Source organism: Amycolatopsis orientalis DSM 43388 (assembly GCF_000411975.1).
Lineage (GTDB): Bacteria > Actinomycetota > Actinomycetes > Mycobacteriales > Pseudonocardiaceae > Amycolatopsis > Amycolatopsis orientalis_D.
On record NZ_ASXG01000169.1, the window covers coordinates 57,672 to 114,078 of the forward strand.

Below are 56,407 nucleotides of genomic sequence, written 5' to 3' on the forward strand. Positions count from 1 at the left end.
CGCGCCGGCCAGCCCGGTGGTGGTGTCGCCCTGCACGACGACCGCCGCCGGCTGATACCGGCGCAGCGCGGCGTCGAGCGCGGGCAGCAGGCCGGACACCAGCTCCGCCTGGGTGCCGGCCACCCGCGGCGGCACATCGAGCCACGCGTCGATCTCGACCTCGAACGGGGCTAGCGCCTGTTCGACCATGCCCTGGTGCTGACCGCTGTGCACGACCAGCGGCCGCAACCCGGGCCGGGCCTCCAGCGCCAGCGCGAGCGGCGCGAGCTTCACCGCCTCCGGCCGGGTCCCGGCCAGGAGCATCACGTCCAACGTCTTCACCCTTTCGAGTGTCCCGGAAAACCGGGCTGCCGGCGGGTTCGCGCCGGCAGCCCGGATTCTTCAGCCGTCCAGGCGGGCGAGCCGCCGGTTCCGGCGGCGGACGGCGATCAGCGCGGCGATGCCGAGGAGCACCAGCGCGACCCCGACCGCGAGCCACCAGCCGACGTCGGCACCGGTGGCGGCGAGGGTGCCCACCCCGCCACCGGCGACGCCGACCCCGGCGCCAGGCATCTTGTACATCGATCCCTCACCTCACCGGGTCAGGCGGCCGAACGACGCCGGGTGAAGCGCAGGCCGACCGGCACCGCGATCGCGGCGACCACGCCGAAACCGATCCACATGCCGGCCCCCGAGGCGAGCGGCATCGGCGGAGCGGCCGGGCCGCAGGTCGCCGACGACAGGATCACGTCGCCCGAGCCGAGCGAGCCCAGCGCGGCGCCGCCGAGCAGCTTCAGGTGCAGGGCGTTCACGGTGAGGCTGCCGTCGTTGTTCTTGATCTGCTCGTTCAGGATCAGCGTCGCCACGTGCAGCGGGCCGACCTGAACCTTCAGCTGGGTGTTCGGGGCCGGGGTGGCGTTGACCTTGCCGAGGCTGCCGAGGTTCGCGCCGGCCAGCGTGCTGCTGCCCTTGACGCCTTCCTGGGTCGCGGTGCAGACGGCTTCGATCGCCTTCGCGCCGACATTGCCCACAGCGGGCTTGAGCAGCGGCAGCCCGACGTCGGCGACGGACGCCTTCGACGTGACCGCGCCGGAGTTGTCGTCGCGCACCGCGGACGTGTTGATCACGCCGGTGGTCAGCACGCCGGGCACGTTCGCGGAGACCGCGGTGTTTTGCGTCGGGCCATTGGTGTTCGCGGCCGCGAGCGGGCCGACATGCACCGCGGGCTGGCCGAGCAGCGTCACGTTGACGTTGACGCCGTAGGCCGACCCGTCGCCGGGAGCGGCGCTGGCCGGAGCGGCTCCGGCCAGGGCGATGCTCGCCACGACAACGGCGAGCATTCCGCCTCGTCGCACGAGGTGTCTCTTCACTGGTCCTCCGATTTTTCTCAGGGCGAGCCGCTGCACGGACGAATCCCGCTGAGCAAGAGTCGGCACGCGGATCGGTTATCGGCGGAGGTTTCCGGAATTGCACAGTTTTTTCGCTGGATCACCACATCGGGTGATCTAAATTCAGCATTTCCCCAGGTTGCGTGAAGCATCACTCGAACGGACTAGCAAGCTTGAGCAAGAATGTGCCGAAAGCTGCTCGGGTGTCCCCGAAACGGGGGCTGCCCGGCGAAGGGCGGAAGCCTCCCCGGACACGACCGTGGCCGGGTTCCGCTGGGTTCTTCTCGAGAGGGTCGTCGTGACAGCAGTCAACGCGCCGGTGTCAGGCGCATCCCGGTTTCCGCTGCGTATGGCGGTGTTCGGGGTGCTCGCCGCGGGGGTGGTGCTGGTGCTCGTGGAACGCGGGTACCGGGAACTGGAGGTGCAGCTGGCCGGAGTCATCCTTCGGGTGATCACCTCATCGGGGGTCTATGTGGCCGGAAATCGCGAATCGGTCTACTTCGGGTTGTCCGGCGATACTCCATTCGGGTTGCGGATGACTCCGGAATGCTCGTCGGTATTCCTTCTTCTGCCGTTGCTATTAGTGACCGCTGCACTTCTGTGGTTCCGGCCACAGAATGCCCGCCGGCTCTTTTTTTCGCTGGGAATTTCCGCGATCGCGGTGATTATGGTTAATCAGTTACGAATTCTCACCATCGTCGGGCTGGTCAACGGCCTCGGCACCGACGAGGGCTACTACTGGGGCCACACTCTGCTCGGCTCGCTGGTCAGCGTCATCGGCGGCGCGATCTCGCTGGTGCTGTTCGTCTGGCTGGCGACGCGGAAGACGAAGGCCGAGAAGCAGGCCGCGGCGTGAGCGACTCCGGCCTGAAGATCCTGCTGTCGATCACGCAGGCGTTCGCGCTCACCATGAGCGTCGCGTTCCTCGTTTACGTCGTGGTGATCGTCGTGCCGTACCTCCGCCGCAAACCCGCTCCGGTCGGCGATCCGGCCGACTTCTCCTGGCACTTCTTCGTCCCCTGCCGCGACGAGGAGGTGGTGATCCGCGAGACGGTGAAGTACCTGCGCGGCACCTTCCGCCGTGCGCACGTGTGGGTCGTGGACGACGATTCCGACGACCGCACCGCCCGCGTCGTGCGCTCGGTGTGGCGGCGCAACGGCGGCTACGACGAAAACCTGCATCTCGTCGCCCGGCAGCGGCCGGAGGCGCGCACGGGCAAGGGAGACGCGCTCAACGCCGCCTACCGCGAACTGGACGAGTGGCTCGGTCCCGACGCGGATCGGGACCGGGTGGTGGTCGTGGTGGTCGACGCGGACGGGCGTCCCGCGCCCAACTGTCTCGAAGTGTGCGCGGCGGACCACCTGTTCGGCGACGAAACCGTTGGCGCGGTCCAGCTCGACGTCCGGATGAGCAACGCCCGCAGCCGCCCGCCCGGCCGCACCTGGTTCTCCCGCGCCTTCGGGCTCAAGCTCGCCCAGTTGCAGGACTTGGAGTTCCGCACCGCGATCGCGGCGATCCAGACGTCCCGCGGCTTCACCGGCACGATCTCCATGGGCGGCAACGGGCAGTTCACCCGGCTGTCCGCATTGGACTCTATCGCTGGCGAAGAGCTGGCCCCGTGGCGCGGGTCGCTGCTGGAGGACTTCGAACTCGGCGTGCACTTGCTCACCGCGGGCTGGCGCACCGGATTCACCCCGGATTCGTATGTGGCGCAAGAAGGTCTGTACAGCCTCCGCCGATTCCTGGTGCAACGCACGCGCTGGGGCCAGGGGACCATGCAGTGCATGCGGTACCTGCGCCGGATCTGGGACTCGCCGCACGTGTCCACTTTGGGCGCCGCGGAGATGATGTACTACCTGGCGCAGCCATGGATGCAGCTGCTCGGCTCACTGCTGTACCCGGTGCCGTTCATCATGCTTCTCGTGACCACCGCGGGCGATCCCGGCGAGGTGTGGACGTGGTTCACCGGCGGCGCGTGGATCCTGTTCGCGATCTACGGTTCGTTCGGGCTGCTGCCGTTCGTCGTGTGGGGCCCGATCTACCAGATGAAATGCTTGCGCAGCAAGAACATCTTCCGCGGCCTCGGCATGGGCCTGCTGTACGCGGCCTACATCTACACCTTCTACATCACGTCCTGGCGCGCGCTGTTCCGGCTGGTGCGCGGGCGCAACGGCTGGGCCAAGACGCGCCGCAACACCGAGGCCAGCGCGGGCGTGAAGGTGGCGCTGGACGCGTAACTGCCCGGGCTGCGTGCGCGCGGCCCCGGCAGTCAGCGAGGTTCGCTCAGGACGCCGGTTCGAGGTCGACGTCGTCGCGGCTGACGTACGCCACGCGGTGGCCGAGCTGGATCTCCACGTACTTCGCCTTGCCCTTCACGACCTTGTTGGTCGCGACGTCGAAGGACGCCGAGTAGTACTCCGAGCCGGTCAGCCCGCCGACCGAGTACTTCTGGCCCGCGCCGAGCTGATACGGCAGCGGCTTGAGTTCCTGCACCGGGATGTCCTTCGGGTACGCCCCGGCCTCCGGGTATGCGCTGCCGTAGACCGGCACGGTCGCCTTGCCTTCCTTGGGCGTCGCGACGAAACCGTCGGCCGGGTACGCGGTGGGCGCGTCGCCCGGGTTGCGGAACCAGCCCTTCTGCCCGAGGTACCAGATCGCGGTCCAGCCGTCCTTGGTGTCCGCGACGGCGTACTTCTGGCCGGTGGCGGCGCGGCTGCCGATGTCGGATACGTCCATAGTGGACGGATTGGGTCCGTGCATGCCCGCATCGGACAGCAGCGGCGCGGACTCGCTCGGCTCGGTGTGCAGCACGACCGACGCCGAAGCCCGTTCCGGGCAAGGGTTTCCGGAGCCGATCTTGTCGCAGCCGGTGAACACCAGCCGGTTGGCGGAGAACTCCGGCGCGATCACGACCAGGCCGGAATCCGGCGCGCCGTCGTGCTCGAGCGGGGCGCCGAGCAGGTCGAAGTAGTGGGCCCAGTCCCAGTACGGGCCCGGGTCCCAGTGCATGCTCTTGATCTTGTCCGCGTTCGGGCCGGGCACGTTGTCGTGGCCGAGGACGTGCGCCCGGTCCAGCGGAACGCCGAAGCGGTGCGCGAGGTAGCGCACGAGCTTCGCGGACTGCCGGTACATCGCCTCGGTGAACCAGGTGCCCTGCGCGGCGAAGCCCTCGTGCTCGACGCCGAGGGACTTCGCGTTCAGGTACCAGTTCCCGGCGTGCCAGCCGACGTCCTTGGTCGGCACGTGCTGGGCGATCTGGCCGTCCGACGAGCGGACCGTGTAGTGCCACGCGGTCTGGCCCGGGGTCTGGGCCTGCTTCAGCACCGAGTCCCAGGTGCCCTCGGTGTCGTGGATGACGATGTAGTCGATCTTCTGGTCGCGCGGGCGGTCGGCCTGGTCGTAGTTGCCGTAGCTGTCGCCGATCTTCTGGAACGGCGCGGGCACCGATTCGCAGGACAGCGACCGCGGGCACTCGGTGGCCGGCGGCTGCCCGGCACGGAGGCCGAGACGGTCCGCTTGGGTCCGGTCCGGGGTGACGCCGGAGGTCGCGGCGAGTTTGACGGCTTGGCCGTCGTCGGTCGTACGCGCGACGCCGCTGTTGATGGTGGCGAAGACTTCGTCGGCGAACGTACGCGCGCCGGTGACGTCCTCGGAGCCGCTGTATCGCGCGACGGCGCCGTACCAGTCCTTCGCGTTGTCGCTCTGGACGCCCAGCTCTCGCTGGTACTCCGCCAGTAGTGCCGCGCCGCCGCGGATGTTCGCTTCGGCGTCCGTACGCAGCTTCGCGGCGTCGGTGTGCAGCAGCTCGGCGGCCTTGTCGATGGTTTGGCTGCCGGGCGGGGGAGGCGTGGGCTCGAGCGCCCGTAGCCGCAGGGTCGGCCGCGAGTCGTCGCCGCGCGGGTCTTCGTCGGGGTTGTCGAATTCGCTGGTGCGCAGGCCGGCGGTGCGGACGTCGGTGAGGTGCATCGGGCCGTACCCGGCGGCGGTGCTGGGCGCGCCGGAATGAGTGTCCCAGCGGGATTCCAGGTACGAGACGGCGAGCAGCACGTCGACGGGGACGCCGAATTCGGAGGCTGCGTCGGCGAAGGCGCGCTGGCGGGCTTCGTTGGCCGGCTGCGCGGAGGCGGGCACGCTGACCGCGATCGCGGCCAATGCCAGCAGCCCGGTGGTGGCAGCGGCCAGGCGCCACGGGAGTGAGCGGGGCATAGGAGGACTCCAGGAGTGAGATGCCTGTCTGTGCGAATCCAACCAGGAACCGAGGGGAGTCGGCGGTGTTTTTCCGCCGGATGGGGTCCGATCGGGCACGCGGTGCTGCCCCGGCTGCCTGCGGCCTGGTGGAGGCGCTCGCTCCCGGCCTGGAACAAAGTGGCCGGTCAGCGGCTTCCGTCCCAGGTTTCACCAGGTCCGGCGGACCCTCCTTGCGAAGCTGGCACTCACATGGCTAGAGTGCTAATCGAACGGCCCGGACACGCCCCGGCACCCGCGACGGCGGGGGTGGTATGAGCCGTAACCAGTCATCATGCCGACGCTTTCGACGACCGTGGAGGTCAACCCGGTGAGCGTGAACATCAAGCCGCTCGAGGACAAGATCGTTGTCCAGACGAGCGAGGCCGAGGAGACGACCGCTTCCGGCCTCGTCATCCCCGACACCGCCAAGGAGAAGCCCCAGGAGGGCAAGGTTCTGGCCGTGGGCCCGGGCCGCATCGACGACAAGGGCAACCGCGTTCCGCTGGACGTGGCTGTCGGCGACGTCGTCATCTACTCCAAGTACGGCGGCACCGAGGTCAAGTACAACGGCGAGGACTACCTGATCCTCTCCGCCCGCGACGTGCTGGCCGTCATCAACTGACGCGTCACTCGCAGCGCAAGGACGCCCCGGGCCCCGCTCATGCCGGGGTGCGGGGCGTTTTGCGTCGCACGACAACCGAAAGGTAAGCGGAAAGCGTTATGCCCAAGCAGATCAGTTTCGACGAGGACGCTCGTCGCGCGCTCGAGCGCGGGGTGAACAAGCTCGCCGACGCGGTCAAGGTCACCCTCGGCCCGCGCGGTCGCCACGTCGTCCTCGACAAGAAGTTCGGCGGCCCGACGATCACCCTCGACGGCGTCACCGTCGCCCGCGAGGTCGAACTCGACGACCCGTTCGAGAACCTCGGCGCGCAGCTCGCCAAGAGCGTCGCCACCAAGACCAACGACGTCGCCGGCGACGGCACCACCACCGCCACGGTGCTGGCCCAGTCGCTGGTTAAGCACGGCCTGAAGAACGTCGCCGCGGGCGCCAACCCGACCGCGGTCGGCAAGGGCATCGAGGCGGCCGCGGAGAAGGTCGTCGAGGTCCTCAAGGCCAAGGCCACCCCGGTCAAGGGCCGCGACAACATCGCCCAGGTCGGCACCGTCACCTCGCGCGACGCGACGATCGGCGCGCTGCTCGGCGAGGCCGTCGAGCGCGTGGGCGAGGACGGCGTGATCACCATCGAGGAGTCGTCCACGCTGGCGACCGACCTCGTGATCACCGAGGGCGTCCAGTTCGACAAGGGCTTCCTCTCGGCGCACTTCGCGACCAACCCGGAGGACCAGAAGGCGATCCTCGAGGACGCCTACGTCCTGCTGCACCGCGAGAAGATCTCGGCGCTGGCCGACCTGCTCCCGGTGCTGGAGAAGGTCGTCGAGGCGAAGAAGCCGCTGCTCATCATCGCCGAGGACGTCGACGGCGAGGCGCTGTCCACCCTCGTGGTGAACTCGCTGCGCAAGACGATCACCGCGGTCGCGGTCAAGGCCCCGTTCTTCGGCGACCGCCGCAAGGCGTTCCTGGACGACCTGGCCGTCGTCACCGGCGGCGAGGTGATCTCCGCGGAGATCGGCCGCAAGCTGTCCGAGGTCGACCTCAGCTCGCTGGGCAAGGCCCGCCGGATCGTCGTCACCAAGGACGACACGACGATCGTCGACGGCGCGGGCACCAAGGACGCCATCGCCGCGCGGACCGCGCAGATCCGCAAGGAGATCGAGACCACCGACTCCGACTGGGACCGCGAAAAGCTGCAGGAGCGGCTCGCGAAGCTCGGCGGCGGCGTGGCCGTGATCAAGGTCGGCGCGGCCACCGAGACCGAGCTGAACGAGCGCAAGCACCGCATCGAGGACGCCGTGGCTTCGACCAAGGCGGCCGTCGAAGAGGGCATCCTGCCCGGCGGCGGTTCGGCGCTGGTGCACGCGGTCAAGGAACTCGAGGGCAACCTCGGCCTGACCGGCGACGAGGCGACCGGTGTCGCCATCGTCCGCGACGCGCTCACCGCCCCGCTGCACTGGATCGCGACGAACGCGGGCCACGAGGGCGCGGTCATCGTGAACAAGGTCCAGGAACAGGGCTGGGGCCAGGGCTTCAACGCGGCCACCGGCGAACTGACCGACCTGATCGCGGCCGGCATCGTCGACCCGGTCAAGGTGACCCGCTCGGCCGTCGCGAACGCGGCGTCCATCGCCCGGCTGGTGCTCACCACGGAAAGCTCCGTGGTCGAGAAGCCGGCCGAGGAAGAGCCGGAAGCCGCTGGCCACGGGCACGCGCACTGACGCGGGCTCGTCCCGCACTCGCGGTTCGCGGGGCGGCATTCCCTTCGGGGAGTGCCGCCCCGCTTCACGTTGTGCTGTCGCCCTTTCGCGAGGCCGCCGCGATCTCGCGCTCGCCCGGAACACCTAGGCGCCCGCGGATGGTTGTCCCCACTGGAGGGTGGGGGCTGGCCGGTCAGGCGGTGAACCCTCCGTCCACCGTGATCGACGTTCCCGTCAGGTATCGCCCATCCGGACCCGCCACATATGCCACCGCGGCCGCGATGTCCGACGGATTTCCGTAGTGCCCCAAGGCGATATGCGCCAGCTGGTCCCCGGAATGCGGGCCGTCCGCCGGGTTCATCTCGGTGTCCGTCGAGCCCGGGTGGACCACCATCGCCGTGATCCCGCGCGGGCCCAGGTCGCGGGCCAAGCCCTTCGTCATCCCGACCAGCGCTGATTTGCTCGCCGAGTACAGGCTCAATCCGACGAACGGCGAGCGCTCCGCCAGGTCGCTGCCGATCGACACGATCCGGCCGCCCGGCTTCATGTGCCGCACCGCGGCTCGGGCCGCCACCAGCGGGGCCTTCACGTGGATCGCCAGGGTGCGGTCGATCGTCTCCGTGGTCAGCTCGTCGACCGGCGCCGCCGGGAACACCCCGGCGTTGTTCACCAGCACGTCCAGTCCGCCCAGTTCGGCCGCGGTCTGGTCGACCGCGCTGGTCACGGCGTCCGCGTCCGCGGCGTCCGCCTGCAGGGCCAGGCCGCGCCTGCCGAGTTTTTCGAGGGACGCGACCACGTCCGCCGCCCGGTCCGCGGCGCGTTCGTAGGTGATCGCGACGTCCGCGCCGTCCTCCGCCAGCCGGAGTGCGATCGCCGCGCCGATCCCGCGGCTTCCGCCGGTGACCAGCGCGACCTTGCCGTCCAGGGTGCCCATGCCCCACCTCTTTCTGTAGTGATGACTAAATAAATAGCCGCGTACGATGGGCTGGGTCAAGACTTCTGTAGCGCTCACTAAAGAAGGTGGTCCATGTCACCCCGCGGCCGCCCGCGCGCGTTCGACCGCGAGCGTGCGCTCACCCAGGCCATGCTGGTGTTCTGGGAGCGCGGCTACGACGGTGCGTCGCTGGCGGAGCTGACTGAGGCGATGGGGATCAAACCGCCGAGTCTGTACGCGGCCTTCGGAGACAAGGAAGCACTGTTCCGCGAAGCGATCGAGCACTACCAATCCGTGTACGGGCAGCACACGATGCGCGCGTTGACTGAAGAGCCGACAGCGCGCGCGGCGGTCGAAGCGATGCTTCGCGATAACGCTTGCGCGTACGTGGAGCCAGGCCATCCCAAGGGCTGCATGGTCGTCCTGGCGGCCACCAACTGCACGCCGGCCAACGCGTCCGTGTGGAAGTTCCTAGCCGCTTCGCGCGACGAAGTGCGCCACCGGCTTCGCGCGCGCCTTCGTCGCGGAGTCGAAGAAGGCGACCTCGCGGCCACTGTGGACATTGATGCGCTCAGTGCGCTGTACGCGACTGTCTTTTACGGACTCACCATGCAGGCGCGCGACGGCGTCAGCCTCGACTCGCTGATGACCGTCATCGACCTCGCGCTCTCGCTGTGGCCCGAAAACGGCGGAGGGGCGGCGTCCACAGTGGACACCGCCCCTTCCGCGCCGTGAGCAAAGTCAGAGGTGCGCCATGGTCAGCGCGCGTTTGTCCTGTTTGATGATGTGGTCTCGTTCCGATTCGGACAGCCCGCCCCAGATGCCGTAGGGCTCGTGCACGGCGAGCGCGTGCTTGCGGCACATCTCCAGCACCGGGCACGACAGGCAGATCGCCTTGGCCCTGGCCTCGCGCCGCGCCCTCGCCGGTCCCCGCTCGCCGTCCGGGTGGAAGAAGGAGCCGCTGTCCATCCCCCGGCACGACCCCTCCAGCTGCCAGTCCCACATGTCTGCGTTGGGGCCGGGGAGCCTGCGCGTGTCTGCCATCTTGACCGCCTCCGTCATCCGGTCGATGCCATTAGCTGCTCTGCTGTGGTGCCGATACTCCATTCGGTGCAACGGCGGTAACGTTAGAAGCGCGCCAATAGTTGTTCAATAGATCGGCGGCGATTCAGCCGTTAGGCATCCCCCAGATGTGTGAGCAGGGCTTTTGGCTCGGGTTGCCGGGAGTCCTGGCGGGCTGGATATTGACCGGGTGGGATCCGGATCAGGCGATGGAGAACCCACCCTGCCGGTGGCCTCGGTCGCCCGCCGGCTCGGTGTCGCGCCGTCCACCCTGCGTACTTGGGACCGCCGCTACGGTCTCGGTCCCAGTCGCCACACTGACGGCAGACATCGCCGCTACGGCAGCTCGGACATCGGCCGTCTCGAACTTATGCAGCGCGCGCTCCTTCGCGGCGCTTCGACGGCGGAGGCCGCGCAGTACGCGTTGGAGCAGATGCCGCGCGCGGACTTCGTGCCCGCGCCTGCCGAGCCCGCTGAAGCGACGCAGACGAAGGCGGCACCTGACGACGTCGAAGTCCCTTCGCGGCTCGCGCGTCGCTTGAGTACTGCTGCGTTGGCCATGGACGTCGGCGCGGTGCAGCGAATGCTCGTTGACGCGATCAGCGAGCTGGGTGTGCTTCAGGCGTGGGCAGGCGTGATCGACCCCGTTCTCACTGCGCTCGGTGCGCGATGGCGAGGCGTGCACGCGGGTGCGGAAGTGGAGTACCTGCTCGCCGAGTGCGTGTACGCGGCACTAGTGCGCGCGACGCCCGTCCTCGATGAGCCTCGCAACCAACGGCCAGTCCTTCTCGCGTGCGTGCCCGACGAACGGGACAACATGCCGGTGTACGCGCTCGCGGCCGCTCTCGCCGGACGGCGTATCGGTACGCAGCTTTTCGGCATCGCGCTGCCTCAAGAAGTGCTGGCGGTAGCGGTACGGCGAAGCGCACCCGCTGCGGTGGTGCTGTGGGCGAATCGGGCAGAGGCGGACCCTCGGCTCTTCGCGCGAGTCTGTCGCGGACGGCAGCGGACGCGCCTGTTCGCTTGCGGCCCAGGCTGGGATGCGGGGGCATTGCCGCCGAAGGTCGAACTGCTGGCGGATCTTTCCGCGGCGGCCGACCGCGTGGAGCACGTTCTTGTCGGTGCTCCACGCTAGAAAGGTCAGGTGGACGAAGAAGCGCTGACGGCCCTCGCGTTCGGTCCGGACGCGGAGTCGGCGGATCCGATACCTCGCGACGGCTCGCCAAGGCAACGCCTCCTGGCGGCGATCGTGCTGGGCGCGCGCGGCCGGTACGCGGCAGCTGCGGACTTGCTCGACCCGCTTCGCCGCGGCCCGGACCCGCTGACGGCTTCCCTGGCGGCGAGCACGCTCGCCTCGCATCGGCGGCAGCTGGGGGCCCACGTCGCGGCACGGAAGCTGGACGGGGAGGCGCTGCTGGCGGTCGGACTGAGCTGGCCGCGAGTGGACGGATCGGGGCCGGGTTCGTCCGCAGCCCGTTCGCGATCAGTGGCCTCGTCTCTCGACGCGTCGGGCCTGGTCGCGTCCGCGGACGCTTCGGGTGGGCGAGATTGTCCGGCCGCAGCCCGTTCGCGGCTGGTGGCCTCGTCTCTCGACGCGTCGGGCCCGGTTGCATCCGCGGCCACCCCGCGCGGGCGAGATCGTCGGTCCGCAGCCCATTCGCGGCTGGTGGCTTCGTCTCTCGACGAGTCGAGCCGGGTCGCATCCGCGGACGCTTCGGGCGGGCGAGATCGTCCGTCCGCAGCCCGTTCGCAACCGGTGGCCTCGTCTCTCGACGCGTCGGGCCCGGTTGCATCCGCGGCCACCCCGCGCGGGCGGGATCGTCCGTCCGAGGCGCTTCCTGGGCCGGGCAGCCTCGGCGCGTCCGCCGAAGACCCGCACGGGCTGGACCTTCCCGGCGCCCGAGCCGACGCCCTGCTCGGCCTGGCCGCGGACAACCTCGCCCTCGGCCGCATCTCCGCCGCCCGTCGCCTGGCCGTCCGGGCCGCTCAAGCCGACCGTCGCTGGCGGGCGACCGTTCGCGGCGGCTGGGTGGGCGCCGAGATCGAACTCGCCGACGGGAACCCCGAAGCGGCCGTCGCCCCCGCCCGGCTGGCCTACGAAACCGCGGTGGCCCGGCACGCTCGGCGACATATCGTGAAGTCCAGCATCGTTCTCGGCGTCGCCCTGCTCGCGGCCGGGCAAGAGGGCGCGCGGGAACTCGTTCTCGCGGCCGCCGCCGACGCCGAAAAATACGAACTCGATTCACTTAATTGGGTGGCTGCTCGCGTCGCCGCTGATGTGGACCCCGACCGGGCGGAGGAGTATCGATTCAGGAGCCAGCAGGTGTTGCACGCAGTGTTACGGCACACGGATCCTTGTGTGATGCGCATCGCACAGGAATCGCCATGGGTGCCTGTCGGACCCGGGTAGGCCTGCGGGAACGGGCGTTCCGGCATCCGGGCTAAGAAACTTCAAAAAAAGCCACCGGATCGTGTCAAGGTTCGGGCTAAAGCGTCCGATAGGGGAAGTGGAATGTCACCCGGCTGCAGGAAGGAAACCCCGTGACGACGGTCTTGATCTGCGACGACCGACGCAGTGTCCGCGAAGGGCTCACCCGTGTGATGTCCGCGGTGCCTGGGGTCAGTCGCATCGACTGCGTAGCGCACGGTGACGAGCTGCTGGCCCGGTACACCCGTCAGCCGGTCGACGTCGTGCTGGTCGGAACGCAACGCGCGGTCCCGACGGGCGTCGAGGCCACCCGCCGGCTCGTCTCCGCGAACCCCCAGGCGAACGTCATCGTCTTCGGCGCCCCGGACGACGCGGGCAGCATCGCGGCCGCCATCGCCGGCGGAGCGCGCGGCTACCTGCGCTGGGACGCCTCGCGGCCCGAACTGGTCGCCGCGCTGGCGCACACCCTGGCCAGCACCTCGGTGCCCGCGCCGCGGCAGCCGTCCGACCCGGGCGTGCAGCTCACCGAGCGCGAGCTGCAGGTGCTGCGCGGCATGAGCCAGGGCAAGAGCAACGGCCAGATCGGCCGCGAGCTGTACCTCTCCGAGGACACGGTCAAGACGCACGCGCGGCGGCTGTTCCGCAAGCTCGGCGTCCGCGACCGCGCGCAGGCCGTGGCGCACGGCTTCCGCCGCGGTCTCGTGTCCTGACCGAGGCCGGGCAAGCCAACACGGGACTTCCGATCCGATTCCCGCGGTGACGAACGGGCCAGGGCTGCCAGCCCTGGCCCGTACCTGTTGTCCTGGCTCCCGCTCTCGTGCCTCGCCCGCGTCCCCACCGCGTGACGGCACTGCCCCACCCCGTCTGCCTGCGACAATCGCCGCCCGGCCGCGCCCGGCGCGCCGGTCACCACCTCTGGCGGTTGTCTGGTAGGACTCCGACGGTACGGTAGCTGTGACCGGCGCTGGACGGGGACGACCACGCGCCGGATTCTTTGCACGCCTACACGTAACGCTGGGACTGTTGTCTGCGATGGCCACTGTGGGGGATGGACTGGACGAGCCGGTCGCCGCCGCTGTCGAGGGAGACCCTCAGGCAGTGGAACGGTTGCTGGCCGCCATTCGTCCCCTTGTGGTGCGGTATTGCCGCGCCCGGGTTGGCAGGCAGGAGCGTTCGTTCGCTTCGGCAGACGACGTTGCGCAGGAGGTGTGTCTCGCGGTGCTTACGGCCTTGCCTTCGTACCGTGACCAGGGCCGCCCCTTTCTGGCGTTCGTCTACGGCATCGCCCAGCACAAGGTGGCCGACGCGCATCGCGCCGCGGCCCGCAACCGGGCGGAGCCGGTCGCCGAGATCCCGGACGAGATCGAGGGCGGCGTCGGCCCGGAGCAACGTGCTCTGCAGGGTGAGCTGAACGAGCGGATGGCGCAGTTGCTGCAGGTGCTGCCGGACAAACAGCGGGAAATCGTCGTTCTGCGGGTCGTGGTCGGACTGTCGGCGGAGGAGACGGCGGAAGCCGTCGGTTCCACGCCGGGTGCGGTCCGCGTCGCCCAGCACCGGGCGCTCGCCCGGCTGCGCAAGGTGCTTGCCGCCGAGGAGGTGATCTGAGTGACCGATCGCGAAGACCGGGACAGAGACCTGTCACCTTCCGCGCAGGCCAGCGGCCTGACCGGGTACGAAGCGGAAGCCGATGGCGACCTCACGGCCATCCAGGCCGACGACGCGCTGCTCGACGCGCTCGGCGGGACCGATCCGGCTGTCGCCGACGGGCTCGGAGACCAGGAACTGAACGCGCTGCTGCTCGCGTGGCGCCGCGACATCGACAGCGAGCCGCTCGCCGAGCTGGTGGACGTGGACACCGCGGTCACCACGGTGAAGACCGCCACGCTGGCGCGCAAGCACCAAAGCCGCGGCCGGCGCCGCCGCTATCTCGTGCCGGTGGCCGCCGCGTGCGCCGCCGCCGCGATCGCCTTCACCGGCACCGGGCTCGCCGCCCGGGACGCCCAGCCCGGCGACACGCTGTGGGGCCTCACGAAGGTGCTCTACGCCGACCACGCCCGCTCCGTCGAGGCCGCCGCCGCGGCGAAGCTCGACCTGGAGAAGGCGAACCTGGCGCTGGCCGACAACCGGCTCGCGGACGCCCGGCGCGCGCTCGCCGACGCGCAGGCCGCGCTCAACCAGGTCACCGACGCGGACAACCGCAACCAGCTCCTGCAGCAGCATCGCGAACTGGCCGCTCAGCTCGGCCAGCCGACGGCCCCGCCCGCGGACCAGAAGCCGTCGTCGCCGCCCGCCGTCCCGCCGGCGCACGACCCGGTCAGCAGCGCGGCGCAGCCGCCCGGCCAGTCGACCTCGCTGCCGGGCACCGGGCACACCAACAACCCGCCGCCGGCCACCTCGGTCACGCCGCTGCCGCCGGTCACGTCCACCCCCAGCTCGCCGCCGCCGTCGCCGAGCGCCACCCCGAACGATCCGGGCACGGGCAGCAGCCCGCGCAACGAGTCGTCGCAGGGGGTTCAGGCCCCGAACGGCACCAGCGGCTCCTAGGTTTTCCGAAGGTCCCGGCACGGACAGTGCCGGGACCTTTTTCGTTTCGACGGGGAGGCGCGATGCTGGTTTTCGGGGAGCCCTACGAGACTTCTCAGGGGACGGTGCTGATCACGGTCACCCGGCAAGCCCGCCGAGGCGGGCCGGGACGTGCGGTGGGGCTGTACACGGTCAACGCGGACGGCGTGACCTGGACTCCCGCCGTGGACCAGGGGCGGATCTCCCTGGTCGCCGCGTGCACCGGGCTCGTGGCCGCGGCGTTTTCGACGCTGGCCATGGTGCTCCGCCCGCCGTGGCCGAATCTGACCGAGCGGGCGATGATCGCGCAGGCCGAGAGCGCGAAACACCGCCGCTGACCGGGGTTGTCCACAAGTCGACATGCCTGTGGACAACACTTGTGGACAACTTGTGCACACGCGAAGAAGGTCCTGGTGGGCAAGCTCACCAGGACCTTCTTGATTCGCGGTGCGTAAAGCTCAGTACGCGCTTTCGTTCGCGGTGACGCCGTCCGCGAAACCGCGGCAGTAGTCCCAGCTCACGTAGTCGGCCGGGTTCGGGTCGAAGGCCGGCTCGTGCGGGCGCATCCGGCCGTCGGACAGCAGCTGTTCGAGGCTCGCCCGCAGCAGCGTCCAGTCGTGGTAGTGGGGTTCGTCGCACTCTCCGCAGTCGACCACGATGCCGCGAACCCCGCGCGGCTCCAGCAGAGCCTGGTACACGGCGAGGTCGGACAGGTCGGCCAGCAGCTCGGTGCGCTCGTCCGCGCTGATCGGCTCTTCCAGGTGGTCGTCGGGGTCGGGGATGGCCCGGGCCGGATCGTCCGGGTCGTCCGCGAACGGATCGGGGGGCAACACATCGTGCGGCACGGCCTGCACGCTACCCGCCGGGCCACCCGCCCGGGCCGGGGCCCCGGCCCGGATATCATGAGGGGAAGGCCCGACCACCCTCGGCCCACGCCCGGCACCGCTGCCCGCGACTCCAGCCCACTCCCGCCAGGAAGGCCCTTCGCCCCTCATGACCAGCGAAAGCATCACCCCCGCAGTGCCCAGCAAGTTCGCGATGCTCGGCTTGACCTTCGACGACGTGCTGCTGCTGCCCGCGGAATCGGACGTGGTGCCCAGCGCGGTGGACACGAGCACGCAGCTCACCCGCAACATCAAGCTCAACATTCCACTGGTCTCCGCCGCGATGGACACGGTCACCGAGGCGCGGATGGCGATCGCCATGGCGCGCCAGGGCGGGATCGGCGTGCTGCAGCGCAACCTGCCGATCGAGGAGCAGGCGGCGGCGGTCGAGGTCGTGAAGCGGTCCGAGGCGGGCATGGTCACCGACCCGGTCACCTGCTCCCCGGACGACACGCTCGCCGAGGTCGACGCGCTGTGCGCGCGGTTCCGGATCTCCGGGGTCCCGGTCACCGACGCCTCCGGCGCGCTCGTGGGCATCATCACCAACCGCGACATGCGGTTCGAGGTCGACCACACCCGCCTGGTGAGCGAGGTCATGACGAAGCCGCCGCTGGTGACGGCTCAGGTGGGCGTCACCGCGGAGGCCGCGCTGGGGCTGCTGCGGCGGCACAAGATCGAGAAGCTGCCGATCGTCGACGGCGCGGGCAAGCTGCGCGGCCTGATCACGGTCAAGGACTTCGTGAAGACCGAGCAGTACCCGCGGGCTTCGAAGGACCCGGACGGCCGCCTCATCGTCGGCGCCGCGGTCGGCGTCGGCCCGGACGGGCACAAGCGCGCGATGGCGCTGGCCGAGGCGGGCGTGGACGTGCTGATGGTCGACACCGCGCACGGCCACTCTCGCGCGGTCGTGGACACCGTGCGGCTGCTGAAGAAGGAACTGGGCGACACCGTCGACATCGTCGGCGGCAACGTGGCCACGCGGGCCGGGGCGCAGGCGCTGGTGGACGCGGGCGTGGACGGCGTGAAGGTCGGCGTCGGGCCGGGCTCGATCTGCACCACGCGGATCGTGGCGGGCGTGGGCGTGCCGCAGATCTCCGCGATCTACGAGGCGGACCAGGCCTGCCGTCCGGCGGGCATCCCGGTGATCGGCGACGGCGGCATCCAGTACTCCGGCGACATCGCGAAGGCCATCGCGGCCGGTGCGTCCACCGTCATGCTGGGCAGCCTGCTCGCGGGCACCGCCGAGTCGCCCGGCGACCTGATTCTGGTCAACGGCAAGCAGTTCAAGGTCTACCGCGGCATGGGCTCGCTGGGGGCGATGCAGTCGCGCGGCGAGGCGAAGTCGTACTCCAAGGACCGCTACGCCCAGGACGACGTGCTCAACGAGGACAAGCTGGTGCCGGAGGGCATCGAGGGCCGGATCCCGTTCCGCGGTCCGCTCTCGAACGTCGTCCACCAGCTCGTCGGCGGCCTGCGCGCGGGCATGGGCTACGCGGGCGCCGAGACGATCGCGGCGATGCAGGAGGCGCAGCTGGTCCGGATCACCGCGGCCGGGCTGAAGGAAAGCCACCCGCACGACATCACCATGACGGTCGAGGCGCCGAACTACACGACCCGCTGATCGGCCCTGTTCGCCCGCTCCGCCTCCCCGCCACACTGGATCTCCAGGTGCCGGCGAGAGGAGCGGGCGAATGCGGTTTTCCCGGAGGTTCGTGCTGACCGCGGCCGCGGCGATGGTGCTTGGTGCCGGGGGAGGAGCTGCGGTCGCTTCCGCGGCCACCCCGGACTCGCCGGACAGCTCGCTGTGGAAACGCACCGAGCTGTACTTCGGCACCGCGAAGCCCGGCGGCGGGGAAGTCAGCGAGAAGGAGTTCGCGGACTTCTCGGCGAAGGACATCACTCCGCGTTTTCCGGACGGTTTCACGCAGCTCGAGAGCACTGGGCAGTGGCGGTCCGGCGACGGCAAGGTCGTCCGGGAGCATTCGATCGTGCTCGTCGTGCTGTATCCGCCGACGAATCAGCACGCGAACGACGACCTCGAACAGATCCGCACTGACTACCGGCACCTGTTCGATCAGGAATCCGTGTTGCGCACCGATTCCACCGCGCGAGTCTCGTTCTGAGCGCGGTTCCAGCCGAGCAGCAGCAACGGCGTCGCCAGCATCAGCGCGCCCGCCAGTCCGAGTGCGCCGCGCGTGCCGAGCCACGTCGCGACCAAACCCCACAGCAGCGTCAGGCCGGCAGTGCTGGCGCTGCTGCTGATCCGCCACGCGGAGAGCATCCGGCTCACGTAGCCGTCTTCGGTTTCTTCGAGGCGGTACGTCGCGAGCACTGTGTTGTACGCCGCCGCGCAGACGATCAGGCCGAACTCCACCGCCATCACCCAGAACAGCCCGCCGATCCCCGGCGGCACGAACGCCAGCAGCACGACCCAGCACGTCCGGACCGTGCCGATGATCGGCAGCAGTCGCACGCGGCCGTAGCGCGGCACCAGCTGCCGGGCGAGCCGGGAGCCGACCAGACCGCCGAGGCACGGGACGCCGAACGCGAGCCCGTACTGCCAGGTCGGCAGGCCGAGTTCGCCCAGCAGGAGCACCGCCAGCACTGGCGAGGTGGCCATGATCAGGCCGTTGACCAGGCAGGAGTTGAGGAATAGCTTCCGCAGCCGGGCGTGCCGGAACACGTAGCGCCAGCCTTCGACGAGGTCGGCGGCGCGGAAGGCAGCAGGCCGGGCTGGTCGGGGCTCGCGGGTGCGGATCGTCGAGATCGAGAGCGCGGACAGCAGGTAGCTGAACGTGTCCAGGAGGACGGTGGCCAGCGGGCCGAAGAACCCGATCGCCGCACCGCCCGCCGGCGGGCCGAGCGCGGTCGCGGTCCACAGCGTGGTCTCGAACCGGCCGTTGGCGGTCAGCAGGTCTGGACCAGTCTCGAGTGACTTCAGATACGCGCCGCTCGCCGAGGTGAACGCGATGTTCGCCGCGGCCACGAGCACGGATACCGCCACGAGCTGGGCGAACGTCAGCAGGCCGAGCAGGTGCGCGGGCAGCAGTGTGAGCAAGGCGGCGAACCGGACGAGGTCCATCGCGATCAGCACCGGGCGTTTCCGGCGGAATTCCACCCACGGGCCGAGCGGCAGCGCGGCCAGCGAGCCCGCCGCCAGCCCGGCTCCGGCCAGCAGCGACACCTGCGCGGCACTGCTGTGCAGCACCCGCACGGCGATGATCGAGAAGGCGTCGAGGGCGAAGTAAGTGCCCGCGATGCTGACCGCGTAGGCCAGCCAGAGTCGGTGAAAGTCCTTGCCCAGCGCCAAATCCGTCCCCCTCGTCCAGCCGGGGAGCCAACCATCCGCCCGAGCCGGTGGCAAACAACCGCACGCACAACCGGTGGTTGTCGCCACCGCTACGGTCCCCCGCGCGCAGGTCACCCGCGCCGACTCGCGACAATGGACGGCGAAGGCGGCAGGCGCGAGAAGGGACATCACGTGCGGGATCTGGTCGAGATCGGCATGGGCCGCACCGCGCGGCGGGCGTATGACCTCGATGACGTGGAGATCGTGCCGTCGCGGCGGACGCGGTCCTCGTCGGTGGTGTCCACTGCCTGGCAGATCGATGCGTACCGGTTCGACTTGCCGCTGGTCACCCACCCGACCGACGCGATCGTGTCGCCGGGGACCGCGGTGGCGATCGGCGAACTGGGCGGCCTCGGCGTGCTCAACGCCGAAGGGCTCTGGGCCCGGCACGCGAACGTCGAGGAAGCGATCTTCCGCCTCGTCCGCGCGGCCGAGGACAGCGACGACCCGGCGGCGGTCGTGCGCGAGCTGCAGGAGCTGCACTCCGCGCCGATCCGGCTCGACCTGCTGACCGAGGCGATCAAGACGGTCCGCGAATCGGGCGTGACGGTCGCCGCGCGGGTCAGCCCGCAGCACGCCGCCGAGCTGACGCCGGACCTGATCGCGGCGGGCGTCGAGATCCTGGTCGTGCAGGGCACGATCATCTCCGCCGAGCACGTGCAGCGCGACGCGGAACCGCTCAACCTCAAGGAGTTCATCGGCCGGCTCGACGTGCCGGTGATCGCGGGCGGCGTGAGCGACTACCGCACGGCCATGCACCTGATGCGCACCGGCGCGGCGGGCGTCATCGTCGGCCACGGCTACACCGAGGGCGTCACCAGCACCGACCGCGTGCTTGGCATCGGCACGCCGATGGCGACCGCGATCGTGGACGCGGCCGCCGCCCGCCGCGACTACCTGGACGAGACCGGCGGCCGGTACGTGCACGTCCTCGCCGACGGCGGCATCACCACCTCCGGCGACATCGCGAAGGCGATCGCCTGCGGCGCGGACGCGGTCATGCTCGGCGCCCCGCTGGCGACCGCGTCGGACGCGCCGGGCCAGGGCCTGTACTGGACCGCCGCGGCGGCGCACCCGTCGCTGCCGCGCTCGCGCGTGGTGGCCGGCCCGGACTCGGACTACGCGGTGGACCTGAAGACGCTGCTGTTCGGCCCCTCCTCGGATGCGGAGGGCGTGGTGAACCTCTTCGGCGCGCTGCGTCGCGCGATGGCGAAGACGGGGTACTCGGACCTGAAGGAGTTCCAGCGCGTCGGACTGACCGTGCGCGGCTGACGTTTTTCTCGACGGGCCCGTCGGGGGAATCTCCCGTGGCGGGCCCGTTGCTGTGCCCGGGTGATGTAACCCGTCAGTAACTTACCTCTGGTCAGCCGGACCTCCGGGGGTTACCCTCCTACGTGTGACTGCCAGTAACACCACCACCGCGCGGCAAGAACCCGACTACGACGTCCTCGTGGTCGGTTCCGGGTTCGGCGGCAGCGTCGCGGCGTTGCGGCTGACCGAGAAGGGCTACCGCGTCGCGGTGGTCGAGGCGGGCCGGAGGTTCGCCGACGACGAGTTCGCCAAGACGTCCTGGGATCTCAAGCGCTACCTGTGGGCCCCGCAGCTCGGCTGTTACGGCATCCAGCGCATCCACATGCTCAACGACGTGATGGTGCTGGCCGGCGCGGGCGTCGGCGGCGGTTCGCTGGTGTACGCGAACACGCTGTACCGGCCGCTCAAGCCGTTCTACAAAGACCGGCAGTGGGCGCACATCACCGACTGGGAAAGCGAACTCGCGCCGCATTACGACCAGGCCAGCCGCATGCTCGGCGTCGTCACGAACCCGACGATCACGCCGTCCGACGTGGTGATGCGGGACGTCGCGAAGAAGATGGGCGTCGAGGATTCGTTCCATGCCACGCCGGTCGGCGTGTATTTCGGCAAGCCGGGCGAGACGGTGAAGGACCCGTATTTCGGCGGTGCCGGGCCGGATCGGGTCGGGTGCACCGAATGCGGTTCGTGCATGACCGGTTGTCGCGTCGGCGCGAAGAACACACTGGTGAAGAACTATCTGTACCTCGCGGAAAAAGACGGCGCACAAGTCATTCCGCTGACCACGGTGACGTCGGTAAGCCCGCGCAGCAACGGTTACGCGATCACACTGCAAAAGACCGGGACGCGTTCGCGGCGGTTCCGGACGACGGTCACGGCGTCGCAGGTGGTGTTCGCCGCGGGTACCTGGGGCACGCAGAACCTGTTGCACCGCATGAAGGACACGGGTGCGCTGCCGAACTTGTCGCAGCGGCTCGGGGAACTGACCCGGACGAACTCCGAAGCCATTATCGGCGCGGCACGGACCACTGTGGACCCGGAACAAGACTTCAGCCGCGGCGTCGCGATCACCTCGTCGATTCATCCGGACGAAAACACGCACATCGAACCGGTGCGTTACGGCAAGGGCAGCAACGCGATGAGCCTGCTGCAAACCGTTGCCACTGACGGGTCTTCGCGCGTTCCGCGCTGGCGGCAAGCGCTTGCGTTCCTGGTCAAGCACCCGGTGCAGTCGGCGAAACTGCTGAACGCGTACCGGTGGAGCGAGCGCACGGTGATTCTGCTGGTGATGCAGAGCCTCGACAATTCCATCACCACCTACACCCGGCGCGGCCTGTTCGGGCGGCGGAAGTACACGTCGAAACAGGGCCACGGCGAGCCGAACCCGAGCTTCATCCCGGCCGGGCACGAGGCGAACATCCTTACCGCGGAACGGATCGGCGGCATGCCGGGCGGTACCTGGGGCGAGGTGTTCGACATCCCGCTCACCGCGCACTTCATCGGCGGCGTGCCGATCGGCGACAGTGCCGACACCGGCGTGATCGACCCGTACCACCGGGTTTACGGCTACCCCGGACTGTCCGTTGTGGACGGTTCGGCGATCACCGCGAACCTCGGCGTGAACCCGTCGCTCACCATCGCCGCGCAAGCCGAACGGGCCTTCTCGTTCTGGCCCAACAAGGGAGAGGCCGACCAGCGGCCGGAGCAGAGCAGCGGGTACGCCCGGATGGAGCCGGTCGCGCCGAAGAACCCGGCGGTTCCGGCGAACGCGCCCGCGGCACTGCGCCGCTGACCTAAGATCGTCCGGTGACCACTGCGGCGCTGGACCGGATCCGGAAACTGCACGACGAATGGGCACGAGTCGCCGAGGCCATGTCGGCCTCGGCGTTCGGCGAGCCGAGCGCGCTGCCCGGCTGGACACGTGCGCATCTGCTCACCCACCTCGCGCGCAACGCCGACGCCCTCGGCAACCTGCTGACCTGGGCCGAAACCGGGGTCGAGCGGCCGATGTACGGCCCCGGCAACGCCCGGGACGCCGAAATCGAGGCCGGGGCCGGTCGCGCCCCGGCGGAGATCGTGGCCGACCTGGTGGCGTCCGGGAACCGGCTGACCGACCACGCCGCACGGCTGTCGGAAAAGGCGTGGTCCGCGCCCGTGCGACACCGGCACGGCGGTGCGCTGACCGGCGCGGACGTGCTCACGCTGCGGCTGTCCGAGACCACGATCCATCTCGCCGACCTCGACGCGGGCCACGATTTCGACAGCGTCACCGCGCTGCTCGGGGACCATCTCGAGGCGGTGATCAGCACGTTGATCCGGATGTGTCCGCGTGCCTTGCCGTCGTTCCGGATCACCGATGGGGTGCGTACCTGGACGTTGGGCGAGGGTGGCGATCTTGTCACCGGCACGCCGGGTTCGGTGCTGGCTTGGTTGACTGGTCGGGGGGACAGTTCCGCGTTGTCCGGGCCGGTGCCGGAGATGGCCCCGCTGATCTGATGCGGGGTCGTGCCGGAGCCGGGAGAGTCCGGTCAGCAGTGGCTGGGCCGGGTGGCGCGGGCGTACCGGGAGCAGCTGCTCGTGCATCCGCTCGCCGCGATCCGCGCCGTGGTCAGTCCGGAGTCTCGAAACCGCATCGCGGCTCCTTGAGTTGCCGCCGGCGCGTGGACTCGACAAGGTGAACGCCGTGATGACTTTCCTCCTCGGCCATACGCTCGCCGAGGCTAACCGTACGCCCGGCGATCAGTCCGATGTAGACAGTTCAGGGCGCCTCGACGCGGGCCGATTTCCGCTGCTCGCGCAAGCGCTGCGGGACGGAGCCCGGCATTCCGAACGGTTCGAATTCGCCCTTCGGGCATTACTGGCCGGACTTTTCGCAACCCACTCGCGGTCTGAGGCGTCTGAATGAACATGACACTGGGGAGAAGGACGTTCTTGCGCGCCGCCGGGCTGACGGCGGTCGGCGCGGTGGCCGCGGCGTGCACCGCGAAACCGGGACCGCCGGTGCCGCAGACCAGCCCGACGTCGAGAGCGTCCGTGCCGCCGAGCACCAGCTCGAAGCCCTCCGGACCGCCGGACTGGAACGCCTTGCGCGGCAAGCTCTCCGGCGACCTCGTGCTGCCCGACGACAGTGGATTCGCCACCGCGAAGCGCGCGTTCAATCCGCTTTTCGATGGGCATAAGCCAGCCGCGGTAGCGAAATGCGCGAAGCCGGAGGACGTGCAGGCCTGTGTCGAAGCGGCTGGCGGACGGCTTCCGCTCGCCGCGCGCAGCGGCGGGCACAGCTACGGCGGGTATTCCGCGCCGGACGGCGGCCTGGTCATCGATGTCGGCGGCATGGCTGGCGTAGCCGTCCAGGGCGACCAGGTCGTGATCGGAGCGGGTGCGAAACTCGGGGACGTCTACTCGGAGCTGGCGAAAGCGGGACGTTGCCTGCCCGCGGGTTCGTGCCCGACTGTCGGAATTGCCGGGCTCGCGCTCGGCGGCGGAATTGGCGTCTTGACCCGTAAATACGGGCTGACCTGCGACCGGCTGCAGTCCGCGCAGATCGTCACGCCGGACGGCAAACTGCGCACGGTGAGCGCGCAAGCGGACGACGACCTGTTCTGGGCGCTGCGCGGCGGCGGAGGCGGAAACTTCGGCGTGGTCACGTCGTTCACTTTCACCACGGTGGAAGCGCCGACCATCACGGTGTTCTCGCTGAAGTTCCCGTCCGGTTCGGCGAGCGACGTGGTCGATGCCTGGCAGCGCTGGCTGCCGAGCGCTCCGCCCGAATTGTGGTCGAACTGCGTGGTTTCCGGCGGTCCGAGCGGAGCGTGCCGGGTCGGCGGGGCGTTCGTGGGCAGTTCGGCGGGCCTGACGTCGGCGCTCAGCGGATTCTCGGTGACGCCGTCCAGCCGCACGATGAAAACCCTTGGCTACGGCGCGGCGATGAACTACTTCTCCGGCAGCTCGGAACGGCAGACGTTCGTGGCGTCGTCGCGGATCATCACCGATCCGGTCGACGGCGGGAGGATCGCCGACCTCGCTTCCGGGCACAAGGGAATGGACCTGCTGATCGACGGTCTCGGCGGTGCGGTGAGCGAAATCGCGCCGACAGCGACGGCGTTCCCGCACCGGAAAGCACTGGCGAGCATTCAGGTCTACGCCCCGGCTACCGCGAGCAGCCAGGACAGTGCCCGCAAGGCGGTGTCCACTGTGGTCGCCGGGTTGGCCGACGCGGGAGCACGCGGCGGCTACGTGAATTACATCGACCCGGATTTGCCGGACTGGAAGTCGGCCTATTACGGCGACAACGCGGCCCGGCTGGACCAGGTGGCGAAGAAGTACGATCCCAACGGGGTGTTCAAGTTCGCTCAGTCGGCATGAGGGTCTCGTGAGTACGCAGGCCGGTTAGAACCGGCCTGCGCACTCACGACGTTTTTGGTGGGGCACCAGACGTAGCGCACGTCTGGCTCTCCCTCTTCGTTCCGCTGCCCGTCGGTGTATTCGACCGCGACGAAACCGTGGCGGCGGTAAAAGCGTTGCGCTGATTCGTTGACCTGGAACGTCCACAGGGTCAGTCCGTCAGGCCGGAGCTGTTTGGCCAAGTTCACCAGCTGATCGCCGATCCCGCGGCCGCGCCACGGCGGGTCGAGATAAAGCTGCGCCAGCTGCGCGCCGTCAAGCACGAGCAGTCCGACCACAGTGGACACGTCCGTAGCGACCCACGTTTCCTGCTGTGGCACCACGACATTCGCGAACCACCAGCGCACAGCGTCATCGTCGTGGGTGCGGCGGACTGTCGGCAGAGCGGCGGAGAACGACCGCAGCCACACGTCGGCGATGTCGCGTGCGTCCGCGGCCGCTGCCCGTCGCAGGTCCACTGTGGTCAGAGGTCGACGCCGGTGAAGACCGTGACCCGCTCCTCGGTCAAGTCATGCATCGCCGCCAGCACGCCTTCGCGGCCGACGCCCGAACCCTTCACGCCGCCGTACGGCATCTGGTCCGCGCGGTACGACGGCACGTCGCCGATGATCACGCCGCCGACTTCCAGTTCCGCCGACGCGTGGAAGGCCAGCTGCACGTCACTGGTGAACACCCCAGCCTGAAGCCCGTACGCGGACGCGTTCACCGAAGCGAAAGCCTCGTCCACGCCGTCCACAATGGACACCGCGAGCACCGGTCCGAAGATTTCCTCCGACCAAGCCTTGGCGTCCGCGGGCACGTCAGTCAGCAGAGTCGGCGCGACCGTTGCGCCCGAACGGGTTCCACCGGTCAGCACCCGTGCGCCACCGGCCACGGCTTCGTCGACCCACGCGATGATCCGTTCCGCGGCTGCCTCGTCGACGACCGGGCCGACGTCAGTGTTGCGGTCATACGGGTCGCCGGTCTGCTGTGCCTCGACGGCCTCAGTCAGCGCGGGCACGAACTCGTCGGCGATCGCCGCGTCCACGATCACCCGCTGCACCGCGATGCACGACTGGCCCGCCTGATAGTTCCCGAAGGTCGCGATCCGCTGCGCGGCCCCTTCGAGGTCCGGCCAGTCCCGCAGCACGACGGCCGCGGCGTTGCCGCCCAGTTCGAGGACGACGTGCTTGCGCGCCGCCGCGTCCGCGATCGACCAGCCGACCGGACCCGAGCCCGTGAACGAGACGACCGGCAGCCGCGGGTCGGCGACGAGCGCCTGAGTTTCCTCGTTTCCCAGCGGCAGCACGGAAAAAGCGCCTTCCGGCAGGTCGGTCTCGGCGAGCAGTTCGCCAAGCACCAGCGACGACAACGGCGTACGCGGCGCGGGCTTGACGATGATCGGCGCGCCGACCGCGAGCGCGGGAGCGACCTTGTGCGCCACCAAGTTCAGCGGAAAGTTGAACGGCGCGATCCCGAGCACCGGCCCGCGCGGCACCCGGCGGGTCAGCGCGAGCCGGGCGTCACCGGACGGATCGGCGTCGAGCCGCTGCAGGTCGCCGCTAAACCGGCGCGCCTCCTCGGCCGCGATCCGGAATACCGAAACCGCGCGCTTCACCTCGGCCTCGGCCCACTTCAACGGTTTGCCGTTCTCGGCCGTGATCACCTCGGCGAGTTCCTCTGCCCGCAGCGCGAGCCCGCGCGAAACGTGCTCCAGCGAGGCGGCCCGCTGATGCGCCGGAGTGCGCCGGAATTCCTTCGCGACCGCGGCCGCCGCGGCCACCGCCCGTTCCACCTGGTCAGCGCCGGGCACCGCGACCGTCGCCACTTCGCTGCCGTCGAACGGGTGGTGCACCACGAGGGTGCTCGCGCCCTGCTCAGCCTGACCGGCGATCCACGCGGCCCGCGGCTGTGGGGTGATCGTGTCCATGCGCTCAAGGTATTAGGGAGCACCAGGCCCGGCACGCCGGACTCGGTCCTTCTTTTGTGGCACCTGTCCTGGCCTCGAAATGACATTTGTCGGGGGTCCGCGCGGCGCGCCCGGCATACCGTCAGCCCATGACCAACTCGGTAGCCTCTCGCTGGTCCGAAAGCCCTGCGCGGGCCTTTTTCGCTCGGGTCGGAACACCGCGCCGTCCGGTGCTGACCGGCGCGGTGTTCGTGGTGACCGCAATCGTGCTCCTCGCCCAGCTCGCGGATCCGTCCCTCTTCGACCGCTTCAAGCGCGACGCCGCCGCGATCGACGCCGGCGAGTGGTGGCGGCTGCTGACCGGCATGTTCTTCCAGGACGGCAAGCTCCTCGGCGGGATTTTCAACCTGGTCGCCCTCGCGGTCGTGGGCACGTTCACGGAATGGTGTCTCGGCCGGGTGTCCTGGTTCGTCCTGTACTTCGGCTGCGGGCTGTTCGGCCAGTTCCTCAGCTACCTCTGGCTGAACCCAGTGGGGGCGGGCAACTCGATGTGTGTCGCCGGGCTGCTCGGCGCGCTCGCGGTCGTGGTGTGGCAGGCGCGCGACGCCGAGCCGCCGCAAGCCCTCTACCGCGGCGCGCTGCTGATCGCGCCGCTGGCCGTGCTCGACACGGTGCTGCACGACAACCACGGCATGCCCGCGTTGCTCGGCATCGCGCTGGGGCTGTTGGTCACCGGTTTCGGTAAAGGTCGCGTAGCAGCAGGATCTCCGCGCAGTGGTGAATCATCTCGCGGTTGATGTGCAGGACGAGCGCGGCCATCGACAGTTCCGCGTACGGCCCTTCAGCCGGACCGCACGGGCGGGCCAACGCTTCGGCGTCGAGGCTGCGTACGCCGGCGATCCAGGTCGCGTACGCGTCGTCGAGTTGCTTCAGTGCTTCGTCGGCAGTGCCCGCGTACGGGAAGTCCTGATAGGACACCGGCGGCCCGCCGAAGTGCGACGCGGAGCGCATGCCCAGCACGCCCGGGATGATGTGGGCCAGCCGCCACGCGATCGTGGTCACCGGTGGCGGCGTCGGCTCCGGGAACGAGAAATCGACGGTGAAGTCGCCGGTGCCCGGCTCGTTCTCGCTCGTGCGGGGACGCACCGTCCAGCAGTCCGCGACCGGCTGCCAGAAGTACTCGTCGTCGGTCAGCCCCTCCAGCTTCGGGCGCACGTGGTGCTGCCAGTGCCAGTCCAGCTGCTCGGTCAGTTCGTTGGTCCAGTCGTTGGTCATGCGGGCACGGTAAGCCGGTTCGCGGACACTGGCTGTCCTCATTCCGGGGGCATTGCCGACGTGACGGGGCCCACCTGGGACGATGGTGGCAAAAGCGCTCATTCGCCTGGAGGTCGTAGGTGGCCACTCCCACCGGTCCGGTACTCGTCATGGACTTCGGGGCGCAGTACGCGCAGCTGATCGCCCGTCGCGTGCGCGAGGCGCAGATCTTCTCCGAGGTCGTGCCGTCCAGCTCGACCGCCGAGGAACTGCTCGCCAAGAACCCGTCCGCGATCATCCTGTCCGGCGGCCCGTCGAGCGTGTACGCCGAGGGCGCCCCGGCGATGGACCCGAAGCTGGTCGAGGCCGGCGTGCCGATCCTCGGCATCTGCTACGGCCACCAGCTGCTCGCCCGCGCGCTCGGCGGCGTCGTCGAGCCGACCGGCGTGCGCGAGTTCGGCCGCACCGACGTGCGGATGGTCGGCGAGGGCGGCGTCCTGCACGCGGGGCTGCCCGGCCACCAGACGGCGTGGATGAGCCACAACGACAGCGTCACCAAGGCCCCGGAGGGCTCAGTCGTCACGGCCAGCTCCGACGGCGCCGAGGTCGCCGGTTTCGAGGATGTCGAGCGCCGCTTCGCGGGCGTGCAGTACCACCCGGAGGTGGCGCACTCGCCGCACGGCCAGGAGGTGCTGCGCCGGTTCCTGTACGAGATCGCCGGCGTCAAGCCCGGCTGGACGACCTCGTCCATTGTGGACGAGCAGGTGGCCAGGATCGCCGAGCAGATCGGCGACGGCCGGGCGATCTGCGCACTGTCTGGCGGCGTCGACTCCGCGGTCGCGGCCGCGCTCGTGCAGCGCGCCATCGGCGACCGGCTGACCTGCGTGTTCGTCGACCACGGCCTGCTGCGCGCGGGGGAGCGCACCCAGGTCGAGCGCGATTTCGTGGCCGCGACCGGCGTCAACCTGGTCACCGTGGACGCGCGCGAACGGTTCCTGAACGCGCTGGCCGGCGTCACCGACCCGGAGCAGAAGCGCAAGATCATCGGCCGCGAGTTCATCCGCGTGTTCGAGCAGGCCGAGCGCGATCTCAAGGCGCAGGGCGACTACCGGTTCCTGGTGCAGGGCACGCTGTACCCGGACGTCGTCGAATCCGGCGGCGGCGAGGGCACCGCGAACATCAAGAGCCACCACAACGTCGGCGGCCTGCCCGAAGACCTGCAGTTCGAGCTGGTCGAACCGCTGCGGCTGCTGTTCAAGGACGAGGTCCGCCGCGTCGGGCTCGAACTGGGGCTGCCGGAGACGATCGTGCAGCGCCAGCCGTTCCCCGGGCCGGGGCTGGGCATCCGGATCATCGGCGAGGTGACCGCGGACCGGCTGGAGACCTTGCGCGAGGCGGACGCGATCGCCCGTGAGGAACTCACCGCGGCCGGGCTGGACCAGGAGATCTGGCAGTGCCCGGTGGTGCTGCTCGCGGACGTCCGCAGCGTCGGAGTCCAGGGCGACGGCCGCACCTACGGGCACCCGATCGTGCTGCGCCCGGTGTCGTCGGAGGACGCGATGACCGCCGACTGGACGCGGCTGCCGTACGAGGTGCTGGAGCGGATCTCGACCCGGATCACGAACGAGGTGTCCGAGGTCAACCGCGTGGTGCTGGACGTGACGAGCAAGCCGCCGGGCACCATCGAGTGGGAATGACGTAAAAAACGGGGCCCGGACTTAGCCGGGCCCCGTTTTTGGTTTTACGGCCGTCGTTTGCGGAACGAGGCGCCGAGCATCAGGATCCCGCAGAACACCGCGCCGCCCGCGATGATCCAGCGGAAGTCGAAGGTCGGCAGCCAGCTGGAGCCGTCGGTGAGGACGTAGCCGGAGACCAGCAGCGTCGCGACCCCGACGATCAGCGTGATCCAGTCGACCCCGCGGCGGCGAGCCGGGGCTTCGGGCTCGTCGTAGGAGTAGGGGTTCTCAGCCACGGCGCACCTCCACCTGGCCCACGCCGTTGGTGACGTGGAGCGTGATCTTCTGTCCGCCGACGTTGTCGTCGCCGTTGTCGGTCCCGGTGATGGCCGGCTGGCCGACCCCGTTGGACGTGCGGTTCAGGCAGTCGACCTCGCCGGCGCTGTTCTCGCAGGTGAAGGTGACGTCCGCGGTGCGCGGCACGATGACCTCGGTGTTCCCGGCGCCGTTGGAGACGGTCGTGGTGACCGGTTCGCTCGCGGCCAGCTGGGTCAGGTCGATCTTCATGTTGCCCGCGGTGTGCCGGTAGACCGGCTGCAGCTCGGCCGCCGTACGCGGGGTGGCGGTCAGGTCGCCGACGCCGCCGCGCACGTCGATGTTGTCGAACGTGCTGGTCGTGAGCACCAGACCGGCGATCGACAGCGGGATCGCGAGCCCGATCAGGCCTCGCGCGCCACGAGCGAACGCCCCGGCCACGAGCCCGATGCCCAGCACGGCGAGCGTCATGCCGATGATGTGCCGCAGCGAGAACCAGTCGAACCCGTTCAGCGCGAGCGCGACGCCGACGCCGGCCACGATCACCGCGACCCCGAGCGTGGCGGCCCCGATCTTGGACCGCCGCCGCGGCGGCCGGTGCGCAGAGTTGTTGTAGTCGCCGGCCGGAGGAGGCGGCGGGACCGGTGCCGCCGGGTCGGGCAGATCCCAGCCCGCCGGGTCAGCGGCCAGCGGATCCCAGCCCGGCGCCGCCGCCGCGGGAGTCGGGGTGTCGCTGTTCATCGTGAAAGCTCCGGTTCCGGAAGCGGCCCCGTCCGCCGCGAACGCGACGACCGGCACCGGTCGGTTGTCCTGCCCGCGGGTGCGATGCAGGAGATAAAGGCACGTGGCGAGCAACGCGAACCCGATCAGGCCGCCCCCGTCGAACCAGCCGCCGCCGAACGTCCACCCGACGACCGGAATCAGCGCGACAGTCAGCACGGCCGCGAAGGCTTTGGTCATCGACGACCGCCCGCGCCCGATCATCGCCTCGAAGCCGGAAACCTCGTCGCCCTCTGCCGGGAAGAACAACCATCCGAGCAGGTAAAGCACCAGCCCGAATCCCCCGAAAACGGTCGCCGCCGCCAACGCGACCCGGATCACCACCGGATCGATCCCGTAGCGATCCCCCAGTCCAGCCGCGACCCCCGCGACCTTCCGCCCCGAGTGCGGCCGTCGAGGCCTGCTGGCCCAGAAGTCCTTGACGGTCTCCTCGAACCCGTTCAACGGGTTCGTACGGGGAGGCCGCACGTCGTTCGCACCACTCATGCCTCACAGCATGGTCGACGTCGCGGGGGTGGCACATCGGGGAAGGTCCCTGAGGTTGTCCCCGAGATAGGCCCTGGCGTGGCGCGGTTGTGGGGCTTTGCGCTGACCGGCCAGCGGAAGGAGCCAGCGACCTCGCGGGGAGCGGGAAGTTCAACTCCGGGGAAGCCGCTTGTCCAAGGCAGTCGCGACGTCCTCGGCCTTCTTGCAAGCGGCCGCAGTGTCGTCGCCGATCAATACGATCACCAAGGCGCGTGCGTTGGGTCCGACCTCCATGCCTATCTGGCATCCGCCTGGGGAGCCCATGAGATCCCGTTGCTCGATGAGTTTTCGGCCGTCAACGTTTCCTTCGTGCGCCGAGTTGGGGTTCTGGATGTTGTCTGTGTACTTTTGACCATTTTGCAGCGCGATGCCGACTTCGGCCGCTGGGTCCTTGGCGGCGTTGTCGGATGTTTTCTTCGACCGGCAGCTTCGCTTGGAGTCGGCGACGGAGGGCGTTGCCGGCGGGAATCCTTGGCCGGCCAGGATTTGGTCGACCAGTTGACATTGGTTCAGTGAGCCGAATGGATTGTCGGAACTGGAGGCCGGACTGCTGGCTGGTGCGAGCGTTGATGCAGTTGGCGTTGCCGCGCCGTTGACGGGGTTGCCGCACGCTGCTGTGCCGACTATGGCAGCGTGACGCTGAGTGCTCCGGTTGCCCGGCGATTCCTGGCCACGAATCTCCAGTTTTGTGCGGTCAGCGAGCCTCGGGTTCCCCTGCCCGCGGTGCGAGGGAGGGTCAGCCCTTGGGCAGGAGCGGGTCCAGTTTGGTCGCCAGGTCCTCCGCGGTCTTGCAGGAAGCGGCAGTGTCATTTCCGCCGGTCACGGTGATGATCGCGCGAGAACTGGTCTGGACCGACATGGATATCGTGCACTGGCCGGCTGCCCCCAGCTCGGCGGGGTCTTCGACGAACTTCCGGTCGCCGAGGCTTCCGCTGCGGGCTTGTGCGGTGTTCTTGACGTCGCTGTCGTAGCGCTGTTCCTCTTGCAGGAGCAGTCCTACGTTGGTGGCGTTCAAGCCGCCGCTGGATTTTTGGGTGACGCAGGCTTTGCGTTCTTGGGCGATAGAGGGTTTCGCTGGGGGGTAGCCTGCCCCGCTCAGTATTTGATCAAGCAGGGCGCACTGGTTCCGGGCTGCGAAGGGGTTGCCCGCGGAAGCGGGCGGAGCCGAACCGGTTGAGGGGGGTGTTCCGCTGGCCTGCGCTGCGCCGTTTACCGGACTGTCGCATGCGGTGAGCGCCAGTGCGGCCGCACTGGCCAGCAGGAAGGCGGTAGAGGCACGGGATGTTTTCACTGATTGTCGAGTTTCTTGTTGAGCTCGGCGAAGGACAATGAATGCGCGCTTTCGGTTTCTTGGTAGTTTTTCCGCGCGATGGCGAGCGCCTGCTGTGCGGCGTCAACTGCTTGCTGCATCAGTATGAGGTTGGGCAGCATTCCCTCTTGCGGGTGGCTCGCTACTGAGACATTGAAGTCGGCGACGGATCGAGCGTAGTTGAAATTTCCCATTTTTGCGGCTCGGCCAAGAAAGGAAGCTTGACCCATAAAATCGTTCAAGACCTTGAGGAAGAAGTCGCACGCCTTCATGTACGCGGTGAACCCCTCCTCGTTCACCGCGAAGGACCCGTTCTGCGCCAAGGTCTTCAGCGTGTTCCCTGCCGTCTTCATCTTCTGCGCGGCCTCATGACTTCCCGGCCCTTCGGTTAGCCCGGCCAGGAAGTCGTTGCCCGCAGTGCCCGCAGCGGGTGAGCTTTCGGTCGAAGACTTCTTGTCCCAGACGATTTCTGCCATCGGTTGCTCCTAGATCTGCGCGAGGGAAGGAATCAGCCGCCGAGAACCGGGGGAGTAATCTTCTCCCCGTCCGGCCCACGCTCCGGCTTGACCTCGAAGACCTCGTCCGGATCGACCTGTGTCGGGATCTTGTTCTTGTGTTCCTTGTCCTCTTCCTTCTTCTTCCCGGCGCCCGCTGCACCAGCGCCCGCCGCACCAGGCTTCCCGGCTTTTCCAGCGTTCGCGGCAGCGGTAGCGCCGCGCTCAAGGCGTTCAGCGGCACCCTTGCCTCCGGATTCGCCGGGCTTCCCGGAACCGCCCGAGCCAGCACCGCCGGTCACTCGGCCACCGGCACCGCCCCGGCCGGCACCGCCGCCCGATCGGCTGCGCGGCGTGTCCTCGCCGGAGTTCCCGGCACCGCCTCCGCCTCCGCCCAAAGCGAGCCCCTCCGGAGAAAGCCGCCCGCCGATGCCCATAGTGGTCCGGAGGTTGTTCCCGCCCCCTGACACCGCAGGGTTGCTGAGCGGCCCAGTACCGGTGTTGATCCCCGGCCCAGGGCTGTAAGGAACGCCCGGAGGATTGCCGCCTCCCCCAGGCGGAAAGGAGTTCATAGCAGGACCGCCGAGCGGCGGATTCGTACCAGGGAAGCCATTCGGCGGACCACCAGTCACCGGACCGGGCCCACCAGGACCGACATAAGGTCCGCTAGAAGCCCCACCCGGAACGGCCACCGGGGCGGCGCTGCTCGCCTGCGTGCTGTCGTTGTTCAGCTGCGGCGGCGGCGAATAAACCGGCTGCGTCGTGGATGTCTCGTGATACGTGGTGTCCAACCCGTGCATCACCTGGACCGCCTGCTGGTGCGCCGCGTCAGCCTGCTGCTGCTTGGCCGCCACGTCGCCCATCGCGATCACGCCCTGCAACGGGTTGCCGTTCTGGAACTGCTCCGTCGCCTTGGCCATCTCGGCCTTCTGGTCGAACCCGGTCGGCTCCGGCATGTGCTTGTGCGCGTAGTCGGCCGCCGCGGACTGTTGGGAGTAGCGGTTCGACACCAGTTGCATCGCGCTGCCGGTTTTTTCCGTATGGTCCGCCGTGCTCTGGAAGAACGAATGCGCCTGCGCAGCGGCCGCGCCCTGCCACTCGGCCCCAGCGGTGTCGGCGGCGTCGCGGAACCGGTTGGACGCCTCTGCGAGCAAGTTGCCGTAGATGTTCGTCACGCGGCTGCGTTCGTTGATGTCTTCGAAGTCCAAGCCCTCGTTGACCATTTTGTGCAGGTCTTCGTGGCTGTAGGACGCATAATTCGCGTCCGGCGCGGGCGCGTCGCCCCGCGTCTGCTGACCCTGGAGCAGCTGCTGACCCTGCTGGACCGAGTACTGCGAGGCGTCCCGTTCGGTGGCCGCGCGCGTTTCCGGCGAGTCCACGCCGACCGCGAAGATCTGGTGCACGTTCTGCGTCCGGGCGTAGTAATCGCCTGCGGACTCGACGTGCTCCGCGCGATGCTGCTCGGTCATCCGGCCTCCCCGCCCGTGTACGCACTGTGATCGCTCGCCCCCTGCATGGTACCGAGTCCGAGACGGCGGCAGGGAGGTTCGCGGAATTTCCGTACCGGCGGCCATCTGGGGGAATGGATCAGGGCCTTCCCCGATGTCCGGCCCGCTCCCGCGTGTGACGATGGGACTCGTGCAGGACTTTCTCGACATCGGTGCCCCCGGGCGGGTTTCCTCGACCGCTGAGGAGCCCTCGGCACTCGTGTCCGCCCAGGCGATGGAGGTCGCCGAACCCGAACCTCGGCCCAAGATGTACCGGCGGCGTTCCGGGCGGGCCGTCGCGGGTGTCGCGAGCGGGCTTGCCGATCACCTCGGGGTTCCGGTCGTCTGGGTCCGCGTCGTCTTCGCGTTGCTGGCCGCGCTCAACGGGGCCGGCCTGCTCGCCTACGGCCTGCTCTGGGTGTTCGTGCCGCAGAGTTCCGAGGAAACCGAAACCGCGCCCAAGGCCCGGGACCGGCAGCAGGCGTACGGGCTGATCGCGCTCGGCATCGGGCTCGCGATCGCCAGCAGCACGCTCACCGGGGCCATTCGCGGCTGGGTCGCGGTGCCGCTCGCGCTCGCCGCGCTCGGTGCGGCGGTCGTCTGGCGGGAGGCGGACGAGTCGCAGCGGCGGCGCTGGCGCGTCGGGGCCCGCGACGGGCTGGTCGGCGAGGGCGGCCGGCTCGCGGCGTTCGTCCGGATCCTCGCCGGGGTCGCGCTGGTGGCCACCGGCATCGGCTTCGTCGTCTTCGCCAGCGGCGACTTCGACCAGGTCAAATTCGCCCTGATCGCGGTGGTCGCGACGCTGGTCGGCGTCGCGGTGCTCACCGTCCCGTTCTGGCTGCGGCTGGTCCGCGACCTCAGCGAGGAACGCCAGGCCCGCATCCGCACCGACGAACGCGCCGAGATCGCCGCGCACCTGCACGACTCCGTCCTGCAGACCCTCGCGCTGATCCAGCGCCAGGCCGACCAGCCCGCCGAGGTCGCCCGGCTCGCCCGCGGCCAGGAACGCGAACTGCGCGGCTGGCTGTACGGCCCCGGCGGCTACGGCAAGCCCAGCGACAAGCGGACCAAGGAAGAGGAAGAAGGCGCCCGCCAGCAGCTGTCCGAGGCGCTCGCCGCGGCGTGCGGCGAGGTCGAGGACCAGTTCGCGATCTCGGTCGGCCAGGTCGTCGTCGGCGACGCCGAGCTGAACCCGCCGCTCACCGCGCTGGTGCAGGCCGCCCGCGAGGCGATCGTCAACGCGGCCAAGCACGCCGGCGTCGACGAGGTCAGCGTGTTCGCCGAGGTGGAGCCCACCGAGGTGACGGTGTTCGTGCGCGACCGCGGCAAGGGCTTCGACCCGGATGTCGTGCCCGCCGACCGGCACGGCCTCGCCGACTCGATCCGCGGCCGGATGGAACGCCACGGCGGCACCTGCAAGCTGCGCACCGCGCCCGGCGAAGGCACCGAAGTCCAGCTCGCCATGCCGGTCAAGGCGGCCAAAGGGGTGGCGTGACCTCGCTATGCTCGGGGACAGGCGAAGCGAGGGAGTGGGCAGTCGTGACGGATAGCCAGCGGGAACCGGTCAAGGTCTTCCTCGTGGACGACCACGCGTTGTTCCGCGCGGGAGTGCGCACGGAACTCGATTCGATCACCGACGAGGTGCAGGTGGTCGGCGAAGCCGGGTCGGTCGCCGAAGCGGTCGCCGGCATCGCGCGCACCCGTCCGCAGGTCGTGCTCCTCGACGTCCACATGCCCGACGGCGGCGGTGCCGAGGTGCTTCGCCGCGTGCGCCCGGAGCTGCCGGACGTCGTCTTCCTCGCGCTGTCGGTTTCCGACGCCGCCGAGGACGTCATCGCGGTGATCCGCGCCGGCGCCCGCGGGTACGTCACCAAGACGATCTCGTCGAAGGAACTCGTCCGCGCGGTGGTCCGAGTGGCCGACGGTGACGCGGTGTTTTCCCCGCGCCTGGCCGGTTTCGTCCTCGACGCCTTCGCCGACCGTCCCGGCTCCGCGCCGATCAACGACCCCGAGCTGGACCTGCTCACCCCGCGCGAGCGCGACGTCCTGCGCCTGCTCGCCCGCGGTTACGCCTACAAGGAAATCGCGTCCGAGCTGTTCATTTCGGTGAAGACGGTCGAGACGCACGTGTCGAGCGTCCTGCGCAAGACCCAGCTGTCGAACCGCTACGAGCTGTCCCGCTGGGCCTCCGACCGCCGCCTCGTCTAAGCCGGAGTCAGTTCTTCTTCCGGAGTTACCGCCGGTTTGCGCTGCAACCGCGTCAACGCGACGCCGAGCAGCACTACGACCATGCCCGCGATCACGCGCAGATTCAGCTGCTCGTGCAAGAACACCGCGCCCAGCAGCACGGAGACCACCGGCAGCAGATAGCCGACCACCGACGCGGCCACCGCGCCTTCGCTCGCCAGCAGCTGGTAGTTGAGCGCGAACGCGATCCCGGTCGAACCGAGGCCGAGAACCACCACCGCGATCAACGCGACCGGGTTCAAGTGCACCGGCGTCAACCCGCCGAACGGCATGGCCAGCACCAGAAAACCGGTCGCCAGCAGCATTTGCCCGGCCGCGATCGCGTACGGCGAGGAGCCGGTGTTCGACAGGTAGCGGCCTTCGTAGACGAACGCGAACCCGTAGCTCGCCGCGGCCGCGAGGCAGGCCAGTGCGCCCCAGCTGAGCAGTCCGGACGCCTGCCACGGCGCGAAAATCAGCAGGATCCCGCCGAGCCCGATCACCAGTCCGGCGATCCGCGTCGCGTTCATCCGGTTCGCCACCCCGAGGAACGGGGCAGCCACGAGCACCCAGAGCGGAGTAGTCGAGTTCAACACCCCGGTGATGCCGGAGTCCACAGTGGTCTCGCCGACCGCGAAAAGCAGGAAAGGCAAGGCATTGTGGAAGAAAGCCGCGACGAGCAGGTGCCCCCAGGTGCTCCGTCGCGCGGGCAGGCTCCGCCGCCCGATCAGGCACAGCGCCAGCAACACGGCGGCACCCAGCACGAGCCGCGCGAGCACCAGCTGCACCGGAGAAAGCGCTTCCAGCCCCAGCTTGATCCAGAAAAAACTCGATCCCCACATCAACGCGAGCGCCGCGATCCTCAGCAGCGTCTTCGTCTCGCCCACCCCAGGTTCCTCCTTCGCCTCGCTAGCCAGCTTTACCGCGCCGAGGTGTAAGGACAAGCGAAAATAACTGCAGGGACGGTTAAGCAAAGCTGTAGTATCCAAGCCATGCTCGATGTACGGCGCATGCAGGTGCTGCGCGCGGTGATCACGAGCGGTTCGATCACTGCCGCGGCGAGGAATCTCGGCTACACGCCGTCGGCGATCAGCCAGCAGCTGGCGGTGCTCGAACGCGAAGCGGGCACGCCGTTGCTGGAACGCGTCGGCCGCGGCGTCCAGCCGACCCCGGCCGGGACGCTGCTGTCCGAACACGCCGAGAAGCTCAGTGCGGAGCTGGCCCGGGCCGAGGCCGCGCTCACCGAGCTGAAGGAAGGCCGCACCGGCAAGCTCGCCATCCGCTACTTCGCCACCGCGGGCGCGACGATGGTCCCGTACGCGGTGGCCGCGCTGCGTCGCGAACACCCGGGCGTGTGGCTCGACCTCAAGCTCATCGACCCGGGCGACCCGCTCACCGAGGTCGAGGAAGGCCGCGCTGACCTGGCGATCATCGTGTACCCGCGGCCGTCCGGGCCCGGCCGGGACATCGAGCTGGTGCCGCTGCTGGACGACCCGTACCGCGCGGTGCTGCCGCGTGCGCACCGGCTGGCCCGCAAACGCGTCCTCGACCTGGCCGACCTCGCCGACGAACCGTGGGTCGGCGTCGACCCGATCCCCGGCGCTTGCCGCGCGATCCTGGAAGGCGCCTGCGCGTCAGCCGGGTTCCATCCGAACGTCGTGGTCGAGTCCGAGGACTATCCGTCGGCGCAGGGATTCATCGCCGCCGGGCTCGGCGTCGGGCTGGTGCCGGAACTAGGGCTCGGCACGCCGCATCCGGGAGTGGTGGTGCGCAGGGTCCGGAATCCGCAGCCGAGCAGGCACATTCACGCCGCGGTGGCCGCACGGGTCGCGGGCAGTCCAGCCGTACGGACGTTCCTCGAGGCTATGCAAGAGGCGACCGAGAACGTCGCCTGACGCCGGCTCAGACGAACAGCAGCTGCGAAACGCCGATCCCGATCAGGATCGCGCACAGGATCGCCGCGACAGTGAGGATGATCCGCCGTCGCGCCGCTGCCTTCTCCCGAAGCGCCTGCGCGGACGCGGCCTGCTGCGCCGGAGTGGGCGTGTACCGGGCGGTCGGCGGCTGCATCTGCTGCATGGGCTGCGCCGGCGCGGGAGCCTGCGGCACCTGCTGGACCGGAAGCTGCATCAGCGGAGCCGACTGCGGAGGCTGCTGCTGCGGCCGGATCTGCTGCGTAGGTTCCGGCACGTTGGGCTGCTGCTGCGCCGGCATCGGCCGCGACGCCGGAAGGGTCGGCAGCGCGGGCGCGGTCGGCGGGATGAACGCGGTCTGCTCGCGCCCGACGGTGATCGCCTTCAGCGCGTGCACGGTGTCGTCCATGGTCGGCCGGGCCGCCGGGTCGGCACGCAGCATCTTCTGCAACGCACCGGCGAGCGGGCCGGCGTTCTCGGGCGGCCGTTCCGGAGACTTGCCGTCGTCGCCGAATGGCGGCACGCCCTCGACGGCCGTGTACAGCGTCGCGCCCAGGGAGAACACGTCCGCGGCCGCGGACGGAGGCGCGCCGCGAGCGACCTCGGGCGCCACGTAAGCAGCGTGCGGGCCGCCGCCGGTGATGCCGATGTCCGTGAGCTTGACGCTGCCGTCGTCCGCGAGCAGCACGGTGTTCGGCTCGAGCGTGCGGTGGACGATGCCCGCCGAGTGAATCGACGCCATCGCGTCGCCGAGCTGGATGCCCAGGAACGCGGCCTGTTCCGGGGTGAGGGTGCCGTACTCGGCGAGGAACACCGCCATCCCGCGCGACGGGATGTACTCCATCACCAGCCACACGTCCGGGCCGTCGGGCAGTACGTCGTACACCGTGATCGCGCACGGATGGTCGATCCGGGCCGCGGCCTTGCCCTCTTCCATCGCCATCGCGCGCGCCTGCTCGGCACGGTCCGGCGGCAGGCCGACGGGCAGGTACATGCGTTTGATCGCGACGGTCCGGAACAGCCGCGTGTCGAACGCGAGCCACACGATGCCCGCGCGGCCCCGCCCGATCGGCTGGTCGAGCCGGTACCGCTCGCCGACGATGCTGCCTTCTGAACTCAATGCTGTCCCTGAATCATCCGGTAGGCGACGGCGGCCCGCTGGTTTCGCTCGGAGTCTTTGTCGGTTCCTTCGTAGCCGTCGGCTTCGTCGGCTGGGTGTTCTGCGGCTGGGACGATTCCTGCGAAGGAGTGTCCTCCGTCGTAGTGGACCGCCGCGAGTGCCGCGTCGACTGGGTTTCGCGGGTCGCGCTTTCCCGGAACGACGTAGGCGGGGACGTAGTGGTTGCTTCCGAAGGCGGCGGTGTGACGGAGGTCGGCGCGACCGCGGACGACGTAGCAGGCGGTGCCGGCTGTGAAGCGTCCGGCGGGTTGCCCGGGGTCAGCAGCCAGACGCCGAGCGCGACCAGGGCGATGACCACGACAGCGCCGATGATCGCGGGCTTCTTCCACGCGCCGGGCTTCTCGTCCTCTTCGTCCTCGGGCGCGGTCTGCACCCGAGTCCGCGGGGAGGGGTCCTCGTCGTACGGGTCGTCCTCGAAGTTTTCCGGCACCGGGACCGCGCGCGTGGCGGCGAGGCCGTTGCGGCTCGGGTCGCCGTAGAGCGGCGGCTCCTGGTGGTAGGCGTCCTGCTGGTAGCCGTGGTCGTCGTAGTCGTTCTCCGGGTAAGCGGAGGCCGGCGGGTACGGGGCTTCGTCGTAGTACTGCTGCGCGCTCGGGTCGTACTGCTGGGTCGCGCCCGGCTCGTCGAGCAGCGTGCCGGAGTGGCCGGCCTGCTCGTCGTCGGGATGCAGCAGACCGGCGGCAGCCGCGCCGCCCGCCGCGCCGAGCGCGGCCGCGCCGAGGGTGCCCGAGGACGAGGCCATCACCGTCTCGTCGGCAGGACCGCCAAGCGGGGTCTCGCCGCGCGCGACCGCGGCCAGCAGTTCCTCGCATTCGTCGGCGGTGGGCCGGTGCTGGGTCTCCGGGTGCAGCAGCACCGCGAGCACGCTCGCCAGCGGACCGGACTGCCGCGGCGGGTTGATCTGCCCCGCGGCGACCGCGTGCAGCAGGCTCAGCGTGTTCTCGGACAGGCCGAACGGCGGCTGTCCCTCGCAGGCGGCGTACAGCGTGGAGCCGAGCGAGAAGACGTCCGACTCGGGGCCGGGGTCGCCGCCGATCGCGACCTCGGGGGCCAGGTAGGCAGGGGTGCCGGCGATCATCCCGGTTTTGGTGACCGTGACGTCGTCCTTGGCCCGGGAGATGCCGAAGTCGGTGATCTTCACCGTGCCGTTGCCGGCGAGCAGGATGTTGCCCGGCTTGATGTCGCGGTGCACGATGCCGACCGCGTGCGCCTCGCGCAGGGCGGCGGCGATCTGCGCGCCGATCCGCGCCACCTCCAGCGGCGGCAGGGTGCCTTTTTCCTGCAGCACCTGCGCCAGACTGGTGGAAGCCAGGTATTCCATGATCAGGCAGGGCTGGCCGTTGTCGTCGGTGACGACATCGAACACGGTGATCGCGTTCGGATGGTGCAGCCGGGCGGCGATCCGGCCCTCGCGCATGGTGCGCTGCCGGGCGTCCTCCGCCTCGTGGTGCTCCAGCCCCGGCTGGAGCAGCAGCTGCTTGATGGCGACCGTACGGCCCAGCACCTCGTCGTGGGCGCGCCAGACAGCCCCCATCGCGCCGGAACCGATTTTCCCGACGATCCGGTACCGGCCGGCGACCAGACGACCCTCGTCGCTCACGCGACCTCCCTTTGGGGCTCCGACTTCCCGGGGCGGGACATTTCTACCCCGAAGGGGTGAGTTCGAACCCGCCGCAGCACCGGAGCGTAGGCACCTGCTGTGGACCGTGTGCCGGTTTTGCCGAGACCGACCCGTGACAAGGCTAGGCGCTCACTCTGCGCACACGCACGCGGCACACGTGCCACGCCCCGTCCGCACCACGTTCGCGCAGGTCAGGAGTAGACCGCGGACAGGATTCGGGCCTGGGAGATCACATCCTGCTCGACGACGTCGAACAATTGGGTCACGCGTACCAGAGTTCCGTCGGCCTGGTGGACCAGTGCGACGGCGAAGACCGAACCGTCGTCCTGGACGTGGAGTTCCTGGACGTCGATCGAGTCGGCCCCGCTCCACGCTCGGACCAGATCGCCCGTTTCGCCGCGCGCGACGTTCGGGGCGAGCAGCGAAAGCGCGTTCTCCGGGTGGTGGTCGATCGAGGCGTAGAACTTGCGCACCGCTTCGAGCTTCACCGGATCCGGCGCGGCCGCCGACGAGGCGGCGGATTTCTTGTGCGATTCCGCCGAGGACGGGGCGCTCGACGCGGCGGCCGACGACGTGCCGTAGGTGGTTTCCGGAGTCGTGGTGCCCGAGTTCGACGGCGTGGCGGCCGCGGAGTCGGTGTGCTTGGACTGCGTCGTGCTTTCGCTCTGCCCGGACGTGGTGCCGCCGGACGAGTGGCTCTTGCGCTGCTCGGGCACGGCCTGGCCGCCAAGCGCGGCCGCGCCGCTGAATCCGGCGGGCATCGCGGCCTCGCCGGCGACCGGCACGGTGGGCCGCGGGCCGCCGCTGAGCAGCGAGGCGGTGACGACAGCGCCGGCGACCAGCGCGCCCGCTCCGACGAGCCCGGCCAGCTTCGCGCGGCGGGCGAGCTTGCTTTCGGGCTCTTCGACGGGTTCCTCGGCCTGGACGGCCGGGCGGCGGGTGCGCGGCGGCAGGTATTTCTGCGGTTCGCGGAACACCTGCTCGAGGTAGGCGCGGTCGGCTTCGGCCACGTCCTCGAGCAGTTCCGGCGGGATCACGTCCTCGACGCGCACGGCGTCGGGTTCTCGCCGGGTTCGCTGCCGTTCAAGCACGAAAGTCCTCGCTCTGGGGGTTCGGGGCGGGACGCGGTGTCCCGGGGCGGTCCCGGGCGATTCGTGGTCGGATCCGGGCCTCGTAGTCGCCAGGTAACCCTGTGCCGACTGGTGGCCGCCAGACTCCGTCGCCGGAATGCCGCCGTCGTACGACGAACGGCAGCTTATGTCACCCGACCGGACGAGGGAACAACCGCTCACCGCACCGCACGTGCATCGGCATTTGCAGACAGTCGCCTGGTCAGCGCCCGTCGTCGGTGATCTTGCCGTTGTCGTCGAAGGTGAGCGTGCGCTGCTCGGTGCTCTTGCTGCCGTCCTTGTGCGTGACCTCGAGCGTGTTCACCGTGGTGCCGTGCTCCGGGTCGATGGTGACCTTCTTGACCTCGAAGTACGCGACGTCGGCGTAGCGCTTGCGCAGCCCCTGCGGACCCTGCTGCTTGAGGTCGCCGGACGTGACCGACGAGGCCTCCGACGGGTCGGTCGTGACCGTGTTGAAGAACTTCTCCGAGTTGTTCCCCATCGTGTTCGCGTTGCTGGCGGTGAAGTAGTTCGGGTCTTTCGTTTCCCGCTGGGCGGGGGTGACCGGCGGCTTCTCCGGCGGCTCGCTGGACGACGGGGAATCGGTCGTCGTCGGCGTGGACGTCCCGCTGCCGGTGCCCGGACCGGCCGACGTGGTCACCTCGGCCGAACTGCTGTCCGCCGAACTGCTCGGACTGCTGCCCTGCTGCGGGTGCGTGCCGTTGTCCGAGGTGACACCGTCGGGGCTGGTGCTGGAATCGCTGCGCGGGACGTTGCCGCCGACGCCGCCTTGCTGCCCGCTGTTCGGGATCAGCGCGCTGAGGTTCGGGTTGCCGCCGTTCTGCCTGCCCGGCCAGCCGCCTCCGACCGCGTCGGTCGTCGTGGTGGCGGGCCCGCCGACCAGGAACGTCCCGGCGAACAGCAGCCCGACGACGACCGCACCGGACGCGCCGGTGGCGAACCACGCGGCCTTGCGCCAGGTCTTCGGCGGGGTGACCGACGCGGGCACCGAGCCGAGGTCGAACGTGCCGAGACCGTCCAGCGCCGGGGCCGAATACACCCGCACCTCGTCGTCCGGCTGCTCTTCTTTCTCTCGCGAGACGGCCGGTTCGCCGAGGGTGACGCGCTGGCGGCGCGGAGGTTCTTCCGCGACCGGGTTCAGCTCGACGCGTTCGCGGGGGGTTTGCGGCCGGTTGGCCAGCGCGGCGGAGGTGGTGGCCACGCGTTCCTGCCGGCTGCGCCGGGTCGGCTGGGGGAGCGTGCTTTCCGGCGGGGCGAAGGCGCGGTGCTCCTCGGGGATGCGGTCCTGCGGGGGAGCGAAGGCGGTGCCGGATTCGGCGCGGTGGCTCGGCGATTCGGGCCGGGCGGCTGGGCGGCCCGGAGCTTCGGCTGGGCGGCTCTGGGGTTCGGCTGCCGGGCCGGGAGAAGCGGGGGTCTGACGGAGTTCGGCCGGCCGGTCCGGTGCGGCGGCCGGGCGGCGCGGAGGTTCGACGGGGGCTCGGCGGGCGATCGGGGCTCGCCGGCGTTGCGGCTGCGGCAACGGGGGTTCGCCGATCGGCAACGTGCCGCTCGAAGCGGGGAAAACCGGCGGATTGGGAGCCGGGCGATTCCCGTCGTCGGGCACGCGGTTCGCGCGCGGAGCCGGTGCGCCGCGCTGCTGCGGATTCTCGCTGCCCCGCTGGACCGGAGCGTTGACGGCCGGGGTGGCGCCGGTGCGGTGCCGGTGATGTCCGGCGGCGCGGGGCGGCACCACGGGGGTCCAGGTGCCGTCGGCGCGGACGCGGTGCCGTCCGGGAACGGTGACCTCGGCGTCCGGCATCGCGCCGGGACGGCCAGCGTGCCGCGGACCGCCCATCGTGTTTCCCGTCATGCCGGTCCGACCCCTCCGCGCGAGGGGCGTGACGGCACCGGGGCGGTCGTCAACCCGAACGGAGCAGGCGAGCGGAGAACGACGCTTGCGTCCACACTTGCGAACTCCCGAGCAAATGCACGCGCACGCGGAGAACGGCGCGCGGAGCCGCAGCTCCCGCGCGCCCTCCGGGCATAGCCCGGCGCGGCCGCCAGGGTCCTCACGAGCTTCACAGTAGGAAACCGGCAGGCGAATGTCTTCACCCATCCTGCAACTTGCACCGGTTTCACTCGACCGGGCGCGCCCGAACGGGCGGCACGTCACGCAGCGCAGCGTACCGCCCGGTGTTTGCCCAGTTCGGAGCCTCGTCAGCCGCCGCTGCGGTACTTCGCCTGCGTCGACTGGAGAGCCTTCACCGACGTCGCGCCGCTACCGACCGCGATGACGATGGAGAGAATGTCCAGCACGACGTTGCCGGACGTGAGCAGCCAGGCGAAGAGCGAGGCCGCGGTGGCGCCGCCGGCCAGGGCCCAGCGGCTGCGCACGTACTGCGCCACCGGAGCCCCGCCCGCCCGCTTGCCCGCCGCGTTGTTCAGCAGCGCCAGGTAGCCGACGTGGCCGAGGGCCGCCAGCACGCTCGCGATCGCGATGATGACGGCGATGAGGTTAATCATGTGTCCAGTCTGCCCGGATTCGCGGCCGCGCGAATCGGGGATGCCCCGGATACCGCGTCAGCGGCCGAGCCTGCCGCGGCCGAGGTTCAGCAGCAGCATCGCCAGCTGACGGCCCTCCGGGCCCAGTTCGCGGTAGCGCGCCAGCACGTCCATCTCGCGGTTGTAGACGATTTTCGTGCCGCCCGCGGCCATCCGGGCCGCGCCGATCGTCTTCGACACCTCGACCCGGCGCTTCACGAGCCGGAGGATCTCGGAGTCGAGCCAGTCGATCTCCTTGCGAAGCGACGAGATGTCCTCGCCGGCCGGGGTGTGCTCGGCGGGCTGTCCGTCGGCGTTCTGCGTCTGCGCGTTCATCGGGACCTCTCTGAAGTCCGGACTCCCGGTTGCCCAGGGACGGCGAAAGCCCCGGGGCCAGTGGACTCCGGGGCTGCGGGTGATGGCGGGTGGGGCACTACGCGATCACGGGAGCCCGAGTCCGGGTCCCGTAAAAAAATCGCTCGCTGCTGTGCCGCACGCCTTCAGTATGGCACAGGCGCGCCCGGCCGCTGCCGGAACGCCCGCACCCGCGCGTGCAGCACCAGGCTGACGAACAGCCAGAACAACGGCATCGCCGGCCAGAAGAACAGCGCGCCGCCGATCGCCCAGCGGACGATCAGCAAGGTCGCCAGCACGGCGACGATGCCGAGGTGAACGCGCAGCGCCGGATGTTCGCGCAGCGCGGCCCGGGTCAGCGGCCAGCCGCCGCGCGGCCGGGCCGGAGCCGGGCGGGGGAGATCGGCGGTGAGCTCGCCGAGTTCGTCGGTGTAGCGGGTGGCGTAGACCGTGCTCAGCCGCTCCTCCACCTCTTCGAGAGTGAGCCGTCCGTCGGAACCGGCGGCCTGGATGATCTCGGCGACGCGTTCGCGATCGCCGTCGGAAGCCCTCAGCCGGGCGGGAATCTTGTCGTCCATGCCATTCGATGCTCCGCCTCGCGGGGGCGTCGCGCGTCGGACGCGAGGCGACACTGCGGCGTACGTCCGGAAGCGCAGGCCGACCCCGTGGCTGTTCCGGGACTGTCGTACCCCCGGGGTAGCGTGGACAGACGATGGACACCCTCTTCGATCTCCCCGCAGACCCGCCCGCCCGCGCTGCCCGGCCGGGAACCGCAGACCTGCTCGAGGACCTCAACCCCGCCCAGCGCGAGGCGGTGACGCACGCCGGAGGTCCGCTGCTGGTCGTCGCGGGAGCCGGATCGGGCAAGACCCGCGTGCTCACGCGCCGGATCGCCTACCTGCTCGCCGAACGCGGCGTGCATCCGGGCGAGATCATGGCGATCACGTTCACCAACAAGGCCGCCGCCGAGATGCGCGAACGCGTCGCGGCGCTCGTCGGCAAACGCGCGAACGCGATGTGGGTGTCCACGTTCCACTCGATGTGCGTGCGGATCCTCCGCCGCGAGGCGAAAACGCTCGACATGTCGTCGAGTTTCTCCATCTACGACTCGGACGACACGAAGCGGCTCATCACGCTCGTGGCGCGCGACCTCGACATCGACCCGAAGAAGTACGCCGCGCGCACGCTCGCGGTGCACATCTCGAACCTGAAGAACGAGCTGGTCGACCCGGAAGAAGCGGCCTCGAAGGCGGCCAACGACCTGGAACGCCGGGTCGCCGAGGTCTACGCCGAGTACCAGCGCAGGCTCTCGGGCGCGAACGCGTTCGACTTCGACGACCTGATCATGCAGACAGTGTCGTTGCTGCAAGCGTTCCCGGACGTCGCGGAGTACTACCGGCGGCGTTTCCGGCACGTCCTGGTCGACGAGTACCAGGACACGAACCACGCGCAGTACACGTTGGTGCGCGCGCTCGCCGGGACTGAGGCCACGGACAGCGGAATCGAGCCCGCCGAACTGTGCGTGGTCGGCGACGCGGACCAGTCCATCTACGCCTTCCGCGGCGCGACCATCCGCAATATCGAGGAATTCGAACGCGACTTCCCGAACGCGCACACGATTCTGCTGGAGCAGAATTACCGCTCCACGCAAACGATCCTGTCCGCGGCCAACGCGGTGATCGCGCGCAACCCCAACCGGCGCGCCAAGCGGCTGTGGACCGATTCGGGCGACGGCGAGAAGATCGTCGGCTACGTGTCGGACAACGACCACGACGAGGCCGCGTTCGTCGCCGGGGAGATCGACGCGCTGGCGGAGAAGGGCGAGGCGGACTACTCGGACGTCGCGGTGTTCTACCGCACCAACAACCAGTCGCGGGTGTTCGAGGAAATCTTCATCCGGCTGGGCCTGCCGTACAAGGTTGTCGGCGGCGTGCGGTTCTACGAACGACGCGAAGTGCGGGACATGATCGCGTACCTGCGTGTCCTCGCGAACCCGGACGACACGGTCAGCCTGCGGCGGATCCTCAACGTTCCCAAGCGCGGCATCGGCGACCGGGCCGAGGCCGTCGTGGCAACGCACGCGGAGCGGGAACGAATCTCGTTCTGGGCCGCCCTGCGCGACGCGGTCGACGACAAGGTGGCGCTGCTGAACCCGCGCTCGGCCAAGGCGATCACCGGCTTCGTGACGCTGTTGGACGAACTGCGGGAAATGGCGTCGTCCGGCACCGAGGTGCACGACCTGCTCGAAGCGATCCTGGAGCGCACCGGCTACCGCGCGGAACTCGAGGAATCGGACGACCCGCAGGACGCGTCGCGCGTCGAAAACCTCACCGAACTGGTGACGGTGGCACGTGAATTCGCCGAGTTCACCGCCGAGGTCGCCAACGACGAAAACGCTGAACTGGTCCTGGACGACGGCGTTCCGGCGCCTGGTTCGCTGCCCGCCTTCCTGGAACGGGTTTCGCTGGTCGCGGACGCCGACTCGATCCCCTCCCCGGACGGAGGCGAGGAAGGCGACGGCGGCGCGGGCGTGGTCACCCTGATGACCGTGCACACCGCGAAGGGCCTGGAATACCCGGTCGTCTTCTGCACCGGTTGGGAAGACGGGGTCTTCCCGCACATGCGCGCCTTGGGCGATCCCGCGGAACTGGCCGAAGAACGCCGGCTGGCCTACGTAGCGATTACCCGTGCGCGGCAACGACTTTACGTATCGCGCGCGCTTACCCGGTCGGCCTGGGGACAGCCGCAGATGAACCCGGCGTCCCGCTTCCTGGACGAGCTGCCGCCGGACCTGGTCGACTGGCGCCGTCTGGAACCGTCCTCGCCGGGCTTCGGAAACTTCGGCTCTTCTTCGGGCTCCTCCTCGGGTCCCCGAGCCGCGACCACGTGGGGCCGACGGTCCTCGTCGTCGTCGACCTCCTCGAGTTCGCCGTTCGGCAAGGCGTGGAAGGACACGGTGGCGCTGAAGCTGGACGTGGGAGACCGAGTCAGCCACGACAAGTACGGCCTGGGCACAGTGATTTCCTGCGACGGCGTCGGCCCCCGCGCGACCGCAACGATCGACTTCGGCGCTTCGGGCAAGGTTCGGTTGATGCTGATCGGCAGTGTGCCGATGGTGAAACTCTGACGGCTGCTGGTCTTTCGGCCACAGCTCCGCCGGCTGTGGTCGCGCCTGCTGCGACTGAGGTGCTTGCGGCTGGAGCGGCTTTGCGGGTTTGATCCTCCGTGCCGTGCCGTGCCGTGCCGTGCCGTGCCGTGCCGTGCCGTGCCGTGCCGTGCCGTGCCGTGCCGTGCCGTGCCGTCATAACCCAGCAGCACCGACCACTGCGGCGTCACTGGGGTCAGCCCAACCCGGGCGAACCTTCAGCACACCCCGTCAAACCGGCGGCTTTGCACCTCCTCCCAGCCACTCGGCCACGCGCGCTTGCGGTCAGTCGAAGAAACTCGGCACGTCCAGCGCCCCTCCCGATGCCTCGAATTCGTCGTGGACGGCTTTGCGCAGCTCCGCGTCAGCGAGGTAATCAGCGGCGGTCAGCGCCAGCCCCAGCGCACCGTCCACTACCGCTTGGTCACCCGCAGGCGACCCGGCTGCCTCGGCGAATTCCTTGGTGTGCAAAGCGACCGTCGGCCCGGACACCGCGATCATCGGGTGCAGCGCGGGCATCCGGAAGGACAAGTTTCCGAGGTCCGTGCTTCCGGTCAGGAATTCCGGCACGATGCCCGGCGGCAGCGGTTTCCGCCCGGTTCCTTGCTGATTGACAGACCATCGCCCGGCCAGCGTCGTGTTGAACCGGATCGGCAGGTACGCCGGCTGCTCGTCCCAGTGCAACTCCACTCCGCAGCCAGTCATTTCGGCCGCGCCGTGGGCGATCGCGGTCATCCGGTTGGCCAAATCGCGCAGCGTCTCGGGATTCGCCGACCGGAGGTAGAACAGAAGAGCCGCGCGGGCGGGGATCACGTTCGGCCGGGCACCGCCGTCGGTGAAGATACCGTGCACTCGGTCGCTCGACGGCAGCTGTTGCCGCAGCGCGGACACTCCTTGGTAGGCCGCCACCGCCGCGTCGAGCGCGTTGCGTCCCATGAACGGCTGCGCCGAAGCATGGGCACCGACGCCGTGGAAGACCATCTCCAGTTGCCGCCTGCCGAGGAATGGGTGCAGCGCGATGTCGTGGCTGAACGGGTGCAACATGATCACCGCGTCGACATCGTCGAAGACTCCCGCTCGCGCGAGAGTTTCCTTGCCGCCACCGCCTTCCTCCGCGGGAGTGCCCACCAGCGACACCCGTCCGCCGAGACGTTCGGCCACTGCAGCCGCACCGAGGAATCCGCCGGCGCCCGCGGTGCAAATGACGTTGTGCCCGCAGCCATGCCCCAACCCGGGCAGCGCGTCGTATTCGGACAGAACCGCGATGTGCGGTCCGTTGTTGTCCGGAGTTCCGGTGCGCAGCGCGGTGTCCAGCCCGCCGAGCCCGACGGTGACTTCGTGGCCGTGTGCGCGCAGCAGCTCGGCGAGCGCCCCGACTGACCGGTGTTCGGCGAACCCTTCTTCCGGATGGGCGTGCAGATCCTGGCTGAGCGCGACGAGTTCGCTGGCCCGGGAACGCACTTCTTCTTCAACCGCAGCACGGGTTTCCGCGTCGGCTCCCGCGTAGTCGGAGCCGAGCGGTTCGGCGGCAGCCACGGCGTCGGCGGTGGCTTCGATGAGGGAACGGAGGTGGCTGTCGTCGGGCGGGACGGGTGCGGCGTGGGTCATGCGGGGAATGCTAGCCCCGAACCCCGACAGAAATGGATCACTGCACGTCAGACAACCGTCCGGAGACGAGTTGGGCGACGCCGAAGTACTGCTCGCGCACCTCGTCGAAGCCACGCGCGCGCAAGCTGGCCGCGATCTCCCCGCGGTCGAACATGCGTTGTCCGCTGACGATTCCTCCTGCGGTGTCGGCGATCCGGGCCGGCTGCCAGTCTCGGCGGGCGCTCGTGAGCAGGACGACGCGTCCGCCGGGGCGCAGAATCCGGGCGAACGAGTCGAGTGCGCGTTCCGGCTCGGCGAACATGTGCAGGGCGGCGAAACAGCAAATCGCGTCCACAGTGGACGAAAGCAGCGGTGGCTCGACCGCGTCGGCGCGAAGGTAAGCCACGCTCGGCGAATCAGTCTCTTCGACCGCGCGCGAAAGCATGCTGCGCGCACCGTCCAGGCCAATCGCGAGCCCGTCCGGTCCCACCGCGTTCCCGAACGCACGCGTGAACCGACCGGTCCCGCACGCGACGTCGAGCACGATCTGACCTGGCCGCAGCGCGAGCCGTTCGGAGGCGAGTGCGATCTCGTCGGCCATGCTAGGGCCGCTCGGGCCTTTCAGGACGCGGCCGAGCACCGGCCGCCAGTAGCGTTCGTAGACCTGCGGCAGCAGCGTGGTGCGCATGAGCCGCTGAGTGACTCCGGTGGGCGGGCCGGCCTGGGCCGCGTCGCCGAGCGTGTCGAGGAAGCCGTCGGCTGACGTGGCCGGTTCGCTGAGCAGATCGGCGAGCCGTTGTTGGGTGCTGTGGTGCGGCACGGGGGTCCTCTCGATGGGGATACCGGCAGTATGCGGCATCCGCTGCTCACTCGTTCGAGTGAAGATCTGGCCGATCAAGCGTTCGAAGCCCGGCATTGTCGGTGCCGGTTCCTAACGTCGTCCGCACGGTCTCCGACTCGCGGAGACCAGCGAGGAGGACTGACCGATGACCGCACCGATCCTGCGTCCGATCGACCTGCCCACCGGCGAAATCGCCGTGCACGGGGCCTTCGACCTGAGTGCCGCGTCGCAGTGGCTCGCCGGGGCGGGCCCGGCGGGATCCTTCGCCGTCGAACCGGGCGTGCTGCGGGTGGCGTTCCCGGTGGAGGGGATCTGGACGCACGCCGGGGCCGCGATCCGGCAGAGATCCCCGGGCACCGTCGAAGTCGGCGTGGCGGCGCCGGTGGAGATCGCCGCCCGGGTGGTCGCGCAGGTGAGCCGGATGCTTTCGCTCGATGTCGACGAATCCGGGTTCGCCGAGGTCGCGAGCCGCGACTCGGTGGTCCGGCGGCTGCACGCCCGGCACCGCGGAGCGCGTCCGGTGCTGCATTCGTCGCCGTATGAAGCAGCCTGCTGGGCCGTGCTCACGCAAGGAATGCGGGTCCCGCAGGCGATGCGGTTCCGGGAGCAGCTCGCGGTGCGACATGGCTGGCGGGCAGGCGACGACGGGCCGTTTTCCTTTCCTTCGCCGCAGATCGTGGCCGAGTTGGGTGACGAACCATCGGTCGGACCGTTCCGGCTCGCCCGCCTTCGCGCCGTCGCCCGGGCAGCGGTCGACGGCCGCCTGGACACCGAAGAGCTGCTGGCCATGCCGATCCCCGACGCGCTGACCCGGCTCTGCGCGATCCCGGGCATCGGAGCGTTCTCAGCCGAGCAGATCCTGCTGCACGGCGCGGGCCACCCTGATCTCTTTCCCCGACTGGACACCCAGCTCCATCAGGTTCTCTGCGCGGAGTACGCGTTGCCTCCCGACACGCCGCCGGACGAGCTTGAGCCGCTGGCTGAGGACTGGCGTCCGTATCGGTCGTGGGTCGCCCATCTGTTCCGGCTCGATCGGCTGCGGGTGTCCGCGTCCGGGAAGGGGGAGGACTGAGCCGTGCGTGACGAGGTGGATCGGCGGGAGGGAGACGTCATGGAGTGAGGCCGCGCCCCATACCGAATCGCGCCCGAGAGGTGTTGCCTGGGCACTCACAGCGGCCAAATAGGGCCTGTGGTGAGGTGTCCGCGTGACTACGCCTGCACTCGCCGTCTCGACTGTGCTCAGTGCTCGACCGGGCACTGGAGAAATCTCTGGTGCAGCCATGGCCGCGGGCGCTGGGACAGTCGGTGCGGCGCTCGAACAGGCGAACACGCCGAGCGTCATCACGGTGGTCACCGGCGGGATCGCGTTGCTGGTTGTGCTGGCCGGCGGGACGCCGTGGCGGTTCGCCCGCAACGTCATCACGATCGTGCACGAGGCAGGCCACGCGCTGGCCGCGGTGACAGTCGGGCGGCGACTGCGGTCGATCCGACTGCACTCGGACACCTCCGGGGTCACCGTGTCGCGCGGCAAGCCGGAAGGGCCGGGCATGGCGTTCACGGCCTTGGCCGGGTACGTCGCGCCGTCGGTCTTGGGACTGCTGCTCGCCAGCCTCATCGGAGCGGACCTGATCACCGCGGTGCTCGTGCTCGTCGCGGTGCTGCTGCTGGGTGTGCTGATCATGGTGCGCAACGCCTATGGCGTGTTCACGGTGGTGGCGAGCGCTGTCGTGCTCGGGCTGGTGGCTCTGGTCGCGCCGAAGGTGGTGCAGGCGCCGTTCGTGTATCTCCTGACCTGGTTCCTGCTGTTCGGCGGGGTCCGGCCGGTGGTGGAGCTTCAGCTCAAACGGCGGCGTGGCCAGGCGCGGGACTCCGACGCCGATCAGCTGAGCCGGTTGACCGCGGTGCCCGCAGTGTTGTGGGTGCTGGTGTTCATCGTGCTCACGGTGAGCTGTGTCATCGCGGGCGGGTTGTGGTTGCTGCAGCCGCTGGCGTTGTGAGGCGGCCGCGGCGGTCTCCGGCTGGCGGTGAGGTGACACGGGCTGGTGGCTCGGTGGCGTCGGGTGACGGTGTGGGACCGCTGGGTTGCGGCGGAGCCGGTGGTGGTTCGGAGTGGCCTCTGTGGGCCGCGGGCTGAGGCGGAGCGGCAGACAGCTGGGCTGCGTGGTCGGCGGCAGGGCGCAGCGGCCCGGTGGCCGGGCGGCTGGGCTTGATGGTCGGTCGGCGTCGCCTGATGGCGCGGTGGCTCGGGCGTGGTGATCGGGCTGCGTGGCTTGTTGGCCAGGTCGCTCGCTTGACGGCCGGTTGCGCGGCTTGATGGCCGGGTCGCTTGGACTGACGGCCGGGCTGCGCGGGCTCGTGGTCGGGCTACGCGGGCTGAGGTCCTGGCTGCCGGATTGCGGCGGAGCGGTGGCTGTCGGATCGCCGGAGCTGGTGCCCGGAGCGTCCTGCCTGTCGCGCGCGGGCGGCCAATCGCAGTGCCGGTTGACGCGGCGGAGACCGTGGTCGTGAGCGGCGGCGCTGTCGACCACGTCGCCGACCAGGAGACTGGTGCCGCGAGTGTCCCGAGTGTCCCGAGGGCTGAGCCCGTCGTCTCCCCATGTGGGCGGTACGGCAGACTGGACGTCTGCTGAGCCGCCGGAGGGAGACAGGCGATGGACGAGGTCGCGAAGGCCGTCGAGGAGTGTGCGCGGGCGGCGAAGGCGGCTGCGCCTTCGTTGGCTGCTGCCGGGGACGACGCGGTGGACGCGGCGCTCGTCGGGATGGCGGAGCGGCTCGTCGCGCATCGGGACGAGGTGCTCGACGCCAACCGGGCCGACGTCGCGAAGGCTACGGCCGACGGGATGAGCGCCGGTCTGCTCGACCGGCTCACCATCACGCCCGAGCGGCTCGACGGGATGGCTTCGCAGCTGCGTCTGCTGGCCGGCGCGCCGCACCAGGAGCGGTCCGTCGACGTGTCCACGCTGGACGGCGGGCTGCGGCTGATCGAGCGGCGGCGGCCGGTCGGGGTCATCGGCGCGAACTACGAGGCGCGGCCGAACGTGACGGTCGACGTGGCGTCGCAGCTGGTCAAGTCGCGCAACGGCGGCGTGCTGCGGACCGGGTCGGCGGCGTTGGGTTCGGCGCAGCGGTTGCGCGACGTCGTGATCGCGCCGGCGCTCGAGGCGGCGGGCATCAACCCGGACGTCGTGCAGCTGGTGCCGCGCGTGGAGCGGGAAGCGGCGTCGGCGCTGGTTCGGCTGCCGGGGCTCGTGCCGCTCGTCATCCTGCGTGGCAGCGGGGACAGCACGCGCGCGCTGGCGACCGAAGCCGCGGTGCACGGGGTTCGCACCTTGGCGCACGCTGACGGTGGCGGGGTGCTGTACGTCGACGCCGCGGCGGATGCGGCCAAGGTTCGCGACCTGGTGTTCTCGAGCCTCGACCGGCTTGGCGTCTGCAACCGGCTGAACCTGCTGCTGATCCACGAGGACGTGCACGACACGGTGTGGCCGCAGATCGAGTCAGCGCTGGCCGAGCGCGGCGTCACGCCTTCGCTCGCGCCGCACGAGCAACCGATCGGCTACGAGTGGGCGCTGGACTCCGAGCGGGAGGCGACGGTCACCGTGGAGAAGGTCGGCGGGCTCTCCGACGCGGTGGAGATCGCGAACGAGCGCACGTCCGGGCTCGCCGCGGGGATCGCGACCGAGAACCCGGCGGCGGCGGAGCAGTTCTTCGACGGCTACACCGGCACGGGCGTGTTCTGGAACGCGCCGACCCGGCTGCTGGACGGCTTCAAGCTGCTCGCGGTGCCCGAAACCGGCATCAACCTCGACCGGGTGCCCGGGCCGCGCGGGCCGGTGACCTACACCGACCTGTACGTCCGCCAGTACGCCGTAGTGCCTGCCTGACCTGGCCGGAGCACGATGAGCGGATGGGCATGATGACCGGGCGGCCGCACGTTCTGCTGTCCGCGGCGCAATCGCTGGACGGCTACCTCGACGACGCCGGCAGCACCCGTCTGCTCCTGTCCAACGAGGACGACTTCGCGGAGGTCGACCGGCTGCGCGCCGAGGCCGACGCGATCCTCGTCGGTGCGGGCACGGTGCGGGCCGACAACCCGCGGCTCCTCGTGCGCTCCGCCGAGCTGATCCGCGAGCGGGTCGCGGCGGGGCGGCCGGAGCAACCGGTCAAAGTGACGGTCACGAGCAGCGGCAAGCTGGATCCGGCGTCGCGGTTCTTCACCGTCGGCGACACCGAGAAGCTCGTCTACGCCCCGCGAGGCACTGCAGACAGCCTGAGCGCGGTCGCGACGGTCGTGGAGGTCGGCAGTCCTCCGCGGCTCGAGTCCGTGTTGGACGACCTCGGCGCGCGAGGTATTCAGACGCTGCTAGTCGAGGGCGGCGGAGCGGTGCACACGCAGTTCCTCGACACCGGGCTCGCCGACGAACTCCGGCTCGCGATCGCGCCGGTCATGGTCGGCGACCCGCGGGCGCCGCGGTTTCTCGGTCCGGGTGCGTTCCCGCGACCGTGGGAACTGACGGAAGTGCGGCGGCTCGGCGACATCGCGGTGCTGCGCTACCGCGCCGCGGCTGAACCGTCGTCGCTCGATCTGTTGCGGTTGCGGCAAGCCATCGCGCTCGCCGACGAATGTCCGCCGAGCTCGACTTTTCGGGTTGGCGCGGTCGTCGGGCTGCCGGACGGGACAGTGCTCGCCACCGGGCACTCGGGCGAGGGCGATCCGCGCAACCACGCGGAAGAAGCCGCCCTGGCGAAGCTCGATCCGCACGACCCGCGGCTCGCCAACGCGACCATGTACAGCTCGCTCGAACCGTGCAGCGATCGCGCGTCCCACCCCAAAAGCTGCACGCAGCTGATCCTCGAGACGGCCATTCCGCGAGTGGTGATGGCTTGGCGGGAACCGTCGTTGTTCGTCGAGGCCGAAGGAGTCGAGCGCCTTGTCGCGGCCGGACGGCGGGTGATCGAGGTGCCGGCGCTGGCTTCGGAAGTCCGGCGGGCGAATACGCACCTGCCCGGCGTTCGTCCCTGATTCCTTGCCGCGATTGACGGATCGGGCGCTGCCGCACGGAATCCGCACCGCAGCGCCCGATCGGGAAAACTAGCCGGTCAGCACGCTCCGTTGTCGGTCCAGACGCCCCACTGGCCGGTCGTGCCGGGTTCCTCGCCCTGGGTCCACCATTTGGCAGTCCATTTGTGGCTGTTGTGGGAAACGACGGCGCCGCCGGTGTAGACCTGCGTTTTCTGCCATTCCGGTGCCGTACAGGCACCCGGCGGATTGCTGGTCGAGCTCGTCGGCGGATTGGTCTGCGGCGGAGTCGCGCCCGCG

The 56,407-nt window shown here is 69.8% G+C and carries 57 protein-coding genes (2 of these 57 only partly in view); 30 read left to right on the forward strand and 27 right to left on the reverse strand.

Annotated features, from left to right (window positions below; genetic code table 11):
- The 3 genes from wecB to L942_RS35155 all read right to left on the reverse strand — a co-directional run.
- Positions 1-312, reverse strand: partial view of a non-hydrolyzing UDP-N-acetylglucosamine 2-epimerase gene (gene wecB, locus L942_RS35145; protein ID WP_037368693.1) — the 5' end (the start) only. The gene continues 852 nt to the left of window position 1, outside the view; 312 of the gene's 1,164 nt are visible here — the first part of the coding sequence; the start codon lies at positions 310-312; its stop codon lies beyond the left edge, outside the window.
- A gap of 69 nt (positions 313-381) precedes the next feature.
- Positions 382-561 carry an LPXTG cell wall anchor domain-containing protein gene (locus L942_RS35150; protein WP_037368604.1) on the reverse strand — a complete coding sequence of 60 codons (180 nt, stop codon included), beginning with the start codon at positions 559-561 and terminating at the stop codon, positions 382-384.
- Between the two features lie 20 nt (positions 562-581).
- Positions 582-1,334, reverse strand: a complete 753-nt coding sequence (locus L942_RS35155; RefSeq protein WP_326929378.1) for a choice-of-anchor P family protein — start codon at positions 1,332-1,334, stop codon at positions 582-584.
- A gap of 382 nt (positions 1,335-1,716) precedes the next feature.
- Between L942_RS35155 and xrtP the strand changes: the two genes are divergently transcribed.
- Both xrtP and L942_RS35165 read left to right on the forward strand, forming a co-directional pair.
- Positions 1,717-2,223, forward strand: a complete 507-nt coding sequence (xrtP, locus tag L942_RS35160) for an exosortase P (RefSeq protein WP_037368609.1) — start codon at positions 1,717-1,719, stop codon at positions 2,221-2,223.
- 53 nt (positions 2,224-2,276) lie between these two features.
- Positions 2,277-3,605 carry a glycosyltransferase family 2 protein gene (locus L942_RS35165; protein ID WP_051166476.1) on the forward strand — a complete coding sequence of 443 codons (1,329 nt, stop codon included), beginning with the start codon at positions 2,277-2,279 and terminating at the stop codon, positions 3,603-3,605.
- A gap of 46 nt (positions 3,606-3,651) precedes the next feature.
- Here L942_RS35165 and L942_RS35170 read toward each other — a convergent pair whose 3' ends face one another.
- Positions 3,652-5,574 (reverse strand): peptidoglycan recognition protein family protein, encoded by a 1,923-nt coding sequence (locus L942_RS35170; RefSeq protein WP_037368613.1) that lies wholly within the window; start codon positions 5,572-5,574, stop codon positions 3,652-3,654.
- A 349-nt stretch (positions 5,575-5,923) separates the two neighbouring features.
- Between L942_RS35170 and groES the strand changes: the two genes are divergently transcribed.
- Positions 5,924-6,217, forward strand: coding sequence for a co-chaperone GroES (gene groES / locus L942_RS35175; RefSeq protein WP_009072407.1), 294 nt, complete (start codon positions 5,924-5,926; stop codon positions 6,215-6,217).
- A gap of 98 nt (positions 6,218-6,315) precedes the next feature.
- Complete coding sequence (gene groL, locus L942_RS35180) at positions 6,316-7,929, forward strand: chaperonin GroEL (protein WP_037368615.1); 1,614 nt, start codon at positions 6,316-6,318, stop codon at positions 7,927-7,929.
- Positions 7,930-8,101: 172 nt separating this feature from the next.
- Here groL and L942_RS35185 read toward each other — a convergent pair whose 3' ends face one another.
- Positions 8,102-8,842 (reverse strand): SDR family NAD(P)-dependent oxidoreductase, encoded by a 741-nt coding sequence (locus L942_RS35185; protein ID WP_037368618.1) that lies wholly within the window; start codon positions 8,840-8,842, stop codon positions 8,102-8,104.
- Positions 8,843-8,935: 93 nt separating this feature from the next.
- On the opposite strand from L942_RS35185, the gene L942_RS35190 reads away from it, so the two are divergent.
- Positions 8,936-9,577 carry a TetR/AcrR family transcriptional regulator gene (locus L942_RS35190; protein WP_037368620.1) on the forward strand — a complete coding sequence of 214 codons (642 nt, stop codon included), beginning with the start codon at positions 8,936-8,938 and terminating at the stop codon, positions 9,575-9,577.
- A 6-nt stretch (positions 9,578-9,583) separates the two neighbouring features.
- Here the strand turns inward: L942_RS35190 and L942_RS35195 are convergent, their stop codons facing one another.
- Entirely contained in the window at positions 9,584-9,886 is a 303-nt protein-coding gene (locus tag L942_RS35195) for a WhiB family transcriptional regulator (RefSeq protein ID WP_037368697.1), read from the reverse strand.
- A gap of 247 nt (positions 9,887-10,133) precedes the next feature.
- Here L942_RS35195 and L942_RS35200 point away from each other — a divergent pair, with 247 nt between their 5' ends.
- The 6 genes from L942_RS35200 to L942_RS35225 all read left to right on the forward strand — a co-directional run bounded on the left by L942_RS35200 (position 10,134) and on the right by L942_RS35225 (position 15,232).
- A complete protein-coding gene (locus L942_RS35200; protein WP_200863026.1) occupies positions 10,134-11,039 on the forward strand; it encodes a MerR family transcriptional regulator in 906 nt (301 codons plus the stop codon).
- A 9-nt stretch (positions 11,040-11,048) separates the two neighbouring features.
- Positions 11,049-12,314 carry a hypothetical protein gene (locus L942_RS43405; RefSeq protein WP_106965153.1) on the forward strand — a complete coding sequence of 422 codons (1,266 nt, stop codon included), beginning with the start codon at positions 11,049-11,051 and terminating at the stop codon, positions 12,312-12,314.
- A 131-nt stretch (positions 12,315-12,445) separates the two neighbouring features.
- A complete protein-coding gene (locus L942_RS35210; RefSeq protein ID WP_020662719.1) occupies positions 12,446-13,042 on the forward strand; it encodes a response regulator transcription factor in 597 nt (198 codons plus the stop codon).
- 322 nt (positions 13,043-13,364) lie between these two features.
- Positions 13,365-13,937 carry a sigma-70 family RNA polymerase sigma factor gene (locus tag L942_RS35215; protein WP_009072423.1) on the forward strand — a complete coding sequence of 191 codons (573 nt, stop codon included), beginning with the start codon at positions 13,365-13,367 and terminating at the stop codon, positions 13,935-13,937.
- A complete protein-coding gene (locus tag L942_RS35220) occupies positions 13,938-14,876 on the forward strand; it encodes an anti-sigma-D factor RsdA (RefSeq protein ID WP_037368626.1) in 939 nt (312 codons plus the stop codon).
- Between the two features lie 62 nt (positions 14,877-14,938).
- Complete coding sequence (locus L942_RS35225) at positions 14,939-15,232, forward strand: hypothetical protein (protein WP_037368628.1); 294 nt, start codon at positions 14,939-14,941, stop codon at positions 15,230-15,232.
- Positions 15,233-15,352: 120 nt separating this feature from the next.
- On the opposite strand, the gene L942_RS35230 is transcribed toward L942_RS35225, so the two are convergent.
- Positions 15,353-15,748 (reverse strand): DUF5319 domain-containing protein, encoded by a 396-nt coding sequence (locus tag L942_RS35230; RefSeq protein WP_020662715.1) that lies wholly within the window; start codon positions 15,746-15,748, stop codon positions 15,353-15,355.
- A 139-nt stretch (positions 15,749-15,887) separates the two neighbouring features.
- Here L942_RS35230 and guaB point away from each other — a divergent pair, with 139 nt between their 5' ends.
- The gene (gene guaB, locus L942_RS35235; RefSeq protein WP_037368631.1) at positions 15,888-17,399 is read left to right on the forward strand and encodes an IMP dehydrogenase; all 1,512 of its coding nucleotides are present in this window, start codon (positions 15,888-15,890) and stop codon (positions 17,397-17,399) included.
- 70 nt (positions 17,400-17,469) lie between these two features.
- A complete protein-coding gene (locus L942_RS35240) occupies positions 17,470-17,901 on the forward strand; it encodes a DUF3574 domain-containing protein (protein WP_037368633.1) in 432 nt (143 codons plus the stop codon).
- On the opposite strand, the gene L942_RS35245 is transcribed toward L942_RS35240, so the two are convergent.
- Positions 17,853-19,088: an MFS transporter gene (locus L942_RS35245; protein WP_037368635.1), complete on the reverse strand. Its 1,236-nt coding sequence runs from the start codon at positions 19,086-19,088 to the stop codon at positions 17,853-17,855. The two genes, L942_RS35240 and L942_RS35245, sit on opposite strands and share 49 nt — an antisense overlap.
- A 171-nt stretch (positions 19,089-19,259) precedes the next feature.
- Between L942_RS35245 and L942_RS35250 the strand changes: the two genes are divergently transcribed.
- The 6 genes from L942_RS35250 to L942_RS35265 all read left to right on the forward strand — a co-directional run bounded on the left by L942_RS35250 (position 19,260) and on the right by L942_RS35265 (position 24,803).
- On the forward strand, positions 19,260-20,399 hold the full coding sequence (locus tag L942_RS35250) for a GuaB3 family IMP dehydrogenase-related protein (RefSeq protein ID WP_037368701.1): 1,140 nt from the start codon (positions 19,260-19,262) through the stop codon (positions 20,397-20,399).
- Positions 20,400-20,523: 124 nt separating this feature from the next.
- Entirely contained in the window at positions 20,524-22,230 is a 1,707-nt protein-coding gene (locus L942_RS35255; RefSeq protein ID WP_037368637.1) for a GMC family oxidoreductase, read from the forward strand.
- Between the two features lie 14 nt (positions 22,231-22,244).
- Positions 22,245-22,934: a maleylpyruvate isomerase family mycothiol-dependent enzyme gene (locus tag L942_RS35260; protein ID WP_037368638.1), complete on the forward strand. Its 690-nt coding sequence runs from the start codon at positions 22,245-22,247 to the stop codon at positions 22,932-22,934.
- A gap of 9 nt (positions 22,935-22,943) precedes the next feature.
- A complete protein-coding gene (locus L942_RS44625; protein WP_158684585.1) occupies positions 22,944-23,084 on the forward strand; it encodes a hypothetical protein in 141 nt (46 codons plus the stop codon).
- Positions 23,085-23,112: 28 nt separating this feature from the next.
- A complete protein-coding gene (locus L942_RS43410) occupies positions 23,113-23,343 on the forward strand; it encodes a TetR/AcrR family transcriptional regulator C-terminal domain-containing protein (RefSeq protein WP_158684586.1) in 231 nt (76 codons plus the stop codon).
- Positions 23,340-24,803, forward strand: coding sequence for an FAD-binding oxidoreductase (locus L942_RS35265; protein ID WP_037368639.1), 1,464 nt, complete (start codon positions 23,340-23,342; stop codon positions 24,801-24,803). The genes L942_RS43410 and L942_RS35265 overlap by 4 nt, the downstream gene beginning before the upstream one ends.
- Here the strand turns inward: L942_RS35265 and L942_RS35270 are convergent.
- Both L942_RS35270 and L942_RS35275 read right to left on the reverse strand, forming a co-directional pair.
- Complete coding sequence (locus L942_RS35270) at positions 24,791-25,300, reverse strand: GNAT family N-acetyltransferase (protein WP_235079594.1); 510 nt, start codon at positions 25,298-25,300, stop codon at positions 24,791-24,793. The genes L942_RS35265 and L942_RS35270 overlap by 13 nt on opposite strands.
- 5 nt (positions 25,301-25,305) lie before the next feature.
- Positions 25,306-26,751 carry an aldehyde dehydrogenase family protein gene (locus L942_RS35275; protein ID WP_037368641.1) on the reverse strand — a complete coding sequence of 482 codons (1,446 nt, stop codon included), beginning with the start codon at positions 26,749-26,751 and terminating at the stop codon, positions 25,306-25,308.
- Between the two features lie 128 nt (positions 26,752-26,879).
- On the opposite strand from L942_RS35275, the gene L942_RS35280 reads away from it, so the two are divergent.
- Entirely contained in the window at positions 26,880-27,527 is a 648-nt protein-coding gene (locus L942_RS35280; RefSeq protein WP_037368642.1) for a rhomboid family intramembrane serine protease, read from the forward strand.
- On the opposite strand, the gene L942_RS35285 is transcribed toward L942_RS35280, so the two are convergent.
- On the reverse strand, positions 27,460-28,005 hold the full coding sequence (locus tag L942_RS35285) for a DinB family protein (protein ID WP_037368643.1): 546 nt from the start codon (positions 28,003-28,005) through the stop codon (positions 27,460-27,462). The two genes, L942_RS35280 and L942_RS35285, sit on opposite strands and share 68 nt — an antisense overlap.
- A gap of 119 nt (positions 28,006-28,124) precedes the next feature.
- Between L942_RS35285 and guaA the strand changes: the two genes are divergently transcribed.
- Entirely contained in the window at positions 28,125-29,681 is a 1,557-nt protein-coding gene (gene guaA, locus L942_RS35290; protein WP_081655366.1) for a glutamine-hydrolyzing GMP synthase, read from the forward strand.
- A gap of 44 nt (positions 29,682-29,725) precedes the next feature.
- On the opposite strand, the gene L942_RS35295 is transcribed toward guaA, so the two are convergent.
- On the reverse strand, positions 29,726-29,956 hold the full coding sequence (locus L942_RS35295) for a hypothetical protein (RefSeq protein ID WP_037368646.1): 231 nt from the start codon (positions 29,954-29,956) through the stop codon (positions 29,726-29,728).
- The gene (locus L942_RS35300; protein WP_037368648.1) at positions 29,949-31,241 is read right to left on the reverse strand and encodes a PspC domain-containing protein; all 1,293 of its coding nucleotides are present in this window, start codon (positions 31,239-31,241) and stop codon (positions 29,949-29,951) included. Before L942_RS35300 ends, L942_RS35295 begins: the two co-directional genes overlap by 8 nt.
- A 78-nt stretch (positions 31,242-31,319) precedes the next feature.
- On the opposite strand from L942_RS35300, the gene L942_RS44630 reads away from it, so the two are divergent.
- Positions 31,320-31,796, forward strand: a complete 477-nt coding sequence (locus tag L942_RS44630; RefSeq protein ID WP_158684587.1) for a hypothetical protein — start codon at positions 31,320-31,322, stop codon at positions 31,794-31,796.
- Between the two features lie 220 nt (positions 31,797-32,016).
- Here L942_RS44630 and L942_RS44635 read toward each other — a convergent pair whose 3' ends face one another.
- Genes L942_RS44635 through L942_RS35315 form a run of 3 tightly spaced genes read right to left on the reverse strand, consistent with a single transcriptional unit; the run spans position 32,017 to position 34,552 of the window.
- Positions 32,017-32,571, reverse strand: a complete 555-nt coding sequence (locus L942_RS44635) for a hypothetical protein (protein ID WP_158684588.1) — start codon at positions 32,569-32,571, stop codon at positions 32,017-32,019.
- Entirely contained in the window at positions 32,568-33,065 is a 498-nt protein-coding gene (locus L942_RS35310) for a hypothetical protein (RefSeq protein ID WP_037368652.1), read from the reverse strand. The genes L942_RS44635 and L942_RS35310 overlap by 4 nt, the downstream gene beginning before the upstream one ends.
- 32 nt (positions 33,066-33,097) lie before the next feature.
- Positions 33,098-34,552: a hypothetical protein gene (locus tag L942_RS35315; RefSeq protein WP_037368653.1), complete on the reverse strand. Its 1,455-nt coding sequence runs from the start codon at positions 34,550-34,552 to the stop codon at positions 33,098-33,100.
- Positions 34,553-34,706: 154 nt separating this feature from the next.
- Here L942_RS35315 and L942_RS35320 point away from each other — a divergent pair, with 154 nt between their 5' ends.
- Both L942_RS35320 and L942_RS35325 read left to right on the forward strand, forming a co-directional pair.
- A complete protein-coding gene (locus L942_RS35320) occupies positions 34,707-36,065 on the forward strand; it encodes an ATP-binding protein (protein WP_440201358.1) in 1,359 nt (452 codons plus the stop codon).
- Positions 36,066-36,109: 44 nt separating this feature from the next.
- The gene (locus tag L942_RS35325) at positions 36,110-36,778 is read left to right on the forward strand and encodes a response regulator (RefSeq protein WP_037368656.1); all 669 of its coding nucleotides are present in this window, start codon (positions 36,110-36,112) and stop codon (positions 36,776-36,778) included.
- Here L942_RS35325 and L942_RS35330 read toward each other — a convergent pair.
- A complete protein-coding gene (locus L942_RS35330) occupies positions 36,775-37,683 on the reverse strand; it encodes a DMT family transporter (protein ID WP_037368657.1) in 909 nt (302 codons plus the stop codon). The genes L942_RS35325 and L942_RS35330 overlap by 4 nt on opposite strands.
- A gap of 105 nt (positions 37,684-37,788) precedes the next feature.
- Between L942_RS35330 and L942_RS35335 the strand changes: the two genes are divergently transcribed.
- A complete protein-coding gene (locus L942_RS35335; RefSeq protein ID WP_037368659.1) occupies positions 37,789-38,691 on the forward strand; it encodes a LysR family transcriptional regulator in 903 nt (300 codons plus the stop codon).
- Positions 38,692-38,698: 7 nt separating this feature from the next.
- On the opposite strand, the gene L942_RS35340 is transcribed toward L942_RS35335, so the two are convergent.
- The 7 genes from L942_RS35340 to L942_RS35370 all read right to left on the reverse strand — a co-directional run bounded on the left by L942_RS35340 (position 38,699) and on the right by L942_RS35370 (position 46,092).
- Entirely contained in the window at positions 38,699-39,829 is a 1,131-nt protein-coding gene (locus L942_RS35340; RefSeq protein WP_037368661.1) for a serine/threonine-protein kinase, read from the reverse strand.
- Between the two features lie 13 nt (positions 39,830-39,842).
- Positions 39,843-41,489: a serine/threonine-protein kinase gene (locus L942_RS35345; protein WP_037368663.1), complete on the reverse strand. Its 1,647-nt coding sequence runs from the start codon at positions 41,487-41,489 to the stop codon at positions 39,843-39,845.
- 212 nt (positions 41,490-41,701) lie between these two features.
- A complete protein-coding gene (locus L942_RS35350; protein WP_037368665.1) occupies positions 41,702-42,601 on the reverse strand; it encodes a hypothetical protein in 900 nt (299 codons plus the stop codon).
- A 241-nt stretch (positions 42,602-42,842) separates the two neighbouring features.
- On the reverse strand, positions 42,843-44,489 hold the full coding sequence (locus L942_RS43420) for a hypothetical protein (protein ID WP_235079597.1): 1,647 nt from the start codon (positions 44,487-44,489) through the stop codon (positions 42,843-42,845).
- Positions 44,490-44,836: 347 nt separating this feature from the next.
- Positions 44,837-45,142 carry a hypothetical protein gene (locus tag L942_RS35360; RefSeq protein ID WP_009072469.1) on the reverse strand — a complete coding sequence of 102 codons (306 nt, stop codon included), beginning with the start codon at positions 45,140-45,142 and terminating at the stop codon, positions 44,837-44,839.
- 57 nt (positions 45,143-45,199) lie between these two features.
- Positions 45,200-45,496 (reverse strand): chorismate mutase, encoded by a 297-nt coding sequence (locus L942_RS35365; protein ID WP_037368669.1) that lies wholly within the window; start codon positions 45,494-45,496, stop codon positions 45,200-45,202.
- A gap of 164 nt (positions 45,497-45,660) precedes the next feature.
- Positions 45,661-46,092 (reverse strand): DUF1707 SHOCT-like domain-containing protein, encoded by a 432-nt coding sequence (locus L942_RS35370; RefSeq protein ID WP_037368671.1) that lies wholly within the window; start codon positions 46,090-46,092, stop codon positions 45,661-45,663.
- 134 nt (positions 46,093-46,226) lie between these two features.
- Between L942_RS35370 and pcrA the strand changes: the two genes are divergently transcribed.
- Positions 46,227-48,641, forward strand: coding sequence for a DNA helicase PcrA (gene pcrA, locus L942_RS35375; protein WP_037368673.1), 2,415 nt, complete (start codon positions 46,227-46,229; stop codon positions 48,639-48,641).
- A 303-nt stretch (positions 48,642-48,944) separates the two neighbouring features.
- Here pcrA and L942_RS35380 read toward each other — a convergent pair whose 3' ends face one another.
- Both L942_RS35380 and L942_RS35385 read right to left on the reverse strand, forming a co-directional pair.
- Positions 48,945-50,267, reverse strand: a complete 1,323-nt coding sequence (locus tag L942_RS35380; protein WP_037368675.1) for a M20 family metallopeptidase — start codon at positions 50,265-50,267, stop codon at positions 48,945-48,947.
- 37 nt (positions 50,268-50,304) lie between these two features.
- Entirely contained in the window at positions 50,305-51,066 is a 762-nt protein-coding gene (locus L942_RS35385) for a class I SAM-dependent methyltransferase (RefSeq protein WP_037368707.1), read from the reverse strand.
- A gap of 166 nt (positions 51,067-51,232) precedes the next feature.
- On the opposite strand from L942_RS35385, the gene L942_RS35390 reads away from it, so the two are divergent.
- The 4 genes from L942_RS35390 to L942_RS35405 all read left to right on the forward strand — a co-directional run bounded on the left by L942_RS35390 (position 51,233) and on the right by L942_RS35405 (position 56,110).
- Positions 51,233-52,159, forward strand: coding sequence for a DNA-3-methyladenine glycosylase family protein (locus tag L942_RS35390; RefSeq protein ID WP_051166474.1), 927 nt, complete (start codon positions 51,233-51,235; stop codon positions 52,157-52,159).
- A 208-nt stretch (positions 52,160-52,367) separates the two neighbouring features.
- Complete coding sequence (locus L942_RS35395; RefSeq protein WP_037368677.1) at positions 52,368-53,084, forward strand: M50 family metallopeptidase; 717 nt, start codon at positions 52,368-52,370, stop codon at positions 53,082-53,084.
- A gap of 654 nt (positions 53,085-53,738) precedes the next feature.
- Positions 53,739-54,971 carry an aldehyde dehydrogenase family protein gene (locus L942_RS35400; RefSeq protein WP_037368678.1) on the forward strand — a complete coding sequence of 411 codons (1,233 nt, stop codon included), beginning with the start codon at positions 53,739-53,741 and terminating at the stop codon, positions 54,969-54,971.
- Between the two features lie 32 nt (positions 54,972-55,003).
- Positions 55,004-56,110 carry a dihydrofolate reductase family protein gene (locus L942_RS35405; RefSeq protein WP_037368711.1) on the forward strand — a complete coding sequence of 369 codons (1,107 nt, stop codon included), beginning with the start codon at positions 55,004-55,006 and terminating at the stop codon, positions 56,108-56,110.
- Between the two features lie 77 nt (positions 56,111-56,187).
- On the opposite strand, the gene L942_RS35410 is transcribed toward L942_RS35405, so the two are convergent.
- On the reverse strand, positions 56,188-56,407 hold the end of the coding sequence (locus L942_RS35410) for a chitinase (RefSeq protein WP_037368680.1). The gene runs 992 nt beyond the window's last position; only the last 220 of its 1,212 coding nucleotides appear in the window; its start codon lies beyond the right edge, outside the window; its stop codon occupies positions 56,188-56,190.

Bases quoted from the DNA above. Each gene is read 5' to 3' on its own strand.
- L942_RS35170 (WP_037368613.1), bottom strand. From the start codon at position 5,574: ATGCCCCGCTCACTCCCGTGGCGCCTGGCCGCTGCCACCACCGGGCTG.
- L942_RS35185 (WP_037368618.1), bottom strand. From the start codon at position 8,842: ATGGGCACCCTGGACGGCAAGGTCGCGCTGGTCACCGGCGGAAGCCGC.
- L942_RS35380 (WP_037368675.1), bottom strand. From the start codon at position 50,267: ATGACCCACGCCGCACCCGTCCCGCCCGACGACAGCCACCTCCGTTCC.
- L942_RS35405 (WP_037368711.1), top strand. From the start codon at position 55,004: ATGACCGGGCGGCCGCACGTTCTGCTGTCCGCGGCGCAATCGCTGGAC.
- L942_RS35390 (WP_051166474.1), top strand. From the start codon at position 51,233: ATGACCGCACCGATCCTGCGTCCGATCGACCTGCCCACCGGCGAAATC.
- xrtP (WP_037368609.1), top strand. From the start codon at position 1,717: ATGGCGGTGTTCGGGGTGCTCGCCGCGGGGGTGGTGCTGGTGCTCGTG.
- L942_RS35395 (WP_037368677.1), top strand. From the start codon at position 52,368: ATGGCCGCGGGCGCTGGGACAGTCGGTGCGGCGCTCGAACAGGCGAAC.
- L942_RS35280 (WP_037368642.1), top strand. From the start codon at position 26,880: ATGACCAACTCGGTAGCCTCTCGCTGGTCCGAAAGCCCTGCGCGGGCC.
- L942_RS35310 (WP_037368652.1), bottom strand. From the start codon at position 33,065: ATGGCAGAAATCGTCTGGGACAAGAAGTCTTCGACCGAAAGCTCACCC.
- L942_RS35335 (WP_037368659.1), top strand. From the start codon at position 37,789: ATGCTCGATGTACGGCGCATGCAGGTGCTGCGCGCGGTGATCACGAGC.
- L942_RS35360 (WP_009072469.1), bottom strand. From the start codon at position 45,142: ATGATTAACCTCATCGCCGTCATCATCGCGATCGCGAGCGTGCTGGCG.
- L942_RS35165 (WP_051166476.1), top strand. From the start codon at position 2,277: ATGAGCGTCGCGTTCCTCGTTTACGTCGTGGTGATCGTCGTGCCGTAC.
- L942_RS35365 (WP_037368669.1), bottom strand. From the start codon at position 45,496: ATGAACGCGCAGACGCAGAACGCCGACGGACAGCCCGCCGAGCACACC.
- L942_RS35240 (WP_037368633.1), top strand. From the start codon at position 17,470: ATGCGGTTTTCCCGGAGGTTCGTGCTGACCGCGGCCGCGGCGATGGTG.
- L942_RS35275 (WP_037368641.1), bottom strand. From the start codon at position 26,751: ATGGACACGATCACCCCACAGCCGCGGGCCGCGTGGATCGCCGGTCAG.
- L942_RS35265 (WP_037368639.1), top strand. From the start codon at position 23,340: ATGAACATGACACTGGGGAGAAGGACGTTCTTGCGCGCCGCCGGGCTG.
- pcrA (WP_037368673.1), top strand. From the start codon at position 46,227: ATGGACACCCTCTTCGATCTCCCCGCAGACCCGCCCGCCCGCGCTGCC.
- L942_RS35285 (WP_037368643.1), bottom strand. From the start codon at position 28,005: ATGACCAACGACTGGACCAACGAACTGACCGAGCAGCTGGACTGGCAC.
- L942_RS35225 (WP_037368628.1), top strand. From the start codon at position 14,939: ATGCTGGTTTTCGGGGAGCCCTACGAGACTTCTCAGGGGACGGTGCTG.
- groL (WP_037368615.1), top strand. From the start codon at position 6,316: ATGCCCAAGCAGATCAGTTTCGACGAGGACGCTCGTCGCGCGCTCGAG.
- L942_RS35300 (WP_037368648.1), bottom strand. From the start codon at position 31,241: ATGAGTGGTGCGAACGACGTGCGGCCTCCCCGTACGAACCCGTTGAAC.
- L942_RS35315 (WP_037368653.1), bottom strand. From the start codon at position 34,552: ATGACCGAGCAGCATCGCGCGGAGCACGTCGAGTCCGCAGGCGATTAC.
- guaB (WP_037368631.1), top strand. From the start codon at position 15,888: ATGACCAGCGAAAGCATCACCCCCGCAGTGCCCAGCAAGTTCGCGATG.
- L942_RS35195 (WP_037368697.1), bottom strand. From the start codon at position 9,886: ATGGCAGACACGCGCAGGCTCCCCGGCCCCAACGCAGACATGTGGGAC.
- L942_RS35370 (WP_037368671.1), bottom strand. From the start codon at position 46,092: ATGGACGACAAGATTCCCGCCCGGCTGAGGGCTTCCGACGGCGATCGC.
- L942_RS35190 (WP_037368620.1), top strand. From the start codon at position 8,936: ATGTCACCCCGCGGCCGCCCGCGCGCGTTCGACCGCGAGCGTGCGCTC.
- L942_RS35150 (WP_037368604.1), bottom strand. From the start codon at position 561: ATGTACAAGATGCCTGGCGCCGGGGTCGGCGTCGCCGGTGGCGGGGTG.
- L942_RS35215 (WP_009072423.1), top strand. From the start codon at position 13,365: ATGGCCACTGTGGGGGATGGACTGGACGAGCCGGTCGCCGCCGCTGTC.
- L942_RS43420 (WP_235079597.1), bottom strand. From the start codon at position 44,489: ATGACGGGAAACACGATGGGCGGTCCGCGGCACGCTGGCCGTCCCGGC.
- L942_RS35400 (WP_037368678.1), top strand. From the start codon at position 53,739: ATGGACGAGGTCGCGAAGGCCGTCGAGGAGTGTGCGCGGGCGGCGAAG.